The 57,671-nt window shown below is 63.3% G+C and carries 51 protein-coding genes and 1 tRNA gene (2 of these 52 only partly in view); 34 read left to right on the forward strand and 18 right to left on the reverse strand.

Going from position 1 to position 57,671, the window contains the following annotated elements:
- The 18 genes from ACDA63_RS06185 to ACDA63_RS06270 all read left to right on the forward strand — a co-directional run.
- A protein-coding gene (locus ACDA63_RS06185; RefSeq protein WP_373662339.1) for an ABC transporter ATP-binding protein crosses the window boundary here: on the forward strand, positions 1 to 495 show its 3' portion. Its footprint begins 324 nt before the window's first position; the window shows 495 of its 819 coding nt (coding positions 325-819); the start codon falls outside the window, past its left edge; the stop codon is at positions 493 to 495.
- 87 nt (positions 496 to 582) lie between these two features.
- Positions 583 to 1,707 (forward strand): alginate lyase family protein, encoded by a 1,125-nt coding sequence (locus tag ACDA63_RS06190; RefSeq protein WP_373662340.1) that lies wholly within the window; start codon positions 583 to 585, stop codon positions 1,705 to 1,707.
- Positions 1,694 to 2,911, forward strand: coding sequence for a hypothetical protein (locus tag ACDA63_RS06195; protein WP_373662341.1), 1,218 nt, complete (start codon positions 1,694 to 1,696; stop codon positions 2,909 to 2,911). Before ACDA63_RS06190 ends, ACDA63_RS06195 begins: the two co-directional genes overlap by 14 nt.
- A 134-nt stretch (positions 2,912 to 3,045) precedes the next feature.
- A complete protein-coding gene (locus tag ACDA63_RS06200) occupies positions 3,046 to 4,809 on the forward strand; it encodes a DUF2264 domain-containing protein (protein WP_373662342.1) in 1,764 nt (587 codons plus the stop codon).
- A gap of 413 nt (positions 4,810 to 5,222) precedes the next feature.
- Positions 5,223 to 6,365 carry a flagellar biosynthesis protein FlhB gene (gene flhB / locus ACDA63_RS06205; protein ID WP_373662343.1) on the forward strand — a complete coding sequence of 381 codons (1,143 nt, stop codon included), beginning with the start codon at positions 5,223 to 5,225 and terminating at the stop codon, positions 6,363 to 6,365.
- Between the two features lie 20 nt (positions 6,366 to 6,385).
- Entirely contained in the window at positions 6,386 to 8,479 is a 2,094-nt protein-coding gene (gene flhA, locus ACDA63_RS06210; RefSeq protein ID WP_373662344.1) for a flagellar biosynthesis protein FlhA, read from the forward strand.
- A 4-nt stretch (positions 8,480 to 8,483) separates the two neighbouring features.
- Positions 8,484 to 9,902: a flagellar biosynthesis protein FlhF gene (gene flhF / locus ACDA63_RS06215; RefSeq protein ID WP_373662345.1), complete on the forward strand. Its 1,419-nt coding sequence runs from the start codon at positions 8,484 to 8,486 to the stop codon at positions 9,900 to 9,902.
- Positions 9,899 to 10,645: a MinD/ParA family protein gene (locus tag ACDA63_RS06220; RefSeq protein ID WP_373662346.1), complete on the forward strand. Its 747-nt coding sequence runs from the start codon at positions 9,899 to 9,901 to the stop codon at positions 10,643 to 10,645. Before flhF ends, ACDA63_RS06220 begins: the two co-directional genes overlap by 4 nt.
- Before the next feature lie 138 nt (positions 10,646 to 10,783).
- On the forward strand, positions 10,784 to 11,545 hold the full coding sequence (locus ACDA63_RS06225; RefSeq protein WP_373662347.1) for an RNA polymerase sigma factor FliA: 762 nt from the start codon (positions 10,784 to 10,786) through the stop codon (positions 11,543 to 11,545).
- Positions 11,546 to 11,604: 59 nt separating this feature from the next.
- Entirely contained in the window at positions 11,605 to 12,369 is a 765-nt protein-coding gene (locus ACDA63_RS06230; RefSeq protein WP_373662348.1) for a flagellar motor protein, read from the forward strand.
- A gap of 147 nt (positions 12,370 to 12,516) precedes the next feature.
- Positions 12,517 to 14,049, forward strand: a complete 1,533-nt coding sequence (gene putP, locus ACDA63_RS06235; RefSeq protein ID WP_373662349.1) for a sodium/proline symporter PutP — start codon at positions 12,517 to 12,519, stop codon at positions 14,047 to 14,049.
- A gap of 125 nt (positions 14,050 to 14,174) precedes the next feature.
- Positions 14,175 to 17,693: a chromosome segregation protein SMC gene (smc, locus tag ACDA63_RS06240; RefSeq protein ID WP_373662350.1), complete on the forward strand. Its 3,519-nt coding sequence runs from the start codon at positions 14,175 to 14,177 to the stop codon at positions 17,691 to 17,693.
- A 74-nt stretch (positions 17,694 to 17,767) separates the two neighbouring features.
- Positions 17,768 to 18,904, forward strand: a complete 1,137-nt coding sequence (locus ACDA63_RS06245; protein ID WP_373662351.1) for a cell division protein ZipA C-terminal FtsZ-binding domain-containing protein — start codon at positions 17,768 to 17,770, stop codon at positions 18,902 to 18,904.
- Between the two features lie 7 nt (positions 18,905 to 18,911).
- Positions 18,912 to 21,251: an NAD-dependent DNA ligase LigA gene (gene ligA / locus ACDA63_RS06250; protein ID WP_373662352.1), complete on the forward strand. Its 2,340-nt coding sequence runs from the start codon at positions 18,912 to 18,914 to the stop codon at positions 21,249 to 21,251.
- Positions 21,252 to 21,294: 43 nt separating this feature from the next.
- Entirely contained in the window at positions 21,295 to 22,170 is an 876-nt protein-coding gene (gene galU, locus ACDA63_RS06255) for a UTP--glucose-1-phosphate uridylyltransferase GalU (RefSeq protein ID WP_373662353.1), read from the forward strand.
- A gap of 7 nt (positions 22,171 to 22,177) precedes the next feature.
- The gene (locus tag ACDA63_RS06260; protein ID WP_373662354.1) at positions 22,178 to 23,146 is read left to right on the forward strand and encodes a TIGR00730 family Rossman fold protein; all 969 of its coding nucleotides are present in this window, start codon (positions 22,178 to 22,180) and stop codon (positions 23,144 to 23,146) included.
- Between the two features lie 70 nt (positions 23,147 to 23,216).
- Positions 23,217 to 23,849, forward strand: a complete 633-nt coding sequence (upp, locus tag ACDA63_RS06265) for a uracil phosphoribosyltransferase (RefSeq protein ID WP_373662355.1) — start codon at positions 23,217 to 23,219, stop codon at positions 23,847 to 23,849.
- Between the two features lie 600 nt (positions 23,850 to 24,449).
- Complete coding sequence (locus ACDA63_RS06270) at positions 24,450 to 26,612, forward strand: hypothetical protein (protein WP_373662356.1); 2,163 nt, start codon at positions 24,450 to 24,452, stop codon at positions 26,610 to 26,612.
- Positions 26,613 to 26,675: 63 nt separating this feature from the next.
- On the opposite strand, the gene ACDA63_RS06275 is transcribed toward ACDA63_RS06270, so the two are convergent.
- Positions 26,676 to 27,635 (reverse strand): DedA family protein/thiosulfate sulfurtransferase GlpE, encoded by a 960-nt coding sequence (locus ACDA63_RS06275; protein WP_373662357.1) that lies wholly within the window; start codon positions 27,633 to 27,635, stop codon positions 26,676 to 26,678.
- Positions 27,636 to 27,675: 40 nt separating this feature from the next.
- Here ACDA63_RS06275 and alkB point away from each other — a divergent pair, with 40 nt between their 5' ends.
- The 5 genes from alkB to ACDA63_RS06300 all read left to right on the forward strand — a co-directional run bounded on the left by alkB (position 27,676) and on the right by ACDA63_RS06300 (position 32,339).
- Positions 27,676 to 28,386, forward strand: a complete 711-nt coding sequence (alkB, locus tag ACDA63_RS06280; protein ID WP_373662358.1) for a DNA oxidative demethylase AlkB — start codon at positions 27,676 to 27,678, stop codon at positions 28,384 to 28,386.
- Positions 28,387 to 28,446: 60 nt separating this feature from the next.
- Positions 28,447 to 29,424, forward strand: coding sequence for an ABC transporter permease (locus tag ACDA63_RS06285; protein WP_373662359.1), 978 nt, complete (start codon positions 28,447 to 28,449; stop codon positions 29,422 to 29,424).
- Entirely contained in the window at positions 29,421 to 30,308 is an 888-nt protein-coding gene (locus ACDA63_RS06290; RefSeq protein ID WP_373662360.1) for an ABC transporter permease, read from the forward strand. Before ACDA63_RS06285 ends, ACDA63_RS06290 begins: the two co-directional genes overlap by 4 nt.
- A 133-nt stretch (positions 30,309 to 30,441) precedes the next feature.
- On the forward strand, positions 30,442 to 31,881 hold the full coding sequence (locus tag ACDA63_RS06295) for an MFS transporter (RefSeq protein WP_373662361.1): 1,440 nt from the start codon (positions 30,442 to 30,444) through the stop codon (positions 31,879 to 31,881).
- Positions 31,882 to 32,036: 155 nt separating this feature from the next.
- Positions 32,037 to 32,339 (forward strand): hypothetical protein, encoded by a 303-nt coding sequence (locus tag ACDA63_RS06300; protein WP_373662362.1) that lies wholly within the window; start codon positions 32,037 to 32,039, stop codon positions 32,337 to 32,339.
- Between the two features lie 83 nt (positions 32,340 to 32,422).
- Here the strand turns inward: ACDA63_RS06300 and ACDA63_RS06305 are convergent, their stop codons facing one another.
- Positions 32,423 to 32,848, reverse strand: coding sequence for a hypothetical protein (locus tag ACDA63_RS06305; protein WP_373662363.1), 426 nt, complete (start codon positions 32,846 to 32,848; stop codon positions 32,423 to 32,425).
- Positions 32,849 to 33,317: 469 nt separating this feature from the next.
- On the opposite strand from ACDA63_RS06305, the gene ACDA63_RS06310 reads away from it, so the two are divergent.
- The 6 genes from ACDA63_RS06310 to ACDA63_RS06335 all read left to right on the forward strand — a co-directional run bounded on the left by ACDA63_RS06310 (position 33,318) and on the right by ACDA63_RS06335 (position 39,346).
- Entirely contained in the window at positions 33,318 to 34,469 is a 1,152-nt protein-coding gene (locus tag ACDA63_RS06310) for a Gfo/Idh/MocA family protein (protein WP_373662364.1), read from the forward strand.
- A gap of 3 nt (positions 34,470 to 34,472) precedes the next feature.
- A complete protein-coding gene (locus ACDA63_RS06315) occupies positions 34,473 to 35,639 on the forward strand; it encodes a dihydrodipicolinate synthase family protein (RefSeq protein ID WP_373662365.1) in 1,167 nt (388 codons plus the stop codon).
- Entirely contained in the window at positions 35,636 to 36,469 is an 834-nt protein-coding gene (locus ACDA63_RS06320; RefSeq protein WP_373662366.1) for a sugar phosphate isomerase/epimerase family protein, read from the forward strand. Before ACDA63_RS06315 ends, ACDA63_RS06320 begins: the two co-directional genes overlap by 4 nt.
- A gap of 142 nt (positions 36,470 to 36,611) precedes the next feature.
- The gene (locus tag ACDA63_RS06325) at positions 36,612 to 37,391 is read left to right on the forward strand and encodes an ABC transporter permease (protein WP_373662367.1); all 780 of its coding nucleotides are present in this window, start codon (positions 36,612 to 36,614) and stop codon (positions 37,389 to 37,391) included.
- Positions 37,392 to 37,452: 61 nt separating this feature from the next.
- Positions 37,453 to 38,430 carry an ABC transporter substrate-binding protein gene (locus ACDA63_RS06330; protein WP_373662368.1) on the forward strand — a complete coding sequence of 326 codons (978 nt, stop codon included), beginning with the start codon at positions 37,453 to 37,455 and terminating at the stop codon, positions 38,428 to 38,430.
- Positions 38,431 to 38,518: 88 nt separating this feature from the next.
- A complete protein-coding gene (locus tag ACDA63_RS06335; RefSeq protein ID WP_373662369.1) occupies positions 38,519 to 39,346 on the forward strand; it encodes an ABC transporter ATP-binding protein in 828 nt (275 codons plus the stop codon).
- A gap of 67 nt (positions 39,347 to 39,413) precedes the next feature.
- Here ACDA63_RS06335 and ACDA63_RS06340 read toward each other — a convergent pair whose 3' ends face one another.
- Entirely contained in the window at positions 39,414 to 40,058 is a 645-nt protein-coding gene (locus ACDA63_RS06340; RefSeq protein ID WP_373662370.1) for a TetR family transcriptional regulator, read from the reverse strand.
- Positions 40,059 to 40,219: 161 nt separating this feature from the next.
- Here ACDA63_RS06340 and ACDA63_RS06345 point away from each other — a divergent pair, with 161 nt between their 5' ends.
- A complete protein-coding gene (locus ACDA63_RS06345; RefSeq protein ID WP_373662371.1) occupies positions 40,220 to 40,438 on the forward strand; it encodes a YdcH family protein in 219 nt (72 codons plus the stop codon).
- A 113-nt stretch (positions 40,439 to 40,551) separates the two neighbouring features.
- On the opposite strand, the gene ACDA63_RS06350 is transcribed toward ACDA63_RS06345, so the two are convergent.
- The 5 genes from ACDA63_RS06350 to ACDA63_RS06370 form a co-directional block, all read right to left on the reverse strand.
- Positions 40,552 to 40,992 (reverse strand): four-helix bundle copper-binding protein, encoded by a 441-nt coding sequence (locus ACDA63_RS06350; protein WP_373662372.1) that lies wholly within the window; start codon positions 40,990 to 40,992, stop codon positions 40,552 to 40,554.
- A 45-nt stretch (positions 40,993 to 41,037) separates the two neighbouring features.
- The gene (locus ACDA63_RS06355) at positions 41,038 to 42,390 is read right to left on the reverse strand and encodes a TRAP transporter large permease (protein WP_373662373.1); all 1,353 of its coding nucleotides are present in this window, start codon (positions 42,388 to 42,390) and stop codon (positions 41,038 to 41,040) included.
- Positions 42,381 to 42,875, reverse strand: coding sequence for a TRAP transporter small permease (locus ACDA63_RS06360; protein WP_373662374.1), 495 nt, complete (start codon positions 42,873 to 42,875; stop codon positions 42,381 to 42,383). The genes ACDA63_RS06355 and ACDA63_RS06360 overlap by 10 nt, the downstream gene beginning before the upstream one ends.
- Positions 42,876 to 42,955: 80 nt before the next feature.
- Positions 42,956 to 43,942, reverse strand: a complete 987-nt coding sequence (locus ACDA63_RS06365) for a TRAP transporter substrate-binding protein (RefSeq protein ID WP_373662375.1) — start codon at positions 43,940 to 43,942, stop codon at positions 42,956 to 42,958.
- Positions 43,943 to 44,443: 501 nt separating this feature from the next.
- Positions 44,444 to 44,878, reverse strand: a complete 435-nt coding sequence (locus ACDA63_RS06370; RefSeq protein WP_373662376.1) for a hypothetical protein — start codon at positions 44,876 to 44,878, stop codon at positions 44,444 to 44,446.
- A gap of 72 nt (positions 44,879 to 44,950) precedes the next feature.
- Between ACDA63_RS06370 and ACDA63_RS06375 the strand changes: the two genes are divergently transcribed.
- The 3 genes from ACDA63_RS06375 to ACDA63_RS06385 all read left to right on the forward strand — a co-directional run bounded on the left by ACDA63_RS06375 (position 44,951) and on the right by ACDA63_RS06385 (position 47,328).
- Positions 44,951 to 45,035: transfer RNA gene (locus ACDA63_RS06375), tRNA-Leu, on the forward strand.
- 345 nt (positions 45,036 to 45,380) lie between these two features.
- On the forward strand, positions 45,381 to 46,343 hold the full coding sequence (locus ACDA63_RS06380) for a hydroxyacid dehydrogenase (protein WP_373662377.1): 963 nt from the start codon (positions 45,381 to 45,383) through the stop codon (positions 46,341 to 46,343).
- A complete protein-coding gene (locus tag ACDA63_RS06385; RefSeq protein ID WP_373662378.1) occupies positions 46,330 to 47,328 on the forward strand; it encodes an Ldh family oxidoreductase in 999 nt (332 codons plus the stop codon). Before ACDA63_RS06380 ends, ACDA63_RS06385 begins: the two co-directional genes overlap by 14 nt.
- Before the next feature lie 47 nt (positions 47,329 to 47,375).
- Here the strand turns inward: ACDA63_RS06385 and ACDA63_RS06390 are convergent, their stop codons facing one another.
- The 5 genes from ACDA63_RS06390 to ACDA63_RS06410 are packed head-to-tail and all read right to left on the reverse strand — an operon-like array spanning position 47,376 to position 51,496.
- A complete protein-coding gene (locus tag ACDA63_RS06390) occupies positions 47,376 to 48,242 on the reverse strand; it encodes an ABC transporter permease (protein ID WP_373662379.1) in 867 nt (288 codons plus the stop codon).
- Complete coding sequence (locus ACDA63_RS06395) at positions 48,235 to 49,011, reverse strand: ABC transporter ATP-binding protein (RefSeq protein ID WP_373662380.1); 777 nt, start codon at positions 49,009 to 49,011, stop codon at positions 48,235 to 48,237. The genes ACDA63_RS06390 and ACDA63_RS06395 overlap by 8 nt, the downstream gene beginning before the upstream one ends.
- A 4-nt stretch (positions 49,012 to 49,015) precedes the next feature.
- Positions 49,016 to 50,014, reverse strand: a complete 999-nt coding sequence (locus ACDA63_RS06400) for an ABC transporter substrate-binding protein (protein WP_373662381.1) — start codon at positions 50,012 to 50,014, stop codon at positions 49,016 to 49,018.
- 28 nt (positions 50,015 to 50,042) lie between these two features.
- Complete coding sequence (locus tag ACDA63_RS06405) at positions 50,043 to 51,209, reverse strand: UxaA family hydrolase (protein ID WP_373662382.1); 1,167 nt, start codon at positions 51,207 to 51,209, stop codon at positions 50,043 to 50,045.
- A gap of 5 nt (positions 51,210 to 51,214) precedes the next feature.
- Positions 51,215 to 51,496, reverse strand: a complete 282-nt coding sequence (locus ACDA63_RS06410) for a UxaA family hydrolase (RefSeq protein WP_373662383.1) — start codon at positions 51,494 to 51,496, stop codon at positions 51,215 to 51,217.
- Between the two features lie 326 nt (positions 51,497 to 51,822).
- Here ACDA63_RS06410 and ACDA63_RS06415 point away from each other — a divergent pair, with 326 nt between their 5' ends.
- On the forward strand, positions 51,823 to 52,608 hold the full coding sequence (locus ACDA63_RS06415; RefSeq protein WP_373662384.1) for an HAD family hydrolase: 786 nt from the start codon (positions 51,823 to 51,825) through the stop codon (positions 52,606 to 52,608).
- Here ACDA63_RS06415 and ACDA63_RS06420 read toward each other — a convergent pair.
- The 5 genes from ACDA63_RS06420 to minC all read right to left on the reverse strand — a co-directional run.
- Positions 52,605 to 54,509 (reverse strand): helix-turn-helix domain-containing protein, encoded by a 1,905-nt coding sequence (locus ACDA63_RS06420; RefSeq protein WP_373662385.1) that lies wholly within the window; start codon positions 54,507 to 54,509, stop codon positions 52,605 to 52,607. The two genes, ACDA63_RS06415 and ACDA63_RS06420, sit on opposite strands and share 4 nt — an antisense overlap.
- Positions 54,510 to 54,648: 139 nt before the next feature.
- Positions 54,649 to 55,581, reverse strand: coding sequence for a hypothetical protein (locus ACDA63_RS06425; protein ID WP_373662386.1), 933 nt, complete (start codon positions 55,579 to 55,581; stop codon positions 54,649 to 54,651).
- 410 nt (positions 55,582 to 55,991) lie between these two features.
- Positions 55,992 to 56,255, reverse strand: coding sequence for a cell division topological specificity factor MinE (gene minE, locus ACDA63_RS06430; RefSeq protein ID WP_373662387.1), 264 nt, complete (start codon positions 56,253 to 56,255; stop codon positions 55,992 to 55,994).
- Between the two features lie 2 nt (positions 56,256 to 56,257).
- The gene (minD, locus tag ACDA63_RS06435; protein ID WP_373662388.1) at positions 56,258 to 57,073 is read right to left on the reverse strand and encodes a septum site-determining protein MinD; all 816 of its coding nucleotides are present in this window, start codon (positions 57,071 to 57,073) and stop codon (positions 56,258 to 56,260) included.
- 32 nt (positions 57,074 to 57,105) lie between these two features.
- On the reverse strand, positions 57,106 to 57,671 hold the 3' portion of the coding sequence (minC, locus tag ACDA63_RS06440; protein WP_373662389.1) for a septum site-determining protein MinC. It continues 193 nt past the right edge of the window; 566 of the gene's 759 nt are visible here — the last part of the coding sequence; its start codon lies beyond the right edge, outside the window — the gene reads right to left on this strand; it ends in the stop codon at positions 57,106 to 57,108.

The raw sequence follows: 57,671 nt of genomic DNA on the forward strand, positions 1-57,671 counted from the left end.
GCACGCATCCATAAACTGCCTGATGCAGAAAATCGGGGGCTGGCTGTGCTCTCTGCGGTGGGGTTGGGGCGAGTCCATCGCTGGCGTTATCCGCACCAGCTCTCCGGTGGCCAGCGCCAGCGCATAGCCATTGCCCGGGCGTTGATGCTGGAGCCCGACATCCTCCTGCTCGACGAACCCACCTCGGCGCTGGATGTTTCCGTGCAGGCTGAAATTCTCAACCTGTTATGCGATTTGCAGGACCAGCGTGGGCTGACCTATCTCATGGTCAGTCACGATCTGGGCGTCATTGCCCATATGTGCCAAAGCATTGCCGTGATGCAGAACGGAAAACTGGTCGAGCAACTGGGTGTGCATGCGCTGACACACGGGCAGGCCCAGAACGCGTATACCCGGCGCCTTCTGGCCGCGAGTGAAGCGTTCGGGGAGGAGCCTCCTGTGACAGATTTCCAGGAAAAACCAGCCAGCACCGCGCTCGAATCGCATGTTGCATGACAACCGTCTTTGCCCCTTGGTTTGCCCCTTGATGAAGGGAAAGCCAAGTTTTTCCGACTGGGCCGTCCATCCAAGACAATGCCAAAAATGATGACCTATTCAGCGCTGCTCGATTTTGAGCGCTCTCGTCTCAGTGCAGCCGCACAGGCCGCATTGAGCATGGCGCCCCGGACTCTTGTCACGGCGATCAACCCGCGCAGCCCTGGCGGACCGCACGATTTCTCTTCTGAAGCGGATTACTGGTGGCCGGATCCAGCCAATCCGGATGGCCCCTATATCCAGCGCGATGGCATGACCAACCCGGACAATTTTACGGCACACCGTGAGCTGATGCTGGATTTTGCCACCCATGTGGGACATCTGGCTGGCGCTTGGCAATGTACGGGGGAAGGCCGCTTTGCCGAAAGGGCTGTTGCGCACATGCGAGCCTGGTTCTGTGATCCTGCCACACGCATGAATCCGCATCTGGAATATGCCCAAGCCATAGGAGGGGTATGCACAGGGCGCGGTATTGGGCTGATCGATACGGTTCATCTGGCAGAAGTCGCTCTGGCGCTTGAGCTTCTCAGGCATGACAAGGCAATGTGCGCCACGGATGACGAAATGATCACCCGATGGTTCAGCGATTATCTGCAGTGGTTTCGCACGCATCCTTATGGCATCGATGAAAGCAACACTGACAACAATCACAGTGTTTGCTGGACCTTGCAGGCGGCTGCTTTTGCGCGAGCGACCCGTAATCAGGCGGTGCTTGAAGAGTGCCGCCAGCGATTTACCCAGGTACTGCTGCCGGGACAAATGGCGCTGGATGGCAGTTTTCCACGTGAGTTGGGGCGCACCAAACCTTATGGATATTCGATATTCAACCTGGATGTGATGAGCGCGCTGGCTTTGGTGATTTCTTCAGAAGAGTTTGATGCGTTGAATTTCCGCCTGCCTGACGGACGAAGCGTGATTCGTGGGATTGAATTTCTTGCCCCCTATCTGGCAGACAAAGGGCAGTGGCCCTATTCACATGACGTGATGTACTGGACCGAGTGGCCTATTCGCCAGCCGGCCCTACTGTTTGGTGCATTGTCGGCACGGCGCGCAGACTGGCTGAGTCTCTGGGGAAAGCTCCCCACCGATCCGACCGTGTTTGAAGTTCGCCGTAATTACCCGGTGCGCAACCCCGGCCTGTGGTTGGGAAGATCCTTGAATGTATGGAATTGATACAAATATGACAAGCGAAAGAACAAATACGGCTTTCCGGTCTGCTTCCGCTCCTTTGTTTTCGCGTCGCTTACCGCAGCATCAGCAGGCTCTGGATCGATGTGTCGTCCGCTTGCGTGAAACGCTGGCCATCGATGGTTTGCGTAATCCAAAAATAGGTCGGGCTGATTTCAGCTGGACCTATTGTGGTGCTTCGGACTGGGTCATGGGGTTTCGTGCCGGGCAGTTGTGGCTGGCGTATCAGCTCAGCGGTGACGCAGCGTTTGCCAACAGTGCTGCCGCGCGCAAAGCGGCGTTGAATGCCATTTTGCAGACCAAGGCCTATCAGGACCACGACCTGGGTTTTCAGTTTTCGCTCAGCTGCGTGGCTGAGTGGGTGATGACGGGCAATATGCATGCTCGTGACATGGCATTGCGCGCAGCAGACGCATTGCGTGCGCGTTTCGATCCCAGTGGCAACTACATTCAAGCGTGGAGTCCGGTGAGTCCCACTACGCCTGAGCGTTCACATTTTGTGAGTGGGCGCATCATTGCCGATTCCATGGAAAATCTGCCGCTCCTGTATTGGGCGTGGCGTGAAACTGCCAATGCTGACTTCAAATATGTGGCGGATGCGCATGCTGCGACAGTTGCCCGTCACATCGTGCGACCGGACGGCAGTTCGTTTCACTGTTTCATTTTCGATCCTGTGACGGGACAGCCCCTGCGTGGCGAGACACACCAGGGTTATTCGCATACTTCATGCTGGTCACGCGGGCAGGCATGGCTTATTCACGGTTTTGCACAATGCTATTTGTATACAGGCGAAGCCTGGTTTCTTGATACGGCCCGTCTACTTGCCGCCAAGGCGGAACAGTTCCTGGGCGACAAAAAAGTCCCGCCGTGGGATTACTGCCTGCCTGCTGAAGTCGAGGCCTTTCGCGACAGTTCGGCCGGAGCCATCACCGCCGCCGGCGTCTATCTCATTGCCAGTGCCTGTTCGGATGAAAATGAAGCCGAGCGCTGGCGTGGGCTGGCAGACAGGTTGATGGAAGGCTTGCTCGAACAATGTGACCTGACTACTCACGCCGAAGCTCATGGTTTTCTCGATCACGGGGCTTCATATGTTCACGCCGGCTTGACACGTGCCATGTTGCCGTATGGCGATTATTACTTCATGGAGGCCTTGATGCGCTCGCTTGGACATAACCAATTCTTTTGGTGAATCGAGTTGTGTTTTTCGATTCATATTCAGTGGTGTGCCGTGTGCCCTCAGCAAATATGATCGTCATATGTCAATAGAGTGTCGCGTCGAGTGCGAAGGCGATGATCGTCACGTCCGCGTAACCAGAGAGCTTGATGATGGCAACTGCAGATTTTCCTTTTGATGTGACGAAGGCGCTGGATCGTGAGGCGCTTGTGAAACTGCTCGACTGGGTGATCGACAAGCACTTGCCGTGTTTCACGCCTGGCAATGCAGGGCTTCGCATTGCTCCGGCGGGTGCCAGTTTCGATCAGTCTGCAGCGGATCTCGAGGGTTTTGCGCGGCTGTTGTGGGGCGTCGCTCCAGCCATGGGCGGGCGGTGCGAAGTGCTGCATTTCGAGAGGTTTGTCGATGGCTTGAGCAATGGCGTCGACCCTTTGCATCCTGCCTATTGGGGTGAGGCGCAAAACGCTGACCAGCGCGTGGTGGAAATGGCCGCCATTGCTACTTTGATTCAGGAGTCACCAGCGTTCATCGATCAGATGAGTGCCGGTGCGCGCCAGAATCTCTGCTGTTGGCTGGCACGCGTACAGCATATAGAGCTTCCGCCGAACAACTGGCGCTTCTTTCGTGTTCTCGTACTCAAAGCCTTGCAGAGAATGGACTTCACGATTGATACAGTTCTATTGGAGGAGGAACTCGACTTTATTGACAGTCAGTATATTTTGGCAGGTTGGTATGGCGATGGTGCGAAAGCCTGCACTGATTATTACAACGGGTTTGCTTTCCAGTACTACGGTCTGCTATACGCAAGATGGCATATGCATGATGACCCCGTGCGTAGTCAGCGCTTCGTTGCGCGGGCGCAGGAGTTTGCCAATACGTATCGCTACTGGTTTGCTGAGTCCGGTGCGCATATTGCCTATGGTCGTTCTTTGCTGTACCGGTTTGCTCCAGCAGGGTTTTGGGCGCTGCTGGCCTGTTTCGGCCATCCCGAGATCAGCATGGGAGAATTGCGGGGCCTATGGTCTCGTTCATTGACATGGTGGTTGGATAAGCCATGCTTTGACGCTGCGGGACATATCACCCTGGGGTACGCCTATCCCAGCCAACTCATCACTGAGTTCTACAATAGTGCGCAATCCCCCTTGTGGATGCTCAAGGCGTTTTTTCCGCTGGCTTTGCCTGCAGATCATCCGTTCTGGAAGGCCTCTCCTGTTGGGCAGAGTTTTCCCGATGTGGGGTATGTTCAGTCTGCCTTGCGCCAATGCGTCCAGCGCAAGCAGGGGGAAGCCTATCTGCTCAGCGGTGCGCCGGCACAGAATGAGATCCGCCACAGTGCTGATAAATACCTCAAATTCGCGTATTCCACGGCTCATGGCCTGTGCGTGGAGTCGACCCGCTGGTTGTCCTCGGGCTTTGTGGGCGATAACCTGCTGGCATTTTCAGCCGATAAGGAGAACTGGTTTTTCCGCACCCGCCTGATAGAAAGCTCTTTGCAGGGTGATGAACTGCGTACGGTGTGGTCTCCATTTCCCGGCTGCCTGGTCAGGACGTGCCAACGGTTCATAGAGGGGGGCGAAAGCCGGTTCCATGATATTGAGAACGACTCGCCGCTGGATTTTGTGGCGAGTGGCCACAGTGTTGATTTGTGGTGCAAAGCCAATCGCAGCTTTGACGTGGTGATGGCCCGGGTACCCCGGCAGGAAGTCCTTGCCACGGGGACACAACTCTACAGCGCCATTCGCGAAAGCAGCGGACGCTATCACCACGGCCTGATGCCCTGTACGCCCAACACCAATCTGATGTTTCCCTATGCTGCCGTTCCGGTGGTCTTTGGCTCTTTATCCAAAGGGCATCATCGGCTGGAAACCACGCTTCGTTATGGCAGGAATGAGTTCGCGCATTGCCCGGCTTAGAGGGCAGGGCTTTTCTGGGCGCCCAATAATCAATTCGCAACTCCGCTGACGCGAATTTCTCCACGCAGCAGTGGTGGCCAACGCGCGCTTGGCGCACAACACAGAACCGCACGGGTAATGATGTGCTAGATGATCTCGCCGCGCGCGGTCTTCGCGCTCGCAGCGCGGCGAGCGTCCGTGCGCATCCGGCGTCTTGTTCTCCAGCGGCCGGGAGCTTGGCGATTTCCTGCCGCGTGGATCTGCTCCGGGTGAACGCCCGAAACGATCTATTGGAGCTTCACCGCTAGCCAGCGCTCCACCACACCCCCATCTCCGTGGGGCCAAGCGCCGAATAGCCGGGGCTTTTCCGCATTTATCCGGGCGGCAGTTCTTGCCGCCCCGGCAAATAATCCTGTCCATCCAGGGGCAGGATCATGGCCGAAGAAAGCGATCTCGAGAAAACAGAATCAGCGTCACCCAGACGGCTGGAGCAGGCGCGCGAAGAGGGCAACGTTCCCCAATCGCGCGAACTGCAGACTTTTCTCGTCCTGATCCTCGGCGTAGGCAGCCTGTGGCTGACCAGTCAATGGATGGTCTCGCACGTGGTGCACGCCGTTCGCGACGGGCTGGTGCTGGAGCGGCGCGACGCGCTCGACCCCGCCGCCATGTTGCACGCGCTGGGCAATCTGTCGTCCGACGGCCTGCTGGCGATCGCGCCGATGATGGTCGTGTTGATGATCGCCGCCGTGGCCGGCCCGCTCTCGCTGGGCGGCTTCAATCTGTCGACCAAGGCGATCTCGCCTGACTTTGGCCGCATCAATCCGCTGCAGGGCATCAAGCGCGTTTTTTCGATGCACGGCTTGGCCGAACTCATCAAGGGTGTGCTCAAGACGCTGGTCATCGGCTCGGTGTCCGCATGGGTCATCTGGCGCAACCACGACGACCTGATGGGCCTGATGAGCATGCCGCTGGACGCCGGGCTTGCGCGCACCGGCAAGGTGATCCTGACGGCGGCGCTGCTGCTCGCTTCGAGTCTTGGTCTGCTGGCGTTGCTGGACGTGCCGTTCCAGCTATGGCGCTACTACGAGCAACTCAAGATGACCAAGGAAGAGGTCAAGCAGGAGTCCAAGGAGCAGGAAGGCAATCCGCAGATCAAGGGCCGCATCCGCGCACGCCAGCGCGAGATGGCCCGCCGCCGCATGATGGACGCCGTGCCCAAGGCCGACGTGGTGGTCACCAATCCGACGCACTATGCCGTGGCGCTCAAGTACGAAGCCGGCAAGATGGGTGCGCCGACGGTGGTCGCCAAGGGCGCCGATCTGGTCGCCGCCAACATCCGCAAACTCGCACAAGAAAACAAGGTGCCGCTGCTCGAAGCGCCGCCCCTGGCACGCGCGCTGTTCCGCCATACCGAGATCGGCGAACAGATTCCCGCCGCGCTCTATACCGCCGTGGCCGAGGTCATGGCGTACGTGTATCAGCTCAACGAATTCATCGCCCGCGGTGGTTTGCCGCCCGAAACCCCCCATGACCTGCCGGTGCCGGCAGACATGGACCCGCATGCAGCAACGCCGTAACCCGCACCGAGTGAACATTCATGGCTCAAGCTAACCAACTCGATCTCCGCCAGTTGTTCTCGCCGAGCAACATTCGCCAGCTTGCCGCGCCGATCCTGGTGCTGCTCGTGCTGTCGATGATGGTGCTGCCGCTGCCGGCGTTCCTGCTCGACGTGTTCTTCACGTTCAACATCGCCATGTCGATGATCGTGCTGCTGGTGGCGATGTACACGCGCCGGCCGCTGGAGTTCTCGGTCTTCCCCACGGTGCTGCTGGTGACCACGCTGCTGCGCCTGTCGCTCAACGTGGCATCCACGCGGACGGTGCTGCTGCACGGCCACAGCGGCGCGGATGCGGCGGGCAAGGTGATTGAAGCATTCGGCCACTTCCTCGTCGGCGGCAACACGGCGGTGGGCATCGTGGTGTTCGTCATCCTCACGGTGATCAACTTCGTCGTGATCACCAAGGGTGCTGGCCGTATCGCTGAAGTGGGCGCGCGCTTCACGCTGGACGCCATGCCCGGCAAGCAGATGGCCATCGACGCCGACCTGAACGCTGGCCTCATCAACGACAAGGAAGCCAAGCAGCGCCGCTCCGACATCTCCGCCGAAGCCGACTTCTACGGCGCCATGGACGGTGCTTCGAAGTTTGTGCGCGGTGACGCGATTGCCGGCATCCTGATTCTGGTGATCAACATCGTCGGCGGGCTGATCGTCGGCGTGGCGCAGCACGACATGGAGTTCTCGCGCGCGCTCAACAATTACACGCTGCTGACCATCGGCGACGGTCTGGTCGCACAGTTGCCGGCGCTGATCATCTCGGTGGCGGCCGGTCTGGTGGTGTCGCGCGTCGGCGAAGACGTGGATATCGGCTCGCAGTTGGTGGGCCAGGTCTTCAACAACCCGCAAGTCATGATTCTGACGGCAACCATCCTTGGCCTGCTGGGCATGATCCCCGGCATGCCGAACCTGGTGTTCCTGATGCTCGCCGGTCTGCTGGGCGCGCTGGCCTGGGTGCTCAACAGAAAGCAGCAGGCCGCCGCCGAAGTCGAAGAGCCCGCCGTCGCGCCGGAACAGGCCGCCGCCCGTGCAGAATCGATGGAAGCGAGCTGGTCGGACGTGACCTCGGTCGACGTGCTCGGCCTGGAAGTGGGCTACCGCCTGATCCCGATGGTCGACAAGGGGCAGGACGGCGAACTCCTCAAGCGCATTCGCGGCCTGCGCAAGAAATTCGCGCAGGACATCGGCTTTCTGGCCGCGCCGGTGCACATCCGCGACAACCTGGAACTCAAGCCGAATGCCTACCGCATCACGCTCAAAGGCGTGGAGATCGGGCAGGGCGAGGCCTATCCGAACCAACTGATGGCCATCAATCCGGGCCGCGTGGCGGGCAACCTGCCGGGCACGCCGACGACCGATCCGGCCTTCGGCCTGCCGGCGGTGTGGATCGACTCCAGCCTGCGTGAACAGGCGCATGCGCTGGGCTACACCGTGGTCGATGGCAGCACGGTGGTCGCCACGCACCTCAACCACGTCATCCTCAGCCATGCGTCCGATCTGCTCGGCCGCCAGGAAACCCAACAACTGCTCGACCACATCGCCAAGGAATCGCCCAAGCTGGTCGAAGACCTCGTGCCGAAGACGCTGCCGCTGCATACGCTGCAACGCGTGCTGCAGTACCTGCTGGAAGAAGGCATCGCCATTCGCGACATGCGCACCATCGTCGAAACCCTGGCCGAGCACGCCACGCGCATTCAGGACCCGCTGGAACTGGCCGGCCGCGTACGTATCGCGCTGGGCCGCGCCATCGTGCAGCAACTGTTCCCGGGCAACAGCGAGATGCAAGTCATCGCGCTCGACCCCTCGCTGGAGCGCGTGCTGCAACAAGCCATGCACACCGGTGGCGCAGATGCCGCCATCGAGCCGGGTCTGGCTGACACGCTGCTGCGCGAATCGGCCACGGCCGCCCAGCGCCAGGAAGACCTCGGCCTGCCGGCCGTACTGCTGGTGCCGAACGCCTTGCGCTGGCTGCTGGCGCGCTTTGTGCGCCGCGCCGTGCCGAATCTCAAAGTCATTGCTCATTCGGAGGTGCCTGAATCGCGCACCATCCGTGTCACTGCGGTTGTTGGAGGCTGATTAAATGGTGGACGTGAAGAAATTCGTCGCGCGCAGCGCCCGTGAAGCGCTGGCCATGGTAAAGGCCGAACTCGGCGGCGACGCGGTCGTGCTGTCCAATCGCTCGGTGCCGGACGGCGTGGAAATCGTTGCCATGCCGGCCGAGGCCATCGCCAGCTTCTCGGCTGCCGCCCAACAGGTGCGCCGGCCCGAATCGACGCCTGCTCCGGCCCCCGTTGCGGCACCGGTGGCCCGTGCAGCCGCACCGGCTCCGAGTGACGATGATTTCACCCTGACGCTGGGCCAGCACATTGCCCGCCTGGCGCGCGAACAATCCGCTGAGCCGACGCTGACCCATCGGGCCTCGGTGCATCACGACCTGCCTCCGCTGCGCCGTGCGATCGACGAGCCCGCGCCGCGCGCCATCGCCCAGTCACAACGTGAAGACGTCGCGCCCGCCGCTGCGGCCGTCGAGGCCGCCAAGCTGGCCGCGCTCGAAGCGACAAACGCGCGCCTGATGGATGAGCTTGCCTCGATCAAGGGCATGCTCGAACGCCAACTGGCCGGGTTTGCCTGGAACGAAATCACCCGTACCGCACCGGCGCGCACGCAATTGATGGCCGAACTGCTCGAAGCAGGCTTTTCGTCGCAACTGACGCGCTCGCTGACTGAGGGCATCGTCGGCGACATGGCGGTGACCGACGCGCGCGCCCATGTCAAGGGCATGCTCGATCGCAAGCTGCGCTTGCTGGCATCCGACGCCGACATCATCGATCGCGGCGGCGTGTACGCCATCGTCGGCCCGACGGGTGTGGGCAAGACCACCACCACGGCCAAGCTGGCCGCACGCTGCGTGGTGCGCCATGGCGCCGACAAGGTGGCGCTGATCACCACCGACGGTTACCGGATCGGCGCGCACGAACAACTGCGCATCTATGGCCGCATCCTCGGCGTACAGGTGTGCGTGGTGCGCGACGCCGCCGATCTGCGCCAGACGCTGGCCGACCTGCGCGGCAAGCACATGGTGCTGATCGATACCATCGGCATGGGTCAGCGCGACAAGATGGTCATGGAACAAGCCGCGATGCTGGCCTCCGCCGGCAACGTGCGCCGCCTGTTGTGCCTGAACGCCACCGTGCGTGGCGACACGCTCGACGAGATCATCCGCGCCTACGACGCGCCCAATCTTGCAGGCTGCATCATCACCAAGCTGGATGAGGCGGCCACCATTGCGCCGGCCATCGATGCCGCCGTGCGCAACGAACTGGGCGTGTTCTATGTCTCCACCGGCCAGCGCGTGCCGGAAGACCTGCACCTGCCCAACCGCAGTTACGTGATTCACCGCGCCCTGCGCGAAGTGCCCGCCAGGTCGGCACACAAGCTGGATGTTGCCGAGGCCGGACTGATCATGTCTGCGCCCGCATCGCCGGTGCCACGCGCATGATGGCCGGATACGATCAGGCCGCCGGCCTGCGGCGCATGTTCGGCGGCCAGGGGCGCTCGCTGGCGGTGCTGACCTGCGGTGCAGGGGCCGCCCGTTGGCTGGCCGCACAGTTGCGCGCGCGCGCCGGGGCAGGGCAACGCTTGCTGGTACTGGAAGAATGCAGCGCCTTCGGCAATCTGGCCGACCACCTTGGGACGGCGCCGCGCTTCGATCTGCAGCAAGTGATCGAGGGCCACGTGCCGCTGGCGCAAGCCTTGGTCCGCGACGACGCGCTCATGCTGCTGCCGGTGGCGCGCGCGGCCCGCCTGGTGGGGCGCGAACGGGTGCTCGGCCGGCGCGTGGTCGACGCCCTGCGCACGCTGCAGTTCGAAGCCGACGAAACCATCGTGCACGCCGATACAACGGCGACCTCATCCCTGCTGCGCGCGGCCGGCGTCTGCCTGCTGGTGGCCGAAGCGCGCGTCGAATCGATCACTGCCGCCTACGCGGCGCTAAAGAAACTGAAGGGAATTGCCGATATCGGCAGTATGGCGCTCACCTTGAGCGGGCAGACGACATTTGAATCGCGCGAACTGGCGGCCAATTTCCAGGCCCTGGCGTGGCGTCAGTTGGGCATCGAGGTGCGCTGCGTCGATCACCTCGGTCAGGCGCTGCCGTCGAGCCCCGGCGGCTTTGTCGAGCGCCTTCGCGATCTGGCCTGCGGATTGGCGGCGAGCCCGGCCACGAGTGCCGCGTGTGCATGATTGGCGTGAATACTCCGCGCTTATCCGCGCAATGCAAGGACAACGCTCCCCGCACAATGCAGGCATGGGAGCACGAATCAGCCGTGTTGCTCCATTCTCCTGCTGCTTGTGATTGGCCCTGGCCAACGAGAGACAACGATGTATAACGCCGCCGGAACACTGGATCGGGATCAGCTCATTACGCGCTACGCGCCGCTGGTCAAACGGATCGCCTATCACCTGATGGCCAAACTGCCTGCCAGCGTGCAGGTCGAGGACATCATCCAGAACGGCATGTTGGGCCTGCTCGACGCGGTCGGCCGCTATGAAGAGGGCCTGGGCGCGCAGTTCGAGACCTACGCCGTGCAGCGCATCCGCGGCGCCATGCTCGATGGTCTGCGCGAGAACGACTGGCTGCCGCGCAGCCTGCGACGCGAAATGCGCCGCATCGAAACCGCCATCCACACGCTGGAACAGCAGAACGGCCGCCAGCCGACCGAACGCGAACTGGCGCAGTCGCTCGGCATGGAACTGGCCGATTACCAGAAGATGCTGCAGGAGGCGCGCGGCTACCAGCTCGTCTATTTCGAGGATTTCGGCGACGAGGATGACGAAGACTTCCTCGAACGCCACATCGTGGGCGAGAGCAACGATCCGCTGGACCTGCTCGAAGACCACAACATGCGCACGGTGCTCATCCAGGCCATCGAAGACCTGCCGGAGCGCGAAAAGACGGTAATGGGCCTGTACTACGAGGAAGACCTCAACCTGCGCGAGATCGGCGAGGTGCTGGGAGTGTCGGAATCGCGCGTGTGCCAACTGCATAGCCAGGCCATCGCTCGCCTGCGCTCGCGTATCACCACCGGCCGCGACGCGGGGCCGGGCAGCGGCAAACGCGGCAAGCGGGCGAAGGTGGCATAGGCCCACCGCGCCGCGCGCCGGTGTGGCCCGCAGCAAACTTGGAAGGGATGCACGGATAAATGGATTTCGTCAGTCTGGCCGGCCTGTTACTGGGCGTCGCCGCCATCGTGTTGGGGCACATGTTCGAAGGCGGGCATCTGTCGTCGTTGGTTCAACCGACGGCGTTCTTCATCGTCATCGGCGGCACCGTCGGCGCGGTGATGCTGCAGAGCCCGTGGCACACCTTCCGCCAGGGCGTTGGCATGGCCGGCTGGGTGTTCAGCCCGCCAGCGCCGCCGTCCGACGGGCTTATCTCCGAAATCGTCAGCTGGAGCTCCACCGCCCGCAAGGAAGGGCTGCTGGCACTCGAAAACAAGATCAGCAATCTGGCCGATCCATTCATGCGCAAGGGCCTGCAATTGCTGGTGGACGGCGTCGAGCCCGAACGCCTGCGCGAAGTGATGGACGTCGAAATCGGCGCCTGGGAACATGAAATGAAGCAGGCGGCCAAGATCTGGGACGCCGCTGGCGGCTATGCGCCCACCATCGGCATCATCGGCGCGGTGATGGGCTTGATCCACGTGATGGAAAACCTCTCCGACCCGAGCAAGCTCGGCGCCGGCATCGCGGTGGCCTTCGTCGCCACCATCTATGGCGTGGGCAGCGCCAACCTGATCTTCCTGCCGGTCGGCAAGAAACTGTCCGCGAGCATTGCCCGCCTGGTATCGACGCGCGAGATGGTGCTCGATGGCCTGGTCGGCATCGCCCACGGCGACAATCCGCGCATCATCGAAAGCCGTCTGCAGGGCTACCTCAGTCAGTCGGCGCGGCGCGGCCAGCGCTGATTCATCGTGGTGAGCCGGGCGCGACATGCCGCCCGGATGTCTGCATCGCATTTGCGATAGGTCTCAAGTGATGATTGACGGATTTGGCATAGTCGCCCGTCCAAGAATCTGACAGGCCACCTCCGAGTGGCCGAATCGAGACTACGCATGCTTTCGACGACTGCCAGTACGCCGCTTACCGTCACTTTCCTGTTCTACATATTGGGCATGGTCGCGATTGGCCTGATTGCCTATCGCTACACCAGCAACCTTTCGGATTACATCCTGGGCGGGCGACGCCTGGGCGCCTTCGTGGTGGCGCTGTCGGCCGGTGCGTCGGACATGAGCGGCTGGCTGCTCATGGGCCTGCCGGGCGCGGTGTTCCTGCATGGCGTGTCCGAGTCGTGGATCGCCATCGGGCTGACCATCGGCGCCTGGTGCAACTGGAAGTGGGTGGCGGGGCGCCTGCGCGTCTACACCGAACGGGCTAACAATTCGCTGACCCTGCCGGACTATTTCACCTACCGGTTCGAGGACAAGAGCCGCCTGCTGCGTGTGCTCTCGGCCGTCATCATCCTGCTGTTCTTCGCCGTGTACTGCGCCTCCGGCGTGGTGGCGGGCGCCCGTCTTTTCGAGAGCACCTTTGGCATTCCCTACGCCACGGCGATGTGGGTAGGCGCGCTGGCGACGATCCTCTACACGCTGATCGGCGGCTTCCTGGCGGTGAGCTGGACCGATACGGTCCAGGCCAGCCTGATGATCGGTGCGCTGGTCGTGACGCCCCTGGTGGTGATCTTCCTGTCGGGCGGATTGGTCGAGAGCACGGCCATCATCCATCGGCTGGACCCGTCGTTCTTCGACATGGGCAAGGGCGGTTCGGTCGTAGGCGTCGTGTCGCTGCTGGCCTGGGGCTTGGGTTATTTTGGCCAGCCGCACATCCTCGCGCGCTTCATGTCGGCTTCGAGCTACAAGGCGATCGCGCCGGCTCGCCGTATCAGCATGACCTGGATGGTGCTGTGCCTGGCGGGCGCCGTGGCCGTCGGCTTCTTCGGTATCGCGTACTTCGCCGAGCATCCCGAACTGGCCGGGCCGGTCGCGCAGCAACCGGAACGCGTCTTCATCCTGCTGTCGCAGTTGCTGTTCAATCCGTGGATCGCCGGCGTGCTGCTGTCGGCGATCCTGGCCGCCATCATGAGTACGCTGAGCTGCCAGTTGCTGGTGTGCTCCAGCGCGCTGACCGAGGATTTCTACAAGGCCTTCCTGCGCCGCAACGCGGGCCAGGCCGAACTGGTGTGGGTGGGGCGCATTACGGTGCTGCTGGTGTCGTTGCTGGCCATCGCGCTGGCGCGCAATCCGGAAAACTCTGTGCTGGAACTGGTTTCCTACGCCTGGGGCGGCTTTGGCGCGGCGTTCGGCCCGGTGGTGGTGATCTCGCTGCTGTGGCGCCGCATGACGCGCAACGGCGCGCTGGCCGGCATGCTGGTGGGGGCCCTGACCGTGGTTGTGTGGAAGCAGGGCAGCATCTTTGGCGTACAGATCGTCCCGGCCGCATGGCAGGCGCTCTACGAAATCCTCCCCGGCGCGCTGCTGGGCGCGGTGGCCATTTTTGTCGTCAGTCTGCTGGATCGCGCGCCGTCGCGCGACGTTCTGGCGACTTTCGATGCGGTGGACGCTGAAATCGACGCATATCGCCGCAGTTGAACGGCGTTTGGCGGAGCAGGCGTCGTCCTGCCCGCCAGTCTTTGCCCTGAAGGCCGACGGGGGGTGGCACCGGGTGATATCATTCGCGGCGAAAAAACAGCCGACTTCCCGACCCGCTCCCGAACGTGCGCCTGTCCAAGCTTAAACTCGCCGGCTTCAAGTCCTTCGTCGATCCGACCACCATCCTGGCACCCGGCCAGTTGGTGGGCATCGTGGGGCCCAATGGCTGCGGCAAATCGAACGTGATCGATGCCGTGCGCTGGGTGCTGGGCGAATCGCGCGCCTCGGCGCTGCGTGGCGAGTCGATGCAGGACGTCATCTTCAACGGTTCGACCACCCGCAAGCCTGTGCAGCGGGCCAGCGTCGAGCTGATTTTCGACAACGCCGAAGGGCGCGCTGCCGGCCAGTGGTCGCAGTACGCCGAAATCGCCGTCAAGCGCGTGGTCGACCGGGCCGGCGGCTCGGACTACTTCATCAACAACGTCCGCGTACGCCGCAAGGACGTCATCGACCTGTTCCTCGGCACCGGCCTGGGGCCGCGTGCCTACGCGATCATCGAGCAAGGCATGATCTCGCGCGTCATCGAGGCGCGGCCCGAAGACGTGCGGGCCTTCCTCGAAGAAGCCGCCGGCATCACCAAGTACAAGGAACGCCGCCGCGAGACCGAAGGCCGTCTGGCCGACGCGCGCGACAACCTGGCGCGTATCGAAGACATCCGCGCCGAACTCGGCAGCCAGATCGAAAAGCTCGCCGCGCAGGCCGAAGTGGCGCGTACCTACAAGGAACTGGCCGATTCGCTCAACGAACGCCAGCGCCTGCTGTGGGTGTTCAAGCGCGAAAGCGCGGCGACCGAAAAAGCCCGCAACGCCGAAGGTATCGCCACCTGTGGTACGACGCTCGAGGCCGAAACCGAGCGTCTGCGCATTCTTGAAGACCAACTGCTGGTCGCGCGCGAGCGGCACACGCGGCTCTCTGACGTGGTCGGCGTGGCGCAAGGCGATCTCTACGCCATCACAGCCGAAGTCTCGCGCATCGAAAACGAACTCAAGAGCCTGCGCGATACGCGTTCGCGCCTGTCGCAGCGTATCGATCAGCTCACCATGTCCGAAGCCCAGTGGCGCGAACGCTCCACGCAGCTGGCGGCGGAGCGCGAACGTTGGGCGGAACTGCGCGAAGTCGCCACGGTGCGGCTGGAGCAGGCGCAGGACGAGCTGGCCATCGCGCAGGAAGCCTTGCCCGAAGTCGAGGACACCTACCGTCGCGCGCAGGAAGAGCAGGATCGCCTGCGCCGCGAACTGGCCCAGGCCGAGCAGCAGATGCGCGTGGACGACACGCGTCGTCAGGCCAGTCTGCGAGCCATCGAAGCACTGACTGCCCGTCGCCAGCGGCTCGAAGCCGATCTGGCACAACTGCCGGCGGCCGATCCGGGCGACGCCGAGGCGATCGAACTGGCGGTGGAAACGCTGGCGGGCCAACTGGAAGACGCCGAAGCCGAACAGACCGCCCAGCAAGGCGTGCACATCCAGTCCCAAGGCGCGTTGCGCGCTGCGCAGGAAGCAGAACGTCGCGCTGCCCGTGCAGTCACCGAAAAGCGCGCCCGACTCGACGCGCTCGAAGCGCTGCAGGCCAAATTGCGCGACGCTGGCGACATGGGCACCTGGTTGCGCGAAGCCGGGCTGTCGGAGCTGCAACCGCTGTGGCAGCACATTACCGTCGATGCCGGCTGGGAGCTTGCGCTCGAAGCCGTCCTGCGCGAACGGCTGGCCGCGCGCGGGCCGCTTGCCCGCATGCCGGAATCCATCCACGGCAAGTCCGTACCGTCGACTGTCGTGCTGACGCGTGAAGGCGCACCAGCGCCGGCGCAGCGTCCGACATTTGCCGGTACGCCGCTCGCGTCACGCCTGCGCTGCGCGAACGCCGCCGCCGCGGGCATCCTCGAACACTGGCTGGCCGGCGCCTACGCGGTCGACAGCATCCAGCCCTGGATCGACAGCGCGGCGCAGCTACCCGACGACGTCGTGCTGGTGGCGCAGAGCGGCGCCATCCTGAGTAGCCGAGAGCTGACCTTGTTCGCGCCGGATGCGCGCACGCACGGGGCGCTGGAACGCCAGCGCGAAATCGAATCGCTGAGTGCCGAACTCGCCACGCTCGAAGAAGAGCAGGCCGCCTGCGCGGAGCGCGCGACAGAGGCCGAAGAGGCGCTCGCCGCAGCGACCAATGCGCTGACGACGGTACGCACGCGCATCGGCCAGTTGCAGCAGCAGGTGCACGCCGCGCAGCTCGAAGTCGTCCGCATGCAGCAGGAGAAGGCCCGTTTCGAAGAGCGCCGCGCGCAATTGCGCCGCGAGGCCGACGAAATCGCCTTTGCCGAAGAGACCGAGAATACTCACTTGCTGGAAGCCGAGGCCGGCCGCGAACTGCACCAGCAACGCGCCGATGAGTTCGCCGAACGCTTGCATGCCGCGCAGCAGACGGTGGCGCAGGGCGAGCAGGCCCAGCGAGCCCAGCGCGAGCACGTACAGACCTTCCAGCGCGCCGTGCAGGAAGCCGAGTTCTCATTGCGCGAATGCGCTGGCAAGCTCGACGACATCAGCCGCAACGACTCGCTGACCGCAGAGCAGATCTCGCGTGGCGAAGTCGAACTCGCCCAGCTCATCGCGGAGCGCGACGGGCTGGACGAAGACACCCTGCAAGTGAGCCTGTCGACCGCCCTCGATCTGCGCGAGGCGCGCGAAGCTGCGCTGGCCGCGCGGCGCGACGAAATGGAGCGTGCCAGCAACACGCTCCGCGAACAGGATGCCGAGCGCCTGCGGTGCGAACGCGCGCTCGATCCGCTGCGCGAACAGCTCAATGCCTTGCGGCTTGCGCATCAGGCTGCCGAAATGGCGCACCAGCAGGCCTGTGAACGTCTTGAAGAAATGCAGGCCGGCGACGCGCAATACGCACCGGAAGAACTCGCCCAGGTCAAGGAGCTGACACTCACGCGCGAGGTGGCGCGCATCAATCGTGAGATCAGCGAACTGGGCGCGGTGAACCTTGCCGCGCTGACCGAATTGACGTCCGCCACCGAGCGCAAGAACTTCCTCGATGCGCAGAACGACGACCTGACGCAGGCCATCGAAACGCTCGAAGACGCGATCCGCCGCATTGATCGCGAAACGCGCGAACAGTTGATGGAAACGTACAATACGGTCAATCGCCACTTCGGCGAGTTGTTCCCGCGGCTATTTGGCGGGGGCCAGGCGGCATTGATCCTCACGGGCGACGAAATTCTCGACGCTGGCGTGCAGATCGTGGCCCAACCGCCGGGCAAGAAGAATTCATCGATCCACTTGCTGTCGGGGGGCGAAAAGGCGCTGACCGCCATTGCACTGGTGTTTTCGATGTTCCAGCTCAACCCGGCGCCGTTCTGCATGCTCGACGAAGTCGACGCACCGCTGGACGACGCCAACACCGAGCGTTACTGCGAGATGGTCAAGCACATGTCGTCGGTGACGCAGTTCGTATTCATCAGTCATAGCAAGATCACCATGGAAATGGCGCAGCAACTGATCGGCGTGACCATGCAGGAACAAGGTGTGTCACGCGTCGTCGAAGTCGACATGGATGAGGCGCTGCGCCTGGCGCAGCCCGAGGCGGCTTGACGGCGGCGCAGCACGATCGGCGGCTCAGTCCCCCGGAACGATCCCGGCCAACATAACGAATTCGCATACAAGACATGGCAGGCAACGAACTTCAATACGCATTGATCGGCAGCGGCGCAGTGCTCGTCGTCGCACTGGTCGGCTACAACGTCTGGCAGGAGCGCCGTGCGCGGCGCCATGCCGAGCAGGCTTTCCGTTCCATGCACCGCGACGTGCTGCTCGACGAAGAGGGCGAAGCGGCGATTCCGCCCGCGCCGGGCGGACGCATGGAGCCGTCGCTGCCGACCGATCCCGTACCGGAAGCCCGCATCGAGCCGCGTATCGATCCCGCGCCGAACGCCGCCGCAGCGGCCACCGTGCAACCTGCAATGCGCGCGCAGGAACCCGTACTGCCGTGGGAACTGAAGGCCATCGATTGCGTGGTGCCGGTCGAAGCGCCCGCGGGCGTGTCGGCTTCATCCTTGTTCGTCGCCCAGCAATCCACGCTGGCTGGCGTGGCCCGTCGCCTTGCGTGGTATGGATGGGACGACACCGACAACAACTGGATTGCCCTCGATGCCCGCACGCCGGGCAGCGTGACGCGCGCCTGCGCAGCATTGCAGTTGGTCGATCGTCGGGGCCGCGTGAGCGAGGCCGAACTCGAACGTTTCTACGACCAGATCCAACTGCTGTGCGATCAATTCCTCGCTGTGCCGCGCCTGCCGGCTCGCAGCGAAGTGCTCACTCATGCCGCGCAACTGGATCAGTTCGCATCCGAATGCGACATCCAGATCGCCATCAACGTCGTGGCGACCAAGGCGGCCTTTGCCGGCACCAAGCTGCGCGGGCTGGCCGAAGCTGCCGGCCTGGTGCTGCTGACCGATGGGCACTACCACTTCCGCGATGAGGCCGATCGCACGCTGTTCACGCTGTCCAACCAAGAGGCCGCGCCGTTGTCCGTCGAGCAACTGCGCTATCTGCACACCCATGGCCTGACCTTGATGATCGATGTGCCGCGCGTGGCGCGGCCGGTGCAGGCCTTCGACAAGATGATCGCCTTTGCCCACCACCTTGCCGAAGCGCTCGAAGGCGCCGTGGTGGATGACAATCGCACGCCGCTGTCCGACCGTTCCGTGGGCCTGATCCGCGAACAGATCGGCCAGTTCGCCCAGCACATGGAAGAGCAGGGCATTCCGGCCGGCGGCGACGTCGCTCGCCGATTGTTTGCCTGAGCCTCGCATGACCCGACCCGAACAACGTGCGTTCGAGCTGCGTGAACAGCTCGAACGGTATGCGTACGCCTATTACGTGCTCGACGCGCCGGAGGTTCCGGACGCCGAGTACGATCGCCTTTTCGGCGAGCTCGAAGCCATCGAGCGCGAACACCCTGAACTCCTGGCGCCCGATTCGCCGACCCAGCGGGTGGGCGGCGCGCCGCGCGAAGGCTTCGTGCAGGTGACGCACAAGGTGCCGATGCTCTCGCTCGGCAATGCCTTTACCGACGAAGACATCGTGGCCTTCGACCGGCGCTGCCGCGAGACGCTGGATGTCGCGAGCGTCGAATATGCCACCGAGCCGAAATTCGACGGACTGGCGATCAGCCTGCATTACGAGAACGGCTATTTCGTCCAGGGCGCCACGCGCGGCGATGGCTTCACGGGCGAGGATGTCACCGCCAACCTGCGAACCGTGGGCAACATTCCGTTGCGTTTGCGTGGCAAGGATCTGCCCTCCGTGCTCGAAGTCCGCGGTGAAGTGCTCATGTTGCGGCGCGACTTCAACGCGCTGAACGAGCGTCAGCTTGCGGCCGGCGAGAAGTTGTTCGTGAATCCGCGCAACGCGGCCGCCGGCAGCCTGCGCCAGCTCGATCCGCGCATGACGGCCAAACGGCCGCTGCGTTTTTTTGCGTACAGCCTCGCGCAGGTCGATGGCGTGCCGATGCCGGCAACGCATTCCGAATCGCTCGCCATGCTGGCGACCTGGGGTTTTTCGGTGACCGATCTGCGCGCCGTCGTACGCGGCGCTGACGGCTTGCTTGGCTATTACCGCGAAGTTGGCGAACGGCGCGCATTGCTGCCGTTCGACATCGATGGCGTCGTGTACAAGGTCAATGCCCTGGCGCAGCAGGCTGAACTGGGCTTCGTGTCGCGCGCGCCGCGTTTCGCTGTCGCGCACAAGTACCCCGCGCAAGAAGAAATGACCGAGCTGCTCGATATCGAAGTGCAGGTCGGGCGCACCGGCGCCATCACGCCGGTCGCGCGCCTCAAACCGGTATTCGTTGGCGGCGTCACCGTCACCAATGCCACGCTGCACAACGAAGACGAAGTGCGGCGCAAGGACCTGCGCATCGGCGACACGGTGATCGTGCGCCGCGCCGGCGACGTGATTCCCGAAGTCGTTGCACCCGTGCTGGAGCGCCGCTCGGCCGATGTACGCACGTTCGTCATGCCGACGCAATGTCCGGTCTGCGGCAGTCACATCGTGCGCGAAGAAGGCGAGGCGGTGGCGCGCTGTTCCGGCGGCCTGGTGTGCGGCGCCCAGCGCAAGGCCGCGATCATCCATTTTGCCGGCCGTCGCATGATGGACATCGACGGCCTGGGAGAGCGCTACATCGAGTCGCTGGTGGACTTCGGCTATGTCAATCGCATTGCCGATCTGTACTCGCTCAAACTCGAAGACCTGCTCGAAATGAAGCGCCGCGCCGACGAGCGCGATGGCATCACGCCCGAAACCGTGCAGCAGGGCAAGATCGCCACCAAGTGGGCCGAGAACATCATCGATGCGATCTCTGCGAGCAAGCATCCGCCGCTGGCCCGACTGCTGTTTGCGCTGGGCATCCGCCACGTGGGCGAGTCGACCGGCAAAACGCTGGCGGATTGGCTCGGCTCGCTGGAATTCGTGCGCCGCGCACCGCGCGCCGTGTTCGCAGTGTTGCCGGACATCGGCGGCGTGGTGGCCGAGTCGCTGTACGAGTTTTTCATCGAACCGAACAACGAACGGGTACTGGACGAACTGGTCCGCGCCGGCGTGAGCGCATCGGATGAACATGCTCCGTCAGCCAAGCTGGCCCAGCGGATCGCCCTGCCGGAACTGCTCGCCAGTCTTGGTATTGCCAAGCTCACCGCAACGCGCGCACAGCAACTCGCGGCGCAGGTGAAGAGCCTCACCGCGCTGGCGGACCTCACGCCGATTGAACGCGCTGCGCTCGATCTGCCGGCCGAGGTCTCGACGTCGTTGGCCGAATGGCTGTCGCATGAGCAGAACATTGCCCAGATCAAGGCGCTCGACCGATATTGCGCTACCCTCCTTGCGGCCGCGCCGAGCCAAGATTCTGACGCCGCATTGCCGCTTACGGATAAGACGTTCGTCCTGACAGGCACGCTGCCGACGCTCTCGCGCGACGAAGCGACTGCGCTGATTGAAGCGGCCGGGGGCAAGGTGTCGGGCTCGGTCTCGAAGAAAACGCATTACGTGGTGGCCGGCGCCGAGGCAGGTTCCAAGCTCGAAAAGGCGCAACAGCTAGGCATTACCGTGCTGGACGAAGAAGGGCTGCGCACCTTGCTCACGCAGGGCGGATAAGCTCCAGACCAGACGAATAACGACACAGGAGAGAACGAAAATCATGAAGAAGGTACGCAAAGCAGTGTTCCCGGTGGCGGGGCTGGGAACCCGATTCCTGCCGGCCACCAAGGCTAACCCCAAGGAGATGCTGCCGATCGTCGACAAGCCCCTCATCCAGTACGCAGTGGAAGAGGCGGCAGCGGCGGGCATCACTGACATGATTTTCGTCACCGGCCGCACCAAGCGCGCCATCGAGGACCATTTCGACAAGGCGTACGAAATGGAAACCGAGCTCGAAATGCGCGGCAAGAAAGAACTGCTCGCTGCCGTGCAGGACACCATTCCTCCCGGTATCAACTGCATCTACGTGCGTCAGGCCGAAGCGCTCGGCCTGGGCCACGCCGTGCTGTGCGCCGCGCCGGTCGTGGGGGACGAGCCTTTCGCCGTCCTGCTGGCCGACGACCTGCTCGATGGTGACGGCTTCAAGCCGGTCATGCAGCAGATGACCGAACTGTATGAACAGACCGGCTCCTCGGTGCTGGGCGTGATGGAAGTGCCGCGCGAGAACACGCGCCAGTATGGCATCGTCAGCACCACCGAGCCCTCCGGCAAGACACTGCCGATCACCGGCATCGTCGAAAAGCCCAAGCCCGAGGAAGCCCCGTCGACGCGTGCCGTGGTCGGCCGCTACGTGCTGAGCGGACGCATCTTCGAACACCTGCGCAATCTCAAGCCCGGCGCGGGCGGCGAGCTGCAATTGACTGACGCGATTGCGTCCCTGCTCAAGGAAGAAGAAGTCCTGTCCTACGTTTTTGATGGCGTGCGCTACGACTGCGGTTCCAAGATCGGCTACCTGCAGGCGACCATCGAACTGGGCCTGAAGCACCCGGAAGTCGGCGCGGCTTTCGCGCAGTACCTCGCATCGCGCAAGGACTGACGCCAGCATGCGCATTGCCATTTTCTGCGGATCGAGCCTCGGGGCGGATGCGCGCTTCGAAGCCTCGGCCCGCGAAGTGGCAGCCCGCCTGGCGCGGGCCGGGCACGGCATCGTGTACGGCGGCGGCAAGGTCGGCCTGATGGGTGTGATCGCCGATGCCGCGCTGGCGGCCGGTGGCGAGGTCATCGGCGTGATCCCGCGCCACCTTCAGCAACGCGAGCTCGCACACCACGGCTTGTCGAGCCTGCATGTGGTCGATTCGATGCATGCCCGCAAGGCCCGGATGGCCGAGCTGACGGACGCTTTCATTGCATTGCCCGGCGGCGCTGGCACGCTGGAAGAAATCTTCGAAGTGTGGACCTGGGCGCAACTTGGTCTGCATGCCAAGCCTTGCGCGTTCCTCAACGTGGCCGGGTATTACGATGCCATCTCGCAGTTTGTCGACCATGCTGTAGTGCAGCGTTTCCTGCGCGCCGAGTATCGCGACATGCTGGTGATCGACCGTGATATCGACCGGCTGCTCGATGCGTTCGCCGGTTATCGCGCGCCCCAGGCCAAGTGGCACGGCGCCGCCGGGCCCGAAACGCTCGACGTGCTGGGCTGGATCTGCATCCGCGATCGCCGTCTGCTGACGGTGCGTTCGCGCGGCAAGGAGCACTTCTTCATCCCCGGCGGCAAGCGCGAGGCAGGAGAGAGCGACTGGCAGGCGCTGGAGCGCGAGGTGCACGAAGAGGTCGGCGTGCAGTTGGTGCGTGAATCCGCCGTGCACGTCATGACGGCCGAGGACAGCGCCGTGGGGCAGGAGCGTCCGATGCGCGTGGCGATGAGTTGCTACATGGCTGCGGGCCAAGGCGAGCCGCGGCCTGCGGCGGAGATTGAAGATCTGGCGTGGATGACGGCGGCGGACGCGCCTCGATGCGCGCCGGCTGCGCGACAGGTGCTGGCCTGGCTGGCAGGGCGCGGCCTGATCGACTGAATTGAATAACTGCTGCCCATACCGGAGATCCCGTGCGGCGGCCCAATCGAGTACACGAGGAAGAACGACGATGAACGAAAATGTGCATGTCATCACCCACCCGCTGGTCCAGCACAAGCTGACCGTGGCGCGCAGCGAAGACACCACCACCGATAATTTCCGCCGGCTGGTGCGTGAGATCGCCCAGATGATGGCCTACGAGATCACGCGCGATCTTCCGACCGAGCTCATCACCATCAAGACCCCCGTGGCGACCTGCCAGGCGCCCGTCATCAGCGGCAAGAAGCTCTGCCTGGTGTCGATTCTGCGCGCCGGTACCGGCATGCTCGACGGCATGATCGATCTGCTGCCCAATGCCCGCATCGGCCACATCGGCCTGTACCGCGACCCTGAAACGCTCAAGGCCATCGAGTATTACTTCAAGGTGCCCGACGACGTGCAGGATCGCCTCGTGATCGTTCTCGATCCGATGCTGGCCACCGGCAACTCGGCCGCCGCCGCACTCGCGCATCTGAAGGGCGCCGGCATCACGTCGCTGCGCCTGGCCTGTATCCTTGCGGCGCCCGAAGGTCTGGCCGCCGTTCAGGCTGAACATCCGGACGTGCCCATCTGGGTCGCGGCGGTGGATGAACGCCTCAACGACCACGGCTACATCGTGCCGGGTCTGGGCGACGCGGGCGACCGTATCTTCGGCACCAAGTAAGTCGACTCGGCGCACGTCGCGCCATACGCAAGAAGGCCGGGCAATCTGCCCGGCCTTTTTTTTTGTTTGCCGGGCCGTCAATGCAAGGGCAGGGACGCCGCGCGCCCGGGCCCCGGCGCCCCCCGGTAACGTTCCGCCGCGATCGGCCCGTGAGCCCAGTGCTCTCGGAGTATTTCGACGGTTTGCGCGCCCAAGCCCCGGTCGGTGTCCGGCGCACAAGATGTTGGCAATGCTGTCGTGACTGCCACGCTCTCCCCATGATGCGAACCTCTCGAACCCGGAGGTGTGCATTTGGCATAGCAAATTATCATGATCGGACAGATACCGGTTCCGCCGCCGATTTCTCCTTCAATCTCTACGCATTATCTGGGAATCGGTCAGAAAACGATTACGTTGCTGCGCAGCAATAGAGGGTGAACACGTATAGGAGGTCTCAGAGCAAACGTTTACCTTGCGCACGCGCTTGCATACAAGCATGCGTATGCCATGCGAAATAAGGCATTCCTGTAGCGGCGACGTGCGGAGAGATGAGAAGCGGCATTCATGACAGCCGCCAGGATGCGTCGCCAGTCATCCAAGAAGAAGGAGGCAAGGGTTCCTATGTTGGCTTTGAAACTTCGTCCCATCGCGCTGATCATTGGCGCAACCACACTGACCGCGCTGACAGCCTGCGGTGGCGACGACAACAATGATTCGGGTTCGGCCGGATCGTCGAGTTCGTCGATCTCGTCGAGCGCGTCATCGAGCACGTCGAGCGCTTCCAGCTCCAGTGCAACTTCAAGCGCCTCGTCCAGCTCCAGCAGCGTGGCGGTGGACCCGACCGACCCGCAGGGCCTGACGCTCGCCGTCGATCCGGCGGACAAGCGCTCGCTCAACGGCATCGTGGTCGGCAACAGCGACTGGACCGTGCCGACCGGCGTGGATGTGCCGCTGACGATGATGGGTCACATGATGTACCTGTTCGATCAGGTCAAGACCTACGGCACCGACATGACCATGAACCTGGGCGACGGCACTGCGCCGGCCAAGGTGCTCGACCCGAACACCGGCGACCAGTTCCTGCCGGGCAAGCTGGCACTGGGCCTGTCGTACGTGCTGATCGACATGAAGACGCGCAACGACGCGCGCTACCAGGATTATCTGGCCGTGTACAAGGACATCACCCGCAAGATGATGGCCAAGAACACCTCCGGCGGGTGGGTCTATACGAACAAGTCCTTCGGCGAGTACTACTACCTGCTGGCCCTGAACAACTTCAAGGACAAGGGCATGCTCGACGAGGTGTTCGATCCGGACATGATCGACATCCTCAAGCAACGATTGACCTTCGACGACATGTTCTCGGACGTGAATAACTACGTTCTGAACACTGCGCAGAACTACTACGCCGTGGCCTACGGCATCGCCGGCCTGCGTTTGCGCCTGGGCTGGACCAACACGCCGGCCAATGCGCGCGACGACATCCTGGCCAAGCTGCTCAATCACTACCGCACGCATTCCACCGCGGGCGTATCGGACGAAACCGACGGCAATGGCCGCTTTGACCGCTACAGCGTGCTGCTGATCGCCGAGACCTTCCAGCGCACGTATGAGATGGGCAATGACGCTGCCATCACCGACGAGATGAAGGGCTACCTGCGCAACTCGGTCGACATCATCATGCCGCAGCTCAACGTGGACGGTAAGGGCTTCAACTACGGCCGCTCGCTTGCCCCGTACGGCGACAACGCCTTCATGGAAGTGCTGACCGCGGCGGCCCGCGTCGGTGTGCTGAGCGAAGCGGAAAAGCGCATTGCCTACGCTTTCGTCGAACGCGTGGCCAACCGCTACATGAACTTCTGGTACGACGTCGACGCGCATTCGGTGAACATGTGGGTGAAGGGGCGCGGCACCGATGCTTATCGTTCGACCAAGCGCACGCTGGGCGAGAACTTCAGCCTCCTGCATCAGTTCCTGTACGTGAACGGGCACTGGAACCGCATGGGCCTGCAGAACAAGGCGCCGATGCCGGTCGCCAACTTCCAGCAGTGGCTCGACACGCGCCAGCCCAAGCTGCACGTGACGCAGTACGACACCAACAGTCCGTACAGCCGTACGCTGGTGACGATCCGCGACGGCAAGCGGGTGATCAACCTGAACTTCGTCAACGGCGAGAATCCGTACTTCAACCAGAACCCATACTTCCCGATCCCCACCGCGGACAACCTGGTCTACGGTACGGCGGATGCAACGTACCCGCTGCTGGTGCCGCGCATCTCGCTGTCGACCGGCAAGCAGTACATGCCGATCATCTATTACAAGAACCTGCAGGTGAAGCAGGAAGGCGACACGATCACGATCTCGTACGACCAGGACAGCCTGGCCAACACCAACGGCACGTGGAGCACCGCGCCGTGGGCGGGCATGACGTCGAAGACGACCTACGTGATCAAGTCGGGCTGGATCACGCGCACCGATACCTTCACGCCGACGGCCGACGTCACGGTCAACGCCATCCAGCAGGACTTCGGGTCGTTCTCGGACATGACCGGCGCAGTGCAGACCGGTACGTCGGTGAACTGGGCGACGGGTGATGCGTACCAGTACGAGACGACCGGCTACGACGGCTGCACGCTGGCACCGTTCGGTACGGTGACCAACGCCACCACGCCGATCGGCAAGCTGCTGAGCAACATGTCGTGCAAGACCACTACGCCGGCGCTGTGGCCCGCGGGTTCCACGCACACGTACTCGTGGTCGATGAAGTTCAAGCCGCTGCAGTAATTGCGTCGGGTTGTCTTCAAAAGGAAACGGGCCCGCGAGGCCCGTTTTTTCTGCCCGGGTGCGCTACGCAGAGTGCACGTGCGCGGTGATCGAAAACGGCTCTTCGGACGGTGCCAGCGCCATCCAGCCGTCCAGTCCGCCACGCAACGGGCGGGCACGCCGGAATCCCTGCCGGCGCAGGATGCGCGCGGCGTGGGCGGCCGAGGCCTCATTCGGGCAGGCACAGTAAAGGACGATCTCCCGGTCGACGGATTCGTCCTTGAACAATCCGCCGATCTCGCCAAGCTCCGCCTCGACCGCGCCCGGAATGCGACGCGGGTCGCTGGCGCGCGACGACGCCGCGCGCACATCGACAATCAGCGGTGATGCGCCACCGTCGATCAGCGAACGGAGTTCTTCGGGTTCTATGCGATACATGCGCACGAAGCGCAGCAGGCGCTGGCGTTCGATCCAGCGATAACTGATGTAGAGCGACAGCAGCGCGAGCAGAGCCAGCAATGCGACGCCGCCGATTTCCGACATCGAGCCGATGACCGCGTCCACCTGTCGATGCAGGAGCAGTCCGAGGCCGATGAACAGGCCCGCCCAGATCGTCGTGCCCAATGCATCGAACAGTGCAAAGCGACGCGCCGACAGCCCCATGCTGCCCGCCAGGGGCGACGCGATGGCCGACAGGCCCGGCACGAAGCGGGCCACCAGCAACGAGGCCAGTCCCCAGCGGGCAAAGATATTTTCGGTACGGCGTATGCAGGCATCCGGCGAAATCGAGACCCGGCACATCAATGCCAGCACGCGTTGCCCGTAGCGTCTGCCCGCCCAGTACCAGCACAGGTTGGCCGTGCTGGAGCCGGCGACCGCAAACGCCCACGCAGCGAGCCCCGACATACGGCCGTCCGCCGACAGCGCGCCCGCCACGAGCAGGGTCGGCACGGCCGGGATCGGCGCGCCAAGCTGTTCGATGAGGACGTTGAGGAAGACCAGCAGCGGGCCGTGCTGGTCGAACAGTTCCATGAGGTGCTGCACGTGCGTCTTCCGATGGGGCGGGGAGCCGGTAGCATAGCGAATGCAGGCGAAGGCAGGAGGGGTTTTGGTGGTGCAGGGCGAGACAGGGCAGACGGATCTTTTCGGGCTCGAACGAAGCGGCGCCGGCAACGCCCGGCAGCTTGCCGAAGGTGCATGGCTGCTCGAAGGCTTCGCACGCGCACGCAGCGACGTATTGCTCGCAGACCTGCGTCGGATCGAGACTGCCGCGCCGTTTCGCCACATGGTCACGCCTGGCGGCGCCATCATGTCGGTCGCCATGACGCATTGCGGGCAATTGGGCTGGGTGTCGGATCGCCACGGCTACCGCTACGCCACCAATGATCCGGAAACGGGCAAGTCGTGGCCGTCCATGCCCGAGGCGTTTCTTGCCCTGGCGAAGGAGGCCGCCGCCGCGGCGGGGTTTGCGGCCTTCGTGCCGGATTCGTGCCTCATCAACCGCTACGCGCCGGGGACGCGGCTATCGCTGCACCAGGACAAGGACGAGCAGGACCTTGCGCAGCCGATCGTCTCTGTGTCGCTGGGCCTGCCGGCGGTATTCCTGTTCGGCGGTTTCTCCCGCGCCGAGCGCGCGCAGCGCGTGCCGCTGTTCCATGGCGACGTCGTCGTGTGGGGCGGGCCGTCACGCCTGCGTTTCCATGGTGTGCTGCCGGTTGCGGAAGGTCTTCATCCGAGCCTTGGCGCCTGTCGCGTCAATCTCACGTTCCGCAAGGCGGGCCTCGTCGCGACCTGATTTGCCCGGCGCGAGGCTCGGGAAATATCCGGGTATGCCCTCGGGCTATACTCTGGCGCGATGACTGCCTTCCTTCTGCGCCGCCTCCTGCAAGCCATTGCCGCCTTGTTCGCCATGTCCGTACTGGTGTTCGTGGCGGTGTATGCCATCGGCAACCCGGTCGAGATCTTCATCAGCCCGCAGGCGGACCAGGCCGAAATCGCGCGCACGATGGCCTCGCTCGGATTGGACAGGCCCTTGTGGCAGCAATATCTGGGCTTCATCGGCCACGCGTTGCAGGGCGATCTCGGGCGCTCGTTCGCGCAGGGCATGCCGGCGCTGTCGCTCATCGGCGAGCGCATGCCGGCCACGTTCGAACTCGCCATCGGGGCCTTGGTCATCTCCGTGCTGTTCGGCATTCCGCTGGGGCTGTGGGCGGGTTTCCGGCCTGATTCATGGGCCGGACGCTCAATCATGACGGGGTCGATTCTTGGCTTTTCGCTGCCGACCTTCTGGGTCGGGCTCATGCTGATCATGCTGTTCGCGGTGTACCTCGGCTGGCTGCCGGCGAGCGGGCGAGGGCCCACGCGCGAGGTTTTCGGCGTCGGGGTGTCGATCTTTTCGGTCGAAGGATGGCGCCATCTGCTGCTGCCTGCATTCAACCTGGCGCTCTACAAGGTGTCGCTGATCATTCGGCTCACGCGTGCCGGCACGCGCGAAGCGCTGGCGCAGGACTACGTGAAGTTTGCCCGCGCCAAGGGGCTGGCGTCGTCGCGCATCGTCGGCGTGCACGTGTTGAAGAACATACTCGTGCCCATCGTCACGGTGATCGGCCTGGAGTTCGGTTCGCTGATCGCATTCGCGGTGGTGACCGAATCGGTGTTCGCCTGGCCCGGCATGGGCAAACTGCTGATCGATTCCATCGACGTGCTCGACCGCCCGGTGATCGTCGCCTACCTGATGGTGGTGGTAGTGGTCTTCATCGTCATCAACCTGGTCGTCGACCTGCTCTATTCGGTACTCGACCCGCGCGTGCGCACCGCCGAGGAGCGCCCATGACGGCCTCGCTCAAACAGGCATGGGGCAGGGCTGGCGACGTGTTTCGCGGGCATCGCGTGGCGGCCGGTGGCGCGGTGCTGCTGACGCTGCTGGTCGTGCTTGCCGTGCTGGCTCCCTGGATCGCGCCGCAGAATCCGTATGACCTCCAGCAACTGGATATTCTCGACGGCCGCCTGCCGCCGGGCTCGCACGCCGAGGTGTCCGGCATCACGTACTGGCTGGGCACCGACGAGCAGGGGCGCGACATGCTGTCGGCCATCCTCTACGGTCTGCGCATCAGCCTGATGGTGGGCGCCAGTTCGACCGCCATCGCCCTGTGCGCCGGGACCTTGCTGGGCCTGATGGCGGCCTATGCGGGCGGCTTCATCGACGCGGCCATCATGCGCGTGGCCGATCTGCAACTGTCGTTCCCCAGCATTCTCGTGGCGCTGGTGCTCATTGCCGTATTCGGGCGCGGCGTCGACAAAGTGATCTTCGCGCTGGTCATCGTGCAATGGGCGTACTACGCGCGCACCGCGCGCAGCGTGGCCTTGGTCGAGCGCCGCAAGGAGTACATCGAGGCCGCGCGCTCGCTCGGCTTGCCGCCATTGCGCATCCTGCTCGGGCATCTGCTGCCCAACTGCGTGCCGCCGCTGCTGGTGGTGGCCGCACTGCAGATCGCCGCCGCGATCGCACTGGAAGCCACGCTGTCCTTTCTCGGTGTCGGCCTGCCGATCACCGAACCTTCGCTCGGCCTGCTCATTGCCAACGGCTACAAGTACCTGCTGTCCGGGACGTACTGGATCAGCTTCTTTCCCGGCGTTGCGCTCCTGCTCACCATCGTGGCGATCAATCTCGTCACCGATCATGTGCGCGATGCACTGAATCCGCGTCTGCAGCGCTGACGGCATACGCGGAATCCGGCCGCTGTTTCCATAGATTTCCAATTGTTGCCCGGCGAAATCAAGTGGGGCGTGGGAGTACAATTCGCACCCCGGAGCGCGCTCGCGGCTCCGTGTCCAGACTGAGGTCCCTGTCTTGATCCGCATCCCAAAGGCCGTACTGGTGCCGATGATCGTGGCGTGCGCGCTGTTCATGGAGAACATGGACTCGACAGTCATTGCGACATCGTTGCCGACCATTGCGCGCGACTTGAACGAAGACCCCATCGCGCTCAAGCTCGCGCTCACGTCTTATCTGGTGAGCCTCGCGGTGTTCATCCCCATCAGCGGATGGATGGCCGACCGCTTCGGGGCGCGAAAGGTGTTTCGCTCGGCCATCGCGGTGTTCATGGGGGGCTCAATCCTGTGTGCGCTATCGGGTTCGCTGGCCGGATTCGTCGCCGCGCGATTCGTGCAAGGCATGGGCGGGGCGATGATGGTGCCGGTCGGGCGCCTGGTGGTGCTGCGCACGACGACCAAGGCCGAGCTGGTTCGCTCATTGAGTTACCTCACCATTCCAGCACTGGTCGGTCCGGTGATCGGGCCGCCGCTGGGGGGCTTCATCACCACGTATTTCCACTGGCGGTGGATTTTCTTCATCAATATCCCGATCAGCATCGTAGGCATCGTGCTGGCCGCCCGGTACATCGAAAATCTGAAGGAAGCCGACGTCAAGCCGCTGGACTGGCGCGGCTTCATCCTGTCGGCCGTCGGTTTGTCGAGCCTGATGCTGGGGCTCGCGACGGCGGGGCGCCACATGGTGTCCGCGTCGGTGTCGGCTGCGTGCGTCGTGGGGGGCGGCGCGCTGGTGGCAACCTATCTGTACCTCGCCAAGCGCAATCCACATCCCTTGCTCAATCTGGATCTGCTTCGGCTGCAGACATTCCGCGCCGGCGTGCTGGGCGGATTCCTGTTCCGCATCGGCATCGGCGCGATTCCCTTCCTGCTGCCGCTGATGCTCCAGTTGGGGTTCGGGCTCAATTCGTTCGAGTCAGGCTTGCTGACCTGCGCGTCGGCAGCCGGCGCGCTGTTCATGAAGACCATTGCCGCAGCGATCCTGCGCCGCTTCGGTTTCCGCCGCGTACTGATCGTCAACGCCATCGCGACCGCGCTGTCGTTGATGGTCATCGGCATGTTCACGGACACCACCCCGCACATGCTGATCATCGCCATCCTGCTGGTCGGCGGTTGCCTGCGCTCGTTGCAGTTCACGAGCCTGAATGCGCTGTCGTACGCCGATATCGAGCAGCCCAACATGAGCCAGGCGACCAGCCTGGCAAGCGTCGTGCAACAACTGGCCGCCGGTACCGGCGTGACGGTCGGCGCGTTCGCCTTGCAGGCTGCAAGCTACCTGCAGGGGCACGCTACGGTGGTGGCGGCAGATTTCCTGCCGGCGTTCATCGTGGTGGGCCTGGTGTCGGCGTCGTCGCTGATCATTCTGGCTTCGTTGCCGCATCACGCAGGAGCGGCCATCTCCGGTCATCGCCAGGATAAACCGGCGGACAGCGGGGCTGGCGAGGCAGAGCGCGCAGGCTGAAAGACGCACGGCCGCCGCGCTTAGCGCCGCTATCGAAGAGCTTCTGAATTTTTCTTGGTTGGTGCCGATCGGGGGGCTTCGTACCATGGGGCAACCGCTGAACGGGAGCTCCTCCATGTGTCGAATGTGTACGCCCCGCAGAAGGACGCACCGCCATGGCCCAATCGCTGCCCACGCGTGAGCTGAACGCGCTGCGAGGGCTTTTCGATAAAGTCCAGTTCTCTGCCGATGAAGTCGTGGCGCTCGACTATCGTGTCATCCGGCGTCTGCCGGGCGTCGGTCCCAAGGGCATCGAGAACATCCGCCACTGGCTCGAGGCGCAGGGCCTGTACCCCGAGAACTGGCCCCACAACGGCAGCGCCGCGCACCGGTCCCGACACCATTCCCGCATCGAGGCGGCCATACGTCTGCTCGAAGATCACGGTTACGAGGTCGTGCCGCCCGCGCCCCGCCCGTGAAAGGCGTTCGTCGTCGGTCACACCCCACAAGAAAACGGCGACCTGAGTCGGTCGCCGCCGGAAGCATAATCAGCCCGTCGTCATCAGGGCGCCGAAATCGGCACCGACTTTGATTGCGAGGCCGTCTTGCCGCGCGCCGTGGCCGTCACCTTGTACGTGACGTTGCCGGGCGCCACCGGATAGAAAGTAATCTGCGAGTCGTGCGCACCATCGTCCTGCGTGGTGTTGATCACCGGTGTGCCTTCCGTCTGTTCCCACTTGTACGTGATTTCGTTGTCGGCGATGTTCCCGGACGTCACCACCTTTACCTTGAAGCTCGTCGGCTGGCCGACCGTGCCGCCGCTCGGGCCATCCAGGGAGCTGATGGTGATCGAATCGGGAATCGGGCCGCCATCGCCCAGGTCTCCGCTGGCGTCGTCGCCGCCGCACGCGCTGAGCATTGCTGCCGAGGCGATCAGCGCCAACGCGACGCGCCGCGAAGCAATGCCCGCATTCATCAGATTCATCATGGCTTTTCCCTTCTGTCTGTCAGTTGGAATTCGCTTCGGCCCCTGTGCAACGCTGCGGCCCGTGGCTGAATCTTTGGCCAATGCAGGGTGACGTGCTGTAGGAGCCGGCTACTCAGCCTGTAGGAAGAAGGGACTAGTGCATGTGCATGGCATATGTGTGCGGCATGCGCGCCGATAACCCCTCCGTGGTCGCAAATCGCGTGCCGCCAACCTCGATGCGGGTATATCCCGATCAAAACTCTCTTGACCCAAATCAAGGCACTGCTAGCATTCAATTAACCGTACGGTAACAAATCCAGCGGCTTGGATCATCGGACAAAGACGTTTAGATATCTGCCTGAAGTGCCTTGAATGCTAGGCGCTTCGCACATATTGGACAGGTGCCGATCTTCTCGTCGCCGCGAATGCGAATAGAACCGACGAGTAACAATGACGGGCAGATCAAAGCCCGCCTGACAGAGGAGACGACATGGCTTTGCAGCGCATCGGCATCATCATGAACGGCGTCACCGGCCGCATGGGGATGAACCAGCACCTGATCCGTTCCATCGTGGAAATCCGCAAGCAGGGCGGCGTGGCCTTGTCCAACGGCGACCGGCTGATGCCGGACCCGGTCCTGGTGGGCCGCAATCGCGACAAGATCGCCGCACTCGCGCGCGCCCATGGCATCGAGCGTTACACCACCGACCTGGAAGGTGCGCTGCGTAATCCGGACGACACCATTTTCTTCGACGCGGCCACGACCCAGGCGCGTCCCGGTCTGCTCAAGCAGGCCATCGCGGCCGGCAAGCACGTGTATTCCGAGAAGCCGGTGGCGACCCATCTCGCCGAAGCGATGAGCATCTACCAGGCAGCCAAGGCCGCGGGCGTCAAGCACGGTGTGGTGCAGGACAAGCTGTGGCTGCCCGGTCTGCGCAAGTTACAGATGCTCAATGAAGCCGGCTTCTTCGGTCGTGTGCTGTCGGTGCGTGGCGAGTTCGGCTACTGGGTGTTCGAAGGCGATCTGCAGCCGATCCAGCGCCCGTCATGGAATTACCGCTCCGAGGACGGCGGCGGCATCATCCTCGACATGCTGTGCCACTGGCGCTATGTGATCGACAACGTGTTCGGCAAGGTCAAGAGCGTGTCGTGCCTGGGCGCAACGCACATTCCGCAGCGTTGGGACGAGCAGGGCAAGCCTTACGAGGCGACGGCCGACGATGCCGCCTACGCCACCTTCGAACTCGAAAACGGTGTGATCGTGCAGATGAACAGTTCGTGGTGCGTGCGCGTGCGCCGTGACGACCTGGTCACATTCCAGGTGGATGGCACCCATGGTTCGGCGGTGGCCGGGCTGACCGACTGCTGGACGCAATCGCGCGTGAATACGCCCAAGCCGGTATGGAACCCGGACGTGCGCAACACGCACGACTTTTTCGGCGATTGGGCCGAAGTGCCGAATACCTCGCACTACGACAACGCCTTCAAGGTGCAGTGGGAACTGTTCCTCCGCCACGTCGTGGAAGACACGCCTTACACGTGGAATCTGCTCGAAGCGGCCAAGGGCGTGCAACTCGTCGAACTCGGCCTGCAAAGCTGGCGCGAGCGCCGCTGGGTGGACGTGCCTTCGCTGGAGGCCTGAGGCATGGCGACCATCAAGCTGATCGACGGCGACGGCAAGCTCGCGCCCTATGCCATCAAGGGCGCGCGACGCTGGGCGCCGGCGACGTCCACCGTCTTCAACCGCATCGCATATTCGGCGGCCCACGTCGTCGCCGATCCGTTCGCGCAACATGACCCGTGGCTGAACGCGGCCATCGACTGGGACGCCACGCTGCGCTATCGGCGCCACCTGTTTTCGCTCGGGCTCGGCGTCGCCGAGGCGATGGACACCGCGCAGCGCGGCATGGGGCTGGACTGGCCGACTTCGCTGGAGCTGATCCGGCGCAGCGTCGAACAGGCGAAGGACTTCCCGGGCGCACTGATTGCCAGCGGTGTCGGCACCGATCAACTGCAGCCGTCGGGCAAGGTGCGCATCGATGACGTGATCGCCGCGTATGAAGAGCAGGTCGCGGCGGTCGAGGCCGCAGGCGGTCGCATCATCCTGATGGCGAGCCGCGCGCTCGCCGCCGTCGCAACATCGCCCGACGACTATCTGCGCGTGTACGGGCACATCCTGCGGCAGGTACGCCAACCGGTGATCCTGCACTGGCTGGGCGACATGTTCGATCCGGTGCTGACGGGCTATTGGGGGCACAAGGATCTGGATGCCGCCATGGACGTGTGCATGTCGCTCATCAATGAGTACGCGCGCAACATCGACGGCATCAAGATCTCTCTGCTCGACAAGGACAAGGAAATCGCCATGCGTCGCCGCCTGCCGGGCAGCGTGCGCATGTACACGGGCGACGACTTCAACTATGCCGAACTGATCGCAGGCGACGAGCAGGGGTATTCGGACGCCTTGCTGGGCATCTTCGATGCCATTGCACCGGCGGCAGCCAGTGCGCTGCAATCGCTGTCGAGTGGCGACACGGAGGCGTTCCACGCCACGCTGGCGCCCACCGTGTCGCTGTCGCGCCACATCTTCCGCGCGCCGACGCGGTTCTATAAATCGGGTGTGGTCTTCATGGCCTGGCTCAATGGGCATCAGGATCACTTCGCCATGGTCGGCGGCCAGCAAAGCGCGCGCAGCCTTGCGCACTACTGCGAACTGTTCCGGCTGGCGGACGATGCGGGCCTCTTCGATGACGTCGAGCTGGCCACGCGCCGCATGCGTCAGTACATGGGCATCCACGGGGTGGAAGCATGAGCGCGCCGCGTCCCGAACAGCTATCGCTCAACACGGCAACGGTGCGCCAGCAGTGGAAGCTCGACGCCATCATCGACGGCTGCGCACGCCACGGCATTCGCGGGATTTCGCCGTGGCGCGATCAGGTCGCCGAGCTGGGGCTGGCGGAAGCCGCCCGCCGCATCCGCGCGAACGATCTGACCGTGACCGGCTATTGCCGTGGCGGCATGTTCCCCGCCGCCGATGCGGCCGGACGTCAGGCCGCGCTGGATGACAATCGCCGCGCGGTCGACGAAGCGCTGGCGCTTGGCGCGAAATGCCTGGTGCTGGTGGTGGGCGGGTTGCCGGCCGGATCGCGCGATATCGCCGGCGCCCGCGCGCAGGTGCGCGACGGTATCGGCACGCTGTTGCAGTACTCGCGCGAAGTCGGCATGCCGCTGGCGATCGAGCCCTTGCACCCGATGTACGCGGCGGATCGCGCGTGCGTGAACACCATGGCGCATGCCAACGACCTGTGCGATGAACTGGGCGACGATGGCCTCGGCATCGCGCTCGACGTCTATCACGTATGGTGGGACCCGCAACTACCCGCACAGATCGAGCGTGCGGGGCGCCGCCGCCTGCTGGCGTTCCATATCTGCGACTGGCTGGCACCGACGACCGATCTGCTGCTGGATCGCGGCATGATGGGCGATGGCGTCATCGACATCCGCGCGCTGCGCCATGCGGTGGAGGCACAGGGCTACGACGGCTTTCACGAGGTGGAAATCTTCTCTGCCAACAACTGGTGGAAGCGGCCGGGCGATGAAGTTCTCGCCACCTGCCAGGAGCGTCATCTGGCACATTGCTAGGACTGCATTGTCGAGCGCAAACAACAAACACAAGCGCCGCGATCGAGGAGACTGAAATGAACAGCAGGACCGAACAGAGAGCCGGTCATGCCGCTTGCGCGGCGGCCGGAACGTGTGTCGCGAGCGGACAGCGGGGTGCGGCATGAAACGCATGATGTCGTCCAACTGGGTGCGTCCGATCGTACTGGTGTTCATCGTCCTGGTCCTGTGGGACCTGGCGGTACGCCTGTTCAAGATTCCCGCGTACCTGATCCCGCCGCCGCTGGAGGTCCTCCACCAGCTCGTCACCCAGTGGAAGATGCTGCTGGGCGAATCGCTGCCCACGATCTACGCCACCATGGGGGGCTTCGCGCTGTCGGTGATCATCGGCGTGCCCATCGCCATGCTGATCGCGTACTCGCGCACGGTGGAAAGCTACGTCTATCCGCTGCTGGTGTTCTCGCAGAGCATTCCCAAGGTCGCCATCGCGCCGCTGTTCGTGGTGTGGTTCGGCTTTGGCATCGTGCCCAAGATCATCGTCGCCTTCTTACTGGGCTTCTTCCCGATCGTGGTGGCCACCGTGATGGGCTTCAAGTCAGTCGAAGCCGACATGGTCGATCTTGCCCGTTCGATGGGCAGCACGCGCTGGAAGATGTTCTACAAGATCAGCCTGCCGCAGGCGCTACCGTCGATCTTTTCCAGCATGAAAGTGTCTGTGACGCTGGCCGTGGTCGGCGCGGTCGTCGGCGAATTCGTCGGCGCCAATTCCGGCATCGGCTACGTGCTGCAGCGGGCCAATGGCAGCTTCGATCTGCCGCTGATGTTCGCTGCATTGGTGGTCCTGTCACTGATCGGTGTGCTGCTGTTCGGCCTCATCGATCTGGTCGAGCGTTACACGATTCCGTGGCACGCCTCCCAGCGCAACGTGCAGGGAGGTCCGTGACCGGCCCTTTTGTTCAGCTGCAATCACCACACCCGCAGGAGACAGAGAGATGAAAAACGGCATGTCAAAGAAACTGCTGTGCGCCGCCGCCCTGGTGGCGGCCCTGGGCGCGCCTTCGGCCTTCGCCGCCGACAAGGTCAAGCTGATGCTCAATTGGTACGTGACCGGCACGCATGCGCCGTTCTACTACGGCAAGGACAAGGGCTACTTCGAGAAAGAGGGCATCGATCTCGAAATCCAGGAAGGACGCGGCTCGGGCCCGACCATCCAGGCCGTGGCCGCCAACAACGTGACCTTCGGCTTCGCCGACATCGGCACGATGATGAAAATCACCGCCAAGGGCGCACCGGTCAAAGCCGTCGGCGTGGCCTACCAGAAGAACCCGACCGCGCTGATCGCCTTCTCGGACAAGAAGATCGTCAAGCCGTCGGACGTGAAGGGCAAGACCGTGGCGGTGACGCCGGGTGATGCGCCTTCGCAGCTATGGCCGGTGTTCTTGAAGAAAGTCGGTCTGACGGAAAGCGACTTCAAGACCGTCGCGGGTGACGCCAAGACCAAGGTCAACGCCGTGGCGACCGGCCAGGCGGACATGCTCATCGGATTTTCCACCGACCAGACCAATGAGCTGGAATACCTGACCAAGAAGCCGACCACGGCATTGTTGTTCGCCGACAACGGCATCAACGTGGCCTCCATGAGCATCATCGCCAATACCGAGACGCTCAAGTCCAACCCGGATCTGGTGCGCCGCTTCATGCGCGCGCTGACCGTGTCGTTCGAAGAGGCGGCCAAGAACCCGGATGCCGCCGTGGCCTCGACGGTGAAGCTGGTCGAAAAGGCGCCGCCGCGCGAAAGCCTGCTGGCTGGCTTCAAGAGTTCGGTCGATCTGTTCCATACGCCGGACACCGCCGGTCAGCGTCCGTTCCGCGTCAGCGCCAAGAACATGGCCGACTCGACCGAGATGATGATCGAGTACGGCGGCCTCGATAAGGCTGCCAACAATCCGTCGATGTACTACACCAACGAGTATCTGCCCTGATCGCGGAGCAGGGCGGGGCGCTCGCGTCCCGCCCGCCCGATAGATAGCAGAGGACGTACCCGGAACGGACCACCAGATGCCAGCCACCATGCTCCAGAGAACCCACCTTCACGCCGTTGCCAGCGAGGCGAGGCACGCCGAGCGCAAGCTGATCGAGCTGCGCGACGTCACCAAGATCTACCAGGGCGCGGACGGCCCGGTCCAGTCGCTGCTGCCAGTCAGCTTCGATATCCGCGAAGGCGAGTTCGTCTCCGTCGTGGGCCCCTCGGGCTGCGGCAAGAGCACGCTGCTCAAGCTGGTCGCCGGGCTGCTGCCGATCAGCGCGGGCGAACTGACGCTCGACGGCACGCCGATCCGGGGGCCGCAGACCAACGTCGGCATTGTGTTCCAGGGGGCGGTACTGCTGGCGTGGCGCAATGTGCTGGACAACATCCTGTTGCAGGCGGAGATGCGCAACATGGACATGAAGGCCGCTCGCGTTCGCGCCATGACACTGATCGAAATGGCCGGGCTCAAGGGATTCGAGAAGAAGTATCCATGGCAGCTCTCGGGCGGCATGCAGCAGCGCGTGTCGATCTGCCGCGCGCTGTTGCACGATCCTTCCGTATTGTTGATGGATGAGCCCTTCGGCGCACTCGACGCAATGACGCGCGAGAAGATGAACGGCGAGCTGCAGCGCATCTGGATGGAATCGAAGAAGACCGTGCTGCTGATCACGCACAGCATTCCCGAAGCTGTGTTCCTCTCCGACCGGGTGCTGGTCATGAGCGAGCGCCCCGGCTCGATCGCAGCGGTCTACGACATCGACCTGCCGCGTCCGCGTTCGCTCAACGTCATGGCGTCCCCCGAGTTCGCCCGCTACACGCGGACGATTCGCGGACACTTCTACGCGCAGGGTTCGCTCGACGATCACTGACCCGATCCGCGCCGAAAAAGGAAAAGGGACGCCGCGGCGTCCCTTTTCTCTTGCGTTCCGTTGTCGCTCAACCGGCAACGAGATAACCGAGCACCACGTCGATCATGTGCTGCAAGCGCTCCACGCGCGCACGCGGGGTGTCGAGCGGGCGACCGAAGACGGCGCTCAACGTGTAGTTGTTGGAAAGGTAGAAGTAGCTCAGCGCGGCGATGGAGATATAGAGCTGCAGGGGGTCGACGCCCCCCCGGAAAACGCCTTCGCGGTGGCCGCGGACGAGGATGTCCTGCAGCGTTTCGATCACCTTGGAGTTGAGCGAGTGCAGTTGGCCGGAGCGCTTGAGGTGCGTGCCGCGATAGAGATTTTCGGTGTTGAGGATGCTGAGGAATTCCGGGTGCTCGATGTAGTAGTCCCAGGTGAAGGTCACCAGCGCCTTGATGGCTTCGATCGGTGACATGTCGAGCAGCTTGAGCTCGCGTTCGGCTTCGCGGATCGAGCGGTAGGTGTCTTCCATCACCGCCAGGAACAACTCTTCCTTGCTGTCGAAGTAGTAGTACAGCATCCGTTTGTTCGAGCCCGCGCGCTCCGCGATGCTGTCGACCCGGGCACCGTCGAAGCCGCGTTCGGCGAATTCGTCGCGCGCCGCGGCAAGGATGAGGGAGCGCGTACGGTCACGATTGCGCGTCGGAGTTTCCGTCGGCGAGGAGTCGGCCATGTGGATGTGTATTAACCAATCGGTAACAATCGCATTATAGCGATTCAGCGCGCCTTGTCAGTCATTGTGACGAGCTTGGCGCGATTGACGGTCATCATCGCGCGCGGGCCCTTGCCGCGCCCACAATCGATGCTTTTGCATACAGAGGAAAGCGAGGGGACATGTTTCCGGAATACCGAGATCTCATCACGCGGCTGAAGGGCAGTGACGATCATTTCCGCCGTCTGTTCGACAAGCACAATGAACTGGACCAGCGCATTCTCAATATCGAAGCGCGCATCGAAGCGGGGTCCGACGACGACATCCATCGTCTCAAGCGCGAAAAGCTCCAGGTCAAGGACCAGCTCTACGTTTTGCTGAAGAAGGCTGCCGCCGCGTAACGCGGTGCTTCATCGCCCGGCATGGCCGGGTTCTGCCCAGGAACGGCAAGCATTGCGCTTGCCGTTTTTTGTTTCCGTTCCAGCAGGTGGCGTTCCTGCACAGGATTGTCGATTCAGCCGCCCGCAGCGCTTGCCCGTCTGCACGCTTCAGCGCAGTCCCGACATGCGGACGCGCACAACTGGCAATGGTCCATGTCGTGCCGGGCACATTCTTCGGCACACAGATCGCACACCCGCGCACACGTTTCGCAGATCACGCCGACAGCGGGGCTCTGGCGTGCCAGGGCGCTCGCCGCGAGCCGGCACATGCCTGCGCAGTCCAGGTCCAACTGGATGCAGAGCGCCATGTACTGGGCGTCCTCCTCCAGCAGACAGCCGGACACGCATTCGTCGCACGCCGTCGCGCACGCGTTGCAGGCGGTGATCGTCGTAAGAAACGGAGTTTCGGACATGGCTGCCTCCTCGGTCGATGGCGGACGTGACGGGCTGAGGCCAGCATGTTGCGGTCCCGGCTGGCCATATCCGGCTGCGCAAACGAAAAAGCCGGCGGTCATGGCGACCCGCCGGCTCTTGTTCCGCAGCAATTTTGGGCCGCTGCGCTACAGCACGACGTGCCCCGTGATCAGCGAAGGCAACCACGTCGAGAAGCTCGGGATGTAGGTCACCAACTGGATGGCGGTCCAGATCGCGAGGTAATACGGCCACACCGTCTTCATCACCTGACCGATGGAGACCTCACCGATGGCGCAACCGACGAACTGCACGGTACCGACCGGCGGGTGCACCAGGCCGAGCGCGCAGTTGAGCAGCAGCATCATGCCGAACTGCACCGGGCCCACGCCCATCTGGATTGCCAGCGGCATGAACAGCGGCGTCGTGATGAGGATGTGCGCGGCCATGTCGAGGAAGATGCCGAGCGCGACCTGGATGATGTTGATGTACAGCAGCATGATCCACGGCGTGTGCGTGGCGGCCAGCAGTGCCGTCTCGATCGCGTCGGGGATTTCCAGGTACGCCAGTTGCCAGCGCAACATGTTCGACACGCCGATCAGCAGCAGGATCACGCCCGTGGTCTTGGAAGCCTTGGCCAGCGCCTTGAGCAGCTTCTTCCGATCCAGCGTGCGATACACCAGCCCCGTCAGCAGCAACGAGTACGTCACGGCGATACCAGCCGACTCCGTCGCCGTCGCGATGCCCTTCATGACGGCCACCAGGATGATGGCGACGACCATGAAGCCCGGCACGGCGGCGATGAACGAACGCAGCACGGCGTTCCAGCCCGGGAACTTCTCGATCATCGAGGTACCGTCGGCGCGCTTGGGGAAGCCGTACTTGACCGCTTGCCAGTAGGCCGCCGTCAGCATGCACACCATGATCCAGAAGACCGGGACCAGGCCCGCGAACATCAGGTCGCCGATCGACACGCCCTTGATCTCATGACCATTGATCACGCCCGACGCGGCCTGCGCGGCGAAGGCATAGATGATCATGTTGTGGGAGGTCGGCATCAGCGCACCCGACAGCGACGCGTGCGTGGTCACGTTGACCGCGTAGTCGGCGCTGTAGCCTTCGCGCTTCATGATCGGGATCATCACCCCGCCCATGGCCGACGTATCGGCGACGGGCGAGCCCGAGACACCGCCGAAGAACGTACAGGCGATCACGTTGGCCAGACCCAGGCCGCCGCGCCAGTGACCCACCAGGCTGCGTGCGAACACCACGATCTTGTCGGCGATGCCACCGTGGAGCATGAGCTCGCCGGAGAAGATGAAGAACGGAATGGCGAGGAACGAGAACGCGTTCATCCCCGAGATCATCATCTGCAGCGCGGTGGACAGGGGCAGGCCTTCGACGAAGAAGGTCAGCACGCAGCTCAGGCCGATGCCGATGGCAACCGGCACCCCGAGCAACAGAAAGACGATGAAGCTAAGACACAGGACGGTCAGTGCCATGACGGAACCACCTTCTTCTTGGTAAAGAGCGCCCCGATGTGCTCAATCGAGAACAGGAACATCAAGACTCCGGCGATGATGGGCGGCAAGAAACGGAACGCCTCCGAAATGCCGAGCGTGGGAATCGTATGGTCGAGGGTTTCCTCGGCCATGATGATTCCGCACACGAAGAGAAAGATGGCAAAGCTGATCGTGAATACGCCGACGAGCAGGGCGCAGACGTCCTGGGCGCGCGGCGGGAGCTTGGCGACCAGCGAATCGAGCCCGATGTGGCCCGCGTCGCGCACGCCCGCGGACGCGCCGAACATGGAAACGCAGATGACCAGCAGCAGGGCGACCTGCTCCACGAACGGCGGAGCGTCGTTGAAGACATAGCGCATGACGACGCTGTAGTCGACGATCAGAACCAACCCGGCCAGGCACGTACAGGCGACATACATCGCCCAGCGCGAGAGCCGGGAATTGACAGCAGTTAGGATATTCATGGGGGTCCTCGGGAGCGGCCGCGCATGCGCGCAAGGCGCACGCGGCGGCCGTCGTCAGGAAGAGCGCGAAGCCCTCGGAATTACTTGGTGTTCTGGATTTCCTGCACCAGCGCCTTCAGTTCCGGCGTCGTGGCGAACTTGTCCCACACCGGCTTTTCAGCGGCCACGAAGGCCTTCTTGTCGATCTCGGCGGCCGGAACGATCTTGGCGCCGCCCTTGATCACGGCTGCCTTGGATTGGGTTTCCTTGGCTTCCCAGAGCTTGACGTAGTAGGGCACGGAGTCCTTGGCGGCCTTGCGGATGGCGGCTTGCTCTTCCTTCGGCAGCGTGTCCCACACCTTCTTGGAGAACACCAGCACTTCAGGCGTCATCATGTGCATCGTCTCCGAGTACACCGGGGCCGACTCGAAGTGCTTGGCTTCTTCGTACGACGGGTAGTTGTTCTCGGCGGCATCCACCAGACCGGTCTTGAGGCCCGTGTAGACCTCGGCCATCGGCATCGGCGTGGGCGAGGCGCCCAGCGCTTCGGTCATGCTCACCGACAGATCGGAGGGCTGCACGCGAATCTTCATGCCCTTCATGTCGGCAACGGTCTTGACCGGCTTCTTGGCATACACCGAACGGGCGCCGGCTTCGTACATGCACAGCGCCACGAAACCTGCCTTGTCGAAGGAGGCCAGGATCTTGTCGCCGATCGGGCCGTAGATGACCTTACGGAAGTGGTCGATGTCGCGGAACATGAACGGCAGCGACGGGATCAGCGATTCGGGCACGATGCCGTGAAAGGTCGCCGTGCTCACGCGCACCATGTCGATGGCGCCGATCTTGACCTGCTGGACCACGTCGGTTTCCGAGCCCAGTGCGCTGTCGCCGAACACCTTGATCGTGTCCTTGCCGCCGGTGGCCTTGTTCAGGTCTTCGCCCATGTGAATGACGGCCATGTTCGTGGGGTAATCCTTGGCGTGTACGTCCGCCGAGCGGAACGTGCGGGCCATGCCGGTGGAGGCGGAAACGGCGAGCGCGCCGCCCATCAGAACGGCAACCAATGTCTTCAGCTTGCACTTCATCTTTAAATCTCCTGGACACACTAAGGGCGGCACACGCCACCGAAACTTCATTGGAGCTATTTGTCGGGCCATGGACTCGACGGTGCGCGGGGTTTTATATCGGGCAAATGCACCCGTTGCGCTGTTTTGTATTGAATAAAAGCAATCTGGATATTTGCCTCGGCCAATTCTTTCGCGCTGAACGCTTTATTTATTCAAATGGAATAGCATTGAATTCGTCCAAATAAACAAAAAAGGATTTGCGAGAAATAAACCGGGATCGCCACCTTTGGGTGACGGCTGAGATGCCCGCCACATGCGCCTTTCGGCAGATTGGTGCAAATGCGAAACGACTCCTCGTTTATGCGCATGGACTCGCTGGTGCTGATTCAATGGCGATGTATTGCGCGGGTTTGGATCATTTTTCGTTGGGCGAATGCTGCCTCAGAGTTTTCTTGCCAACAATATCCAGCACTGTCTGTGTTTCCGGTTCCATAAACGATTCTTGATATAGGCCATGTTTTATTTATGGAGATTGATTTTTTGGATCGACGGCTGTGTTTTTGTTTTGTTTTTGAGATATAAGCAGCGGATTTTTAAATATTGCGCAATATATATTGCCGGCAATATTTGAATGCCGATTTCAATTTGAACGAATTGATAATGCGTATCCAACGGCACCAGTGCGCGGTCAGTGCATGGCGTACAGATGGTTCGGTACCGCAACCTGCCGAAGCGGAGTCCGCCATCGGAGTGCATCGAGGAGCGTGGTTTCGGCGCGCAGGAGCCAGGTATGCACGCGCGGTTGAAGCGGAGTACGTGGTGCGCGGAACGCCAGTCGAAGCCGGCATGCAGCGGCGGATCGTGAGTCGAGCGCCAACGCCAGGCAGCAACGATGAGTCCGCCGTAACACTCTGATTTTTCGCCAGTGTCCGACATGCCCAGGGTCTGGGCCACGGATACCTGCAATCGTCGGCTATGCCAGTCGCGCGCGGATTGAACGCCGCTCGCGCTATACTCGCGACCCCAGCCCGGGTGGCGAAATTGGTAGACGCACGAGACTTAAAATTTCGCGCCGTAAGGCGTACGGGTTCGACTCCCGTCCCGGGCACCAACAGAAAGGCCCTGTTCATCGCTTGATGGGCGGGGCTTTTTCTTTGGTGACTCCCGCCAGAGCCGGACCCGCGCAAAGCAGATCCGACCGTGATGCGTTCGGGGGTATCCCGCTCGGATGGGGGCGGTGCAGGGAGCGCACAGGCTGCGTGGCGACGCTTGTCTTCTGACCAAATTTCGTCGCGCAACGGGAGGATCGGGTCCCGTTTCCCGGCATCGATCGCCCACCGGATTCGACGCAAAGCAAATCACAAAATCATCGTTGGGACGGCGTTGCGCGCGGACTATTCTCGGCCAGACGCGTCGCCGCCAGCGCGCGCCTCTTCATCCATCCGAATCCCACGCCATGACCACCACACGCAAGATCCTGATCAGCGAATTCATGGACGCGGCCGCCGTCGACCGGCTGTCTTCCGTGTTCACCGTCCACTACGTTCCCGATCTGGTCGACCGCCCCGACGCGCTCATCGCCGCCGCGCGCGAAGTCGACGCTCTCATCGTGCGCAACCGCACGCAGGTGAAGGGCGCCTTGCTCGACGCCTTGCCGGATGGCGTCGTCATCGGCCGGTTGGGTGTCGGGCTCGACAACATCGACGTAGCCACGGCGGAAGCGCGGGGCATACGTGTGATCGCTGCGACCGGCGCCAACGCCGACAGCGTGGCCGAGTACGTCATCGCTACATCTCTGGTGCTGTTGCGCGGCAGCCTGCTGTCGAGCGGGGAGGTCGCCGCCGGTCAATGGCCCCGGGCACGGCTTTCCAACGGTCGCGAAGCCGCGGGCAAGCAGCTCGGGCTCGTAGGCTTTGGCGACATCGGTCAGCGCGTCGCGCGTCTGGCGCATGCGATAGGAATGCGGGTGGTGGCGCACGACCCGGTCGTCGCAGCGGACGATGCGCGCTGGCACGCCACCGGCGTGCGGGCGGTCACCCTCGATGCGCTGCTTGCGGAGTCGGATGTCATCAGCCTGCACGTGCCGCTGCTGCCGTCGACACGTGGCCTGATCGACGCCGCGAAGCTGGCTCGCGTCAAGCCACGCGCGGTGCTGATCAATACCGCACGCGGGCAGATCGTGGACGAAGCCGCGCTAGCCCAGGCACTGCGCGACGGCCGCCTTGCCGGCGCCGCGGTGGATGTGTTCGAACACGAGCCCCTGCCGGCGCAATCTGCGTTGGCGGACGCCCCGAACCTGATCCTGACGCCGCACGTGGCGGGCGTCACCGAAGAATCGAACGTGCGGGTGAGCGCGCTCATCGCCGACGCCGTCACCGAAGCGCTGCTTGCACGGGAGGTGGTCCATGGCACGCATTGATCCGAGCTCGGCGCAAGCGCTCGCCGAACGAGCGCTCCGCGCGGCAGGGGCCAGTGCCCGCAATGCGGCAAGCACGGCGCGCGCCTTGGTGTTCGCCGAGCGCGAGGGACTGCCGTCGCACGGACTCTCACGCGTGCCGCAATACGCCGCACATCTGCGATTGGGCCGCGTCGATGGTGCAGCCGAGCCGCGCGTGGTGCACGCACGCGGCGGCGCCGTGCTTGTCGATGCGCATGAAGGCTTTGCCTTCCCGGCCATCGACCTGGCGGTGAACGTTGCGATCGATCGGGTCGTCGAGCAGGGTGTGGTGTTCGCCGGGGTCAGCAACAGCCATCACTTCGGCGTGGCCGCGTACCACCTGCGCAATCTGGCGAGCAGGGGGCTGGTTGGTCTGGCGTTCGGCAATTCCCCAGCAGGGATTCCCGCGTGGGGCGGCAAACGGGCAATCTTCGGCACCAATCCGTTCGCAGCGGTCTTCCCCCGTCGCAACGCAGAGCCGGTCGTCATCGATCTGAGCCTGTCGGAAGTCGCGCGCGGCAAGCTGATGGTCGCCGCGCGGGAAGGGCGCGAGATTCCGCTCGGATGGGCGTTGGACCGCGATGGTCAACCGACGACCGACCCCAAGGCCGGACTGGCTGGCATGATGGCGCCCGCAGGGGGGCTCAAAGGCGCGCTGCTGGCGTTGGTGGTCGAGGTGTTGTGCACGGCGCTGACCGGGGCCGCGTTGGGATTCGAAGCCGATTCGTTCTTCGTCGAAGAAGGTAATCGGCCGCGTATCGGGCAAGCCTTTCTGGTCATCGATCCGGGCGCGCTGGCCGGGCGCGATGTGTTCAATGAACGGCTGGAAACGCTCATCGCCTACATGCTCCAGGACGATGGTGTGCGCCTCCCGGGGGAGCGCCGTGCAGCCGCATTGGCGGCAACGCGCGAAGGGTTCGAAGTCGCCGACACGCTGCTGGCCCAGTTGCGTGATCTGGCCGGCTAGAACGCTTCAACGGCCGGGAGCTGCAAACACTCCCGGTCGCGTAGTTGTCAGGCGTGCATTCCCCAACGGCGGACCGTTTTTGCTTCGAGGACGCGAAAGACGAGGTTGTCGACCGCCAACCCGATGACGATCACGCTCAGCAGGCCTGCAAAAACCGAGGGGATTTCCAACTGGTTCTTGTTTTCGTAGATGAACCATCCCAGCCCGCCGCCACCGGAGCTGACGCCGAAGACGAGTTCCGCCGCAATCAAGGTGCGCCAGGCAAACGCCCAACCGTTCTTGAGTCCGCTCAGGATGCTGGGGAACGCTGCCGGAATGAGGATCGTCACCACCAGCCGCAAGCCCGACAGCCCGTAGTTGCGGCCGACCATGCGCAAGGTCGGTGAAACCGCTTTGAACCCGCCGTGTGTGCTCAGCGCGACGGGCCACAGCACCGAATGCACCAGCACGAAGATGAGGCTCGCATTGCCGAGGCCGAACCAGATCAGCGACAACGGCAGCAGCGCGATGGCTGGCAGGGGATTGAACATCGCCGTGAGCGTTTCGAGCAGATCGTTGCCGATACGCGAGCCGACGGCGAGTGCTGTGACAAAAGCCGCGATGACAATTCCAAGTACATAACCGGTCAACAGCGTCTGCAGCGTGAAACCCGCGCGTTTGAGCAGACTGCCCGACACGATGCCGTCCCACCACGCCGTCAGCGTATCGGAGAAGGTCGGGAACAGAAGCGGGTTGTCCAGATGCGTGGCATAGCCTTGCCACAGGAGCGCCAACGCGATGAGGATCAGCGCCTTTCGCAGCGCGCCGATCTGCCACAGGCGCTCGGCCAGTCCGAGCGCTCGCTCGGGCTCGTCGTGGGTGTCCGTGTGCGGAGCGGGGCCGGGTGCGGCCAGTGTGAGTTGTTGGTCAGGCATGGGTGAGCTCGGGCTGCGACGCGTCGGCGAACAACGTCTCGTGAATTCGGGTGGAGAGCAGTTTGCCGTCTGCATCGGGCTCGTCCTGCCCGTTGCTCGCGATCTCGGCAATGACCTGGCCGGGATGCGGCGAGAGCAGCAATATGCGGTTGCCCAGGCGGATCGCCTCGGGAATCGAATGGGTGACGAACAGCACCGTGAAGTGCGTGTCATGCCAAAGCTGGAGCAGCTCGTCCTGCATCGTCCGGCGCGTCAGCGCGTCGAGCGCGGCGAAGGGCTCGTCCATCAGGATGATGTCGGGCTCCATGGCCATGCCGCGTGCGATGGCGACGCGCTGCTTCATGCCGCCCGACAGCGTATGCGGATAGCTGTCGGCGAATTTCTCCAGCCCCACCTTGCGCAAGTAATGCAGGGCATGGGCATGCGCTGCCGCCCCCTTGAGCTTGCCGCTGGCTTCCAGGCCGAAGCTCACGTTGTGGCGCACGGTCTTCCATGGCAACAACTGATCGAACTCCTGGAACACCATCACTCGGTCGGCCCCCGGGCGGCTGATGGGGGCGCCCTTGAGCAGCAGACGACCCTCGGCCGGGGCGAGATATCCGCCCACGGCCTTGAGCAGTGTGGACTTGCCGCACCCCGACGGCCCCAGCAGGACGTAACGGTCACCGCGGTTCACCGAAAAGCTGACTCGATGCGTGGCGGTGACCACGTGTTCGCTTGTCTTGTAGCGAAGCGTGACGCCCTGGACGTCGAGGAGCGGCGCGGCCATGGCATCAGCTCCCGGGCAGGGCGTGGACTTCGGGGAAGAACAGGTCCTTCCAGCTCGCCGGTTTCTGCTTGATCGAGCCGATCTTGAACAGGAAGTCGGAGAACTTGGTGACGTTCTGCGGCGTGGTGGTGAAGATCACCTGCGGATCGCTGACGATCTTGTAGATGTCCTCCACCGAGTCCTTGTCCTTTGAAAGTTCGAGATACCGCTGCGCGGCCGCGCGCTTGTCGCGGTTGATGGTGGCGGTGGCTTCTTCGTAGGCCTTCAGAAACGCGGCGTAGAGCTTCGGGTTGTTGTCATGGAAGCGACGGCTGCCATAGAGCACGTTGAATGTTGCGGGGCCGCCGAGTACATCGTACGAATTGAGCACGGTGTGAATGCCCTGCGTTTCGAGTTCGCGCTGCGAGAACGGCGGCGCGGTGAAGTGGGCCGTGATCTCGCCCACGCCCGACACGAGCGCGGCCAGGCCGTCCGGGTGGGCCAGCGACACCGTCAGCGGATCGAGCTTGAATTGCTGGCCTTCGCCGAAGGTCTGCAATGCCGCCATCTGCAGCACGACGGGTTGAAACCCGACCTTGACCGCGGGCACCGCGATCTTGTCCTTGTCGGTGAAGTCGCGGATCGATTTGATCCTGGGGTTGCGCGTATTGAGCAGGTTGGGCATCGAGTTCATCGCCGCGATCAGCTTGACGTCGCCGCGCGTCTTGTCCCACAGCGTAATGGCGGGCGGCACGCCGGCCGAGGCGATATCCAGCGAATTGGACAGCAGCGCATCGTTCATGACGTTGGCGCCGGCAAAGGTCGCCCACGTCACTTTGATGTCGCCCAGGCCGGCGGCCTTTGCGTGTTTTTCCACGAGCTTGTCGGCTTCGATGATGAGCATCGGCAGATAGCTGATGCCGTATTGCTTGGCGATGCGCAGTTCGTTGGCCTCGGCATGAGCGAGCTGCGTGGTGACGATGAGGCCGGCGCTCAAGGCCAGCCAGAGAATGCGTTTGTACATGTGTCAGGTTTCCGATTGAAAAGTGGTGTCAGGCGCTGCGATAGAGTTTGGTCAGCACGAATTCGCGGTGCCCCAGCGCTTCGGCCGCCGTGAGGCGCCCGTTGGCCGTGCGGAACAGTTCGTGCAGCAAGGCGTCGCCAGCCTGGTCAAGATTGAGTTCGCGCTGCAACAGGCCCGAGCAGTCGTAGTCGATGTGCTCACCCATGGTGCGCACGGTGCGCGGATTGGCCGTGAGTTTGATGACCGGCAGGATCGGGTTGCCGATCACGTTGCCCTGGCCAGTGGGGAAGAAGTGCACGGCGAACCCCGCAGCGGCGGCGAGCGTGACCATCTCGGCGGCGGCCGAACTGGAGTCCATGAACCACAGCCCGGGGCCCGTGGGCGCTTCGGCCGGTTCGAGCACGCCGTCGACCTTGCAGCGCTTGCCGATCTTCTGGATGTTGCCGAGCGCTTTCTCTTCGATGGTGGTCAGCCCCCCGGCGATGTTGCCCTTGGTCGGTTGCGATTCGGACAGATCGTTGGTCTTGTTGGCGACGATGAAATCGTTGTACGCCTGCCATGTGCGCAGGAATTTTTCGCCGATGGCGGGCGTGGCGGCGCGTGCTGCGACGAGGTGTTCACCGCCGGTGATCTCGGACGTCTCACCAAACAGCAGCGTCGTGCCAGCGTCATAGAGCTTGTCGAAGGCATTGCCCACCGTGGGGTTGGCACCGCAGCCCGACGTGGTATCGGATTCGCCGCACTTGGTCGATACCCACAGCTCGCGCAGGTCCTGTTCGGTGCGCCGCAATTCGGACGCCCATTGCACGTATTCCTTGGTGACGCGCGAGGCAGCCGCGATGGTGGCGATGTCACCGTTGAGTTCGATCGAAAAACCCGTGACGGGTTTGCCGGTGGCGGCAATGCCGTCGACGACACGCTTGGTCCAGCCGGGTTCGATGCCGATCACGACGACCGCCGCCACGTTCGGGTTGGCGCCGGTGCCGATCAGCGTGCGGAAATGCAGTTCGAGGTCGGCACCGAACTGGAGTCGCCCATATGGGTGCGGCAAGGCGAGCGCGCCCTTGATGTTGTGGGCGACGGCTTCGCTCGCCGCGTTGGACAGGTCGTCCACGGGCAGGACAATGACGTGATTGCGCACGCCGACACGGCCGTTTTCGCGGCGGTATCCCCAGAAGGTTTCTTGCAGGCTCATTGCGCTTACCACCGTTTGGTCTTGACGTTGTGGACGTGGAGATGCTCGCCGCGCGAGATGGGCGCGACCGCCACGCCGATGATTTCTCCGTACTTGATGACGTCATCGCTGGTCGCGATGTTCTTGAGTGCGAGCTTGTGCCCGATGGGGATGGCATCGCGCACCGTGATGGTGAGCGTGTCATCCCCGTCCATCAGCCAGCCGGTGAGGGTCTGGCCTGCCTCGACGCCTTCCACGACGACAACGCCCGTCGTATCGCGCCGGTCATGCACGACAAAATGAACCATGGTGTCTCCACGAGTGATACGGATCAGCGTTGATGCTAGTAAGCGTCCGACGCCGACCGAACCAAGAAATCTCGATATGGATATGCCGAGGTGCGCAAAGACAGCGAGACCGACGGGAGAACGCTGCCAGAGCGCGGTTTGCGTGACACGCGACTGTGACGACGGGCTGCAATGCAGGGGCATGCATTGATTGACGCGCGTCAATCCGGCCAGCGTTCACCGGACGCGGGCGCTCGCACATAAAGTGATATGCAAATAAGCAGATCGGCAGAGAGGGATGCCGCTGCGTCGAGATAATCGGGCTCACTCTTGTTCAGATGACCCACATGCAGCCTTTGTCTCGCGCGCCGCTCGACGCATTCGACTCCGTCCGCTTCGTCCTGACCGACATGGACGACACGCTGACTTACCGGGGACGCATCGCCAGCGCCACGATCGGCGCCATCGAACGCCTTCAGGCCAGTGGCATCCGTGTGATTCCTGTCACCGCCGCACCGGCAGGGTGGTGCGATCAGATGGCGCGCATGTGGCCGGTGGATGGCGTGATTGCCGAGAACGGCGGGTTGTTCATCCATCGTTCTGCACACGGAGCCGAGCGCCTGCATTGGCATTCGGAGGGAGATCTCGATATCGCCCGCGCGCGACTGCGCGAGGTCGCTGCCGTCATCGAACGCGTATTGCCCGAAGCGCGCCTCGCCGACGATCAACCGTATCGGCTCGACAGTCTCGCCTATCGGCGGGCAGGGGATCGGGCCGAGCAGCGTCTGGTGTCCACGCTGGCCGAAGCCGGGGCGCGCACCACGATCAACAGTCTGTGGGTATTGGGATGGTGGGGCGACTACGACAAGTTGGCGATGTCGCAGCGAATCCTCTCCGACGTCTTTGGCGTGTCGGGACCGGAAGCGATCGAGCAGGTCGCGTATGCGGGCGACTCCCTCAATGACGCGCCGATGTTCGCGCATTTCAAGTACACGGCAGGCGTCAGCACGGTTGTCGACTGTCTGCCGCAACTGCCAAAGGCGCCAACGTGGGTGACGCGAGGGCCCGGCGGCGCCGGGTTCGTGGAGTTTGCTGACGCGATCCTGAAGGGGCAGGCGGGCGTCGCCGTCTAGGCGTCGTTTGTGGACGCCGCGAGGTCGAACTCGCCCTCGGCCTGTTGATTGCGCCGTCGGAATTCGCTCGGACTGAAGCCCGTCTTGCTGCGAAACACGGTGCTGAAATAGTTCGAGTCGCTGAACCCGACATCCAGCGCGATCTGCGTGATGCTTTTGTCGCTGCAGATGAGCAATTTCCGCGCAGCGTCCAGGCGCAACTCGACGAGATATTTTGAAAAACTCAGACCGCACTCTTTCTTGAACAGGTGCGCGAGGTACGACGGGCTGATCGCCACGGCGCGGGCGACTTCTTCCTGCGTGAGAGGACGTTGATAGTTTTCGGCAAGATACCGGCGTGCCTTTTCGACAACGGAGAACGAAATCTCCTTGTGGGCCTCGGCAACCAGGCGGGCGGCTTCGCTTGCCAGCGTGCACAGCCAGTCGTGCAACGAGACGATATCCGCCATGGCCGGCAACCCACCGTAGGCCTGGACATTGAACCCTTCGACGCGCTCGGCATCCGCGCCAGCACTCAATGCCGCGTCCACGATCAGGCTCGCTGCCGCGTGGAGGCGCAGCTTGAGGGCGCCGGGGGCGGCGCCGACGAAGGACTTCAGTTCTTCGAAATAGGCAGACGCCTGCGAGGCCGCACCGACGCTGTCCCCGAGGCGAATGCAACTGATCAACGCGGACTGCTCGGCGTACGGGAAGGGTGCGCCGGTACTCGCCTGCCGCACGCTATCGATGTGTATGACGAGGCTTCCCCCCTGGCGGACGGACACTTCGTGGGCAAGCAAGGCCTCGCGATAGGCGGTCTGCAAGTGCTCGACCGCGCCGCAGGGACGAGAGATGCCAATGGCGAGCGAAGTCGAACACGCCGCTTCATGACGGCGGGCGATCCGTTCGAACGCATCGAACATGACCTCGCGCGGCAGCGCTTCGGCGCGGAACGCGATGCCCAGCGTGTTGTTGCCCAAAGGCAGGCAAAGGCAATCGTCGGCGCGCCATGTCTCGTCGATGATGGCCTGCGCGTGGTGGAGAATCTGATCGGCATGTGCGTTGCGGCTGCCAAGCATGGCGAAGCAATCGATGTCGGCGCTCTTGCGCAACAATGCGAAGGATTCGCTCAGTCCCGCCGTCGTGCCGCCCAGCCCGGACAGATGATGAAGAATCGCGCCTTTCAGGAAGGGCGCGCTGCGTTCGAGCGAATGCGAGGTGCGGTAGACATCGAGGATGACCGACGCGCCCACGATCAGCGAACTGACGAACGAGCCCACATAGAACACGGCCCACTGCTTGACGAACGAGCCCACGACGAACGAGGCGCCAAACGCCATGACGCCCAGAAAGAGCAACAACTTGCGCCAGTCCAGCGGCGACGCGCCGTGGCGCATGGTTCGGATGCACCCATGCAGCGACGCTGCAAAGAGGACGAGCCCCAGGACGACCTGTACCGCCAGCGAGACTTCGCGGCCGAACCACGGCGGTTCGAGCAGGGGCATGGTGGAGGAGTAAGCCGTCAGCGAGGCGAGCTTGAACAGCGGGTACGTGCCCGTCGTGCCGAGCAGACGAAACACAGCGTAGATCACGCCCAGGACGAGCCCCATGACGACCATGGCACGAAGGCTCACCCGATATCGGCCAAAGCGCTGCAGGTCTGCAGTGAGCAGGAGCATCGGCACGCATACCATGCCCAGCAGGGCCATGCGCAATGCGCTGATTAGCACCGGCCAGGGATACTCGCCGCTCAGCAGTTGCACCGGCCGGCCGATCAGGAACAGCGCGAAGGACAACAGGAAGTACCCGCAATACCGGGAGTTGTGGCTGGTCTCGCCCCGTATGCCGAAAAAGTAGATCGCGCATTGCAGCAGGAACACGCCCGCCAGCATGGGGAAAACGATGTTGGTGAAGATCGCCACGGGTACCTGCTTGTCTCGCCCCTTGCGGGGCTTCAGCCATTCGCCAGTCAAGTATGGGGAGGTCGTGTTCGGGCGTCGAGGCTGGATTCCTCGCCTTGACACGACAGGGGGCCGCGGCCCCCTGGGGGGTCTGCCGGTATTACTTGGCGTGGTAGATCAGCACGGTGCGGTCGTCGAAACTCACGTTACCCTGCTGCAGCCCCTTGGTTGACGGGTTCTTCACGCGCTGGGGATCGGCCTTCAGAAAAGAGGCAAAGGTCGATTCGTAACTTGCCACGCTGGCTTCCGGCGGGAACGACTCGTAGCCGTCGGAACTGAGCTCGATGAGCTTCGGCGTCTTGTCGAAATGCCAGCTCAACACCTCTTCAGCCGGGATGGGGAACCCGTCGATGGCCCAATACTGGAAAGCCTTCGGCGCCTTGGGGTTGTTCTGGAACTCGGACTGGCGTTCGAGCAGGGGCAGGATGTAGTAGCGCCCCAGGTCGTTCTTGGCGATATCGGCATCGGTCAGTTTCAGGTGTTCGATCACCTTGACGCGCAGATCGCTGTTGAGCACATCGACGAGCTTGGCTTTGTCGTTGTAGATGACACCGTCGATCCGCGCCTTCGAGTCGCCGACCGCCGTGAGTTCCTTGCGCGCGAAGCTGTACCAGATGAGCGTTGCAGTGGGGCGCCACAGGGGATTCTTGACGAAATCCATGTCGGGGTGCGCCTGATAGAAGGTCTGGTAGGCCGCGTTGATGCGACGCAGAACCTCTTCTTTGGGAGCGTCCGCAGGCAGTTGTTCGAATACGCCGGCGATCAGTTCGCGCGCAACGCGTCCGCCCTTTTTGCCGTCGTACGACTTGCCCGATTTGTCTGTTGCGCCATCGAATACCGCAACGAAGTTGTCGCTGAAGAACAGGCCATCCTCGCAGCGTACGTTGCCCTCGGGATTGGCGCCGCCCTTGCCTTGCATGAAGTACTCGATCTTGCCGGAATTGATCGCGGCCGAGACTGGCTTGTCGTAGGTCACGTCGGCCAGACAGTTCATGGAGGCGAGCAGGGCTGCCAGGGTCAGTATGGATTTCACGGTGTCTCCTTCGAATATCACTCGGTACGGGGTCCGGCGGGCACGCCGGAACGCCCGATGAGCATGCCGACACCGCGAAGAGGCGACCTTCGAAATCCTGCTTTTCTTCTGGAGTTTTCGCGATGTACGGGTAAGCCTGCAGGCTGGACAGGACAGGACGCGCGCAGCTACGAAGGGGGAGACGTGCGGCGCCGCCCGGTGGCGCATCCAGTGCCTTCAGCGAAACATCAACCGAGTCGCAGCACGAGCCTCGTCACTCGGGCGGGTGTCGATTCGGTCGGCGGCAAGCGGAGTGGGGCGCAGAGGAGACGCTGTCGCCAGCTGATCCGCTCAATGGATGCCCGGGGCGCGTGTGTGGGCAGGGAGCGGCGGAGGCGCCAGGCCTCCGCCACGAGTCCGCTGAAAGGTGATCAGCGGGCCGGTTGTTCCGGCATCACGATATTGACTTCAAGAACCTCGAAGTTGTCCTTCTTCTCCAACTGGACCTTGATGTCGTCCGGATTGATGGGGACATACTTCGAGATGACAGCAATCAGGTCCTGCTGCAAGGCGTTGAGGAAGTCCGGACGCGTGTCATCGGTGCGCTGCCGCGCGATGACGACGGTCAGGCGTTCCTTGGCCAGTTCAGCGGACTTGGGTTGCTTGGTGCTGAAGAGTCGTTCGAGCCAGGACATGGTCAGGCGCCTCCGAACAGCCGCTTGAGCAGACCCGGCTTGTCATACGCCACGAAGCGCAGTGCCGCGTCTTCACCCAGGAAGCGCGCCACCACGTCCGCGTAGGCCTCGGCGGCATCGCTGTCCTTGATATGGATGACCGGCGAACCCTGGTTGGAGGCCTGCAGCACCGTCTCGGATTCGGGGATCACGCCGATCAGCGGGACGCGCAGGAGTTCCTGCACGTCCTTGTACGACAGCATTTCGCCTTCGTCGACGCGTTTGGCCGAATAGCGCGTGATGACCAGATGCTCCTTGACGGGCTCGCGGCCTTCCTTGGCGCGCCGGCTCTTGCTTTGCAGGATGCCGAGAATGCGGTCGGAGTCGCGGATGGAGGAGACTTCAGGGTTGGTCACCACCAGCGCATCGTCGGCAAAGGTCAGCGCCATCACGGCGCCGCGCTCGATACCGGCGGGCGAATCGCAGACGATGTACTCGAACCCCATGTGTTCGAGATCCTTGAGGACCTTTTCCACGCCTTCTTCGGTGAGCGCATCCTTGTCGCGCGTCTGCGAAGCGGGCAGCACGAACAGGTTCTCGCAGTGCTTGTCCTTGATGAGCGCCTGGTGCAGGTTGGCTTCGCCGTTGATGACGTTCACCAGGTCATACACGACGCGACGCTCGCAGCCCATGATGAGATCGAGGTTGCGCAGGCCGACGTCGAAGTCGACCACGGCGGTCTTGAACCCGCGCAAGGCGAGGCCGGTTGCAAAGCTTGCACTGGTGGTGGTCTTGCCGACCCCGCCCTTGCCGGATGTCACGACGACGACACGTGTCACGTTTCCCCCTGTCAATCCTGGTTTGAGGCGCTTCAATCGAGCTGAAGCGGTTCGATGTTCAAAGTGTGCCCGCCCTTGCCGCCGGCAGCTTCGCGCAGCACGGCATGGGCCGGTTTGGCGGCCAGGTTTTCTGGCACGCCACGTTCAAAAGTGCGATACACGCCGGCGATGGAAACCAGCTCGGGGCCGAAATTGGTGCACAACAGACGTGCGCGCGTGTCGCCCTGCGCCCCGGCCAGCGCGCGGCCCCGCAGCGGGCCATAGCAGTGGATGCTGCCGTCGGCGATGACCTCGGCGCCATTGCTGACACCGCCGAGGATGACCAGGTCGCCGCCGCGGGCGTAGATCTGCTGGCCCGAGCGGATGGGGCGCTCGATGATCATGGTCGCGGCAGCCTGCGCGGGCGCCGCGACGGGCTCGACCTTGGCCGGCTCCGCGGCGGCAGGTGCCGGGGCGGTCTTGTCGGCCGCCGAGACACGGGCAGCGCCGTCGCCAAGCACGGCCAGTCCCGCCTTGCGCGCGCTCTCGACCAAATGCTCGGGCGTGCCCTTGAGCGCCACCGGCTGCAGGCCGTAGCGGCGCAGCAGGCTGCCCAACC

It is taken from the genome of Uliginosibacterium sp. sgz301328 (assembly GCF_041807905.1).
Classification (GTDB): Bacteria; Pseudomonadota; Gammaproteobacteria; order Burkholderiales; family Rhodocyclaceae; genus JBGVSA01.

Coding starts and splice junctions, on each gene's coding strand:
- ACDA63_RS06400 (WP_373662381.1), bottom strand. CDS start 50,014: ATGTACAAACGCATTCTCTGGCTGGCCTTGAGCGCCGGCCTCATCGTC.
- flhA (WP_373662344.1), top strand. CDS start 6,386: ATGGCTCAAGCTAACCAACTCGATCTCCGCCAGTTGTTCTCGCCGAGC.
- ACDA63_RS06310 (WP_373662364.1), top strand. CDS start 33,318: ATGGCTTTGCAGCGCATCGGCATCATCATGAACGGCGTCACCGGCCGC.
- ACDA63_RS06345 (WP_373662371.1), top strand. CDS start 40,220: ATGTTTCCGGAATACCGAGATCTCATCACGCGGCTGAAGGGCAGTGAC.
- ACDA63_RS06195 (WP_373662341.1), top strand. CDS start 1,694: ATGTATGGAATTGATACAAATATGACAAGCGAAAGAACAAATACGGCT.
- ACDA63_RS06320 (WP_373662366.1), top strand. CDS start 35,636: ATGAGCGCGCCGCGTCCCGAACAGCTATCGCTCAACACGGCAACGGTG.
- alkB (WP_373662358.1), top strand. CDS start 27,676: ATGCAGGCGAAGGCAGGAGGGGTTTTGGTGGTGCAGGGCGAGACAGGG.
- ACDA63_RS06300 (WP_373662362.1), top strand. CDS start 32,037: ATGGCCCAATCGCTGCCCACGCGTGAGCTGAACGCGCTGCGAGGGCTT.
- ACDA63_RS06200 (WP_373662342.1), top strand. CDS start 3,046: ATGATGGCAACTGCAGATTTTCCTTTTGATGTGACGAAGGCGCTGGAT.
- ACDA63_RS06325 (WP_373662367.1), top strand. CDS start 36,612: ATGAAACGCATGATGTCGTCCAACTGGGTGCGTCCGATCGTACTGGTG.
- ACDA63_RS06190 (WP_373662340.1), top strand. CDS start 583: ATGATGACCTATTCAGCGCTGCTCGATTTTGAGCGCTCTCGTCTCAGT.
- ACDA63_RS06225 (WP_373662347.1), top strand. CDS start 10,784: ATGTATAACGCCGCCGGAACACTGGATCGGGATCAGCTCATTACGCGC.
- ACDA63_RS06360 (WP_373662374.1), bottom strand. CDS start 42,875: ATGAATATCCTAACTGCTGTCAATTCCCGGCTCTCGCGCTGGGCGATG.
- ACDA63_RS06260 (WP_373662354.1), top strand. CDS start 22,178: ATGCGCATTGCCATTTTCTGCGGATCGAGCCTCGGGGCGGATGCGCGC.
- ACDA63_RS06290 (WP_373662360.1), top strand. CDS start 29,421: ATGACGGCCTCGCTCAAACAGGCATGGGGCAGGGCTGGCGACGTGTTT.
- ACDA63_RS06340 (WP_373662370.1), bottom strand. CDS start 40,058: ATGGCCGACTCCTCGCCGACGGAAACTCCGACGCGCAATCGTGACCGT.
- ACDA63_RS06395 (WP_373662380.1), bottom strand. CDS start 49,011: ATGGCCGCGCCGCTCCTCGACGTCCAGGGCGTCACGCTTCGCTACAAG.
- ligA (WP_373662352.1), top strand. CDS start 18,912: ATGACCCGACCCGAACAACGTGCGTTCGAGCTGCGTGAACAGCTCGAA.
- ACDA63_RS06415 (WP_373662384.1), top strand. CDS start 51,823: ATGCAGCCTTTGTCTCGCGCGCCGCTCGACGCATTCGACTCCGTCCGC.
- ACDA63_RS06305 (WP_373662363.1), bottom strand. CDS start 32,848: ATGATGAATCTGATGAATGCGGGCATTGCTTCGCGGCGCGTCGCGTTG.
- ACDA63_RS06330 (WP_373662368.1), top strand. CDS start 37,453: ATGTCAAAGAAACTGCTGTGCGCCGCCGCCCTGGTGGCGGCCCTGGGC.
- ACDA63_RS06350 (WP_373662372.1), bottom strand. CDS start 40,992: ATGACCGCCGGCTTTTTCGTTTGCGCAGCCGGATATGGCCAGCCGGGA.
- flhF (WP_373662345.1), top strand. CDS start 8,484: ATGGTGGACGTGAAGAAATTCGTCGCGCGCAGCGCCCGTGAAGCGCTG.
- upp (WP_373662355.1), top strand. CDS start 23,217: ATGAACGAAAATGTGCATGTCATCACCCACCCGCTGGTCCAGCACAAG.
- ACDA63_RS06315 (WP_373662365.1), top strand. CDS start 34,473: ATGGCGACCATCAAGCTGATCGACGGCGACGGCAAGCTCGCGCCCTAT.
- putP (WP_373662349.1), top strand. CDS start 12,517: ATGCTTTCGACGACTGCCAGTACGCCGCTTACCGTCACTTTCCTGTTC.
- ACDA63_RS06285 (WP_373662359.1), top strand. CDS start 28,447: ATGACTGCCTTCCTTCTGCGCCGCCTCCTGCAAGCCATTGCCGCCTTG.
- ACDA63_RS06405 (WP_373662382.1), bottom strand. CDS start 51,209: ATGAGCCTGCAAGAAACCTTCTGGGGATACCGCCGCGAAAACGGCCGT.
- ACDA63_RS06335 (WP_373662369.1), top strand. CDS start 38,519: ATGCTCCAGAGAACCCACCTTCACGCCGTTGCCAGCGAGGCGAGGCAC.
- ACDA63_RS06355 (WP_373662373.1), bottom strand. CDS start 42,390: ATGGCACTGACCGTCCTGTGTCTTAGCTTCATCGTCTTTCTGTTGCTC.
- galU (WP_373662353.1), top strand. CDS start 21,295: ATGAAGAAGGTACGCAAAGCAGTGTTCCCGGTGGCGGGGCTGGGAACC.
- flhB (WP_373662343.1), top strand. CDS start 5,223: ATGGCCGAAGAAAGCGATCTCGAGAAAACAGAATCAGCGTCACCCAGA.
- ACDA63_RS06410 (WP_373662383.1), bottom strand. CDS start 51,496: ATGGTTCATTTTGTCGTGCATGACCGGCGCGATACGACGGGCGTTGTC.
- ACDA63_RS06230 (WP_373662348.1), top strand. CDS start 11,605: ATGGATTTCGTCAGTCTGGCCGGCCTGTTACTGGGCGTCGCCGCCATC.
- minE (WP_373662387.1), bottom strand. CDS start 56,255: ATGTCCTGGCTCGAACGACTCTTCAGCACCAAGCAACCCAAGTCCGCT.
- ACDA63_RS06245 (WP_373662351.1), top strand. CDS start 17,768: ATGGCAGGCAACGAACTTCAATACGCATTGATCGGCAGCGGCGCAGTG.
- ACDA63_RS06390 (WP_373662379.1), bottom strand. CDS start 48,242: ATGCCTGACCAACAACTCACACTGGCCGCACCCGGCCCCGCTCCGCAC.
- ACDA63_RS06365 (WP_373662375.1), bottom strand. CDS start 43,942: ATGAAGTGCAAGCTGAAGACATTGGTTGCCGTTCTGATGGGCGGCGCG.
- ACDA63_RS06270 (WP_373662356.1), top strand. CDS start 24,450: ATGTTGGCTTTGAAACTTCGTCCCATCGCGCTGATCATTGGCGCAACC.
- ACDA63_RS06380 (WP_373662377.1), top strand. CDS start 45,381: ATGACCACCACACGCAAGATCCTGATCAGCGAATTCATGGACGCGGCC.
- ACDA63_RS06385 (WP_373662378.1), top strand. CDS start 46,330: ATGGCACGCATTGATCCGAGCTCGGCGCAAGCGCTCGCCGAACGAGCG.
- ACDA63_RS06220 (WP_373662346.1), top strand. CDS start 9,899: ATGATGGCCGGATACGATCAGGCCGCCGGCCTGCGGCGCATGTTCGGC.